The sequence below is a fragment of the Streptomyces sp. NPDC031111 genome, from assembly GCF_055570675.1.
In genome coordinates, this window is the sequence record NZ_JBVIGS010000018.1 from 17030 (window position 1) to 73546 (window position 56517).

The 56517-nt window shown below is 71.5% G+C and carries 50 protein-coding genes and 5 tRNA genes; 35 read left to right on the forward strand and 20 right to left on the reverse strand.

Annotated features, from left to right (window positions below; all coding sequences use genetic code 11):
* Positions 1 to 147: 147 nt before the first annotated feature.
* A complete protein-coding gene (locus ACZ470_RS30545; RefSeq protein ID WP_468432416.1) occupies positions 148 to 1026 on the reverse strand; it encodes a DMT family transporter in 879 nt (292 codons plus the stop codon).
* A 24-nt stretch (positions 1027 to 1050) separates the two neighbouring features.
* Entirely contained in the window at positions 1051 to 2550 is a 1500-nt protein-coding gene (gene hpnR / locus ACZ470_RS30550; protein ID WP_468432418.1) for a hopanoid C-3 methylase HpnR, read from the reverse strand.
* Positions 2551 to 2848: 298 nt separating this feature from the next.
* On the opposite strand from hpnR, the gene ACZ470_RS30555 reads away from it, so the two are divergent.
* The 3 genes from ACZ470_RS30555 to ACZ470_RS30565 all read left to right on the forward strand — a co-directional run bounded on the left by ACZ470_RS30555 (position 2849) and on the right by ACZ470_RS30565 (position 5911).
* On the forward strand, positions 2849 to 3712 hold the full coding sequence (locus ACZ470_RS30555; protein WP_468432420.1) for an SDR family NAD(P)-dependent oxidoreductase: 864 nt from the start codon (positions 2849 to 2851) through the stop codon (positions 3710 to 3712).
* 388 nt (positions 3713 to 4100) lie between these two features.
* Entirely contained in the window at positions 4101 to 5684 is a 1584-nt protein-coding gene (locus ACZ470_RS30560) for an acyl-CoA carboxylase subunit beta (RefSeq protein ID WP_468432422.1), read from the forward strand.
* 35 nt (positions 5685 to 5719) lie between these two features.
* A complete protein-coding gene (locus ACZ470_RS30565) occupies positions 5720 to 5911 on the forward strand; it encodes an acyl-CoA carboxylase subunit epsilon (RefSeq protein WP_468432424.1) in 192 nt (63 codons plus the stop codon).
* A gap of 447 nt (positions 5912 to 6358) precedes the next feature.
* On the opposite strand, the gene ACZ470_RS30570 is transcribed toward ACZ470_RS30565, so the two are convergent.
* The 8 genes from ACZ470_RS30570 to ACZ470_RS30605 form a co-directional block, all read right to left on the reverse strand.
* Positions 6359 to 6940, reverse strand: a complete 582-nt coding sequence (locus ACZ470_RS30570) for a GTP-binding protein (RefSeq protein WP_026084856.1) — start codon at positions 6938 to 6940, stop codon at positions 6359 to 6361.
* Positions 6921 to 7493 (reverse strand): DUF742 domain-containing protein, encoded by a 573-nt coding sequence (locus ACZ470_RS30575; RefSeq protein WP_468432426.1) that lies wholly within the window; start codon positions 7491 to 7493, stop codon positions 6921 to 6923. Before ACZ470_RS30575 ends, ACZ470_RS30570 begins: the two co-directional genes overlap by 20 nt.
* Positions 7494 to 7587: 94 nt before the next feature.
* Entirely contained in the window at positions 7588 to 8001 is a 414-nt protein-coding gene (locus tag ACZ470_RS30580) for a roadblock/LC7 domain-containing protein (protein WP_004983065.1), read from the reverse strand.
* Between the two features lie 10 nt (positions 8002 to 8011).
* Positions 8012 to 11323, reverse strand: coding sequence for a sensor histidine kinase (locus ACZ470_RS30585; RefSeq protein WP_468432428.1), 3312 nt, complete (start codon positions 11321 to 11323; stop codon positions 8012 to 8014).
* 375 nt (positions 11324 to 11698) lie between these two features.
* Complete coding sequence (locus tag ACZ470_RS30590) at positions 11699 to 12289, reverse strand: GTP-binding protein (protein WP_468432429.1); 591 nt, start codon at positions 12287 to 12289, stop codon at positions 11699 to 11701.
* Positions 12270 to 12665: a DUF742 domain-containing protein gene (locus ACZ470_RS30595; RefSeq protein WP_004924977.1), complete on the reverse strand. Its 396-nt coding sequence runs from the start codon at positions 12663 to 12665 to the stop codon at positions 12270 to 12272. Before ACZ470_RS30595 ends, ACZ470_RS30590 begins: the two co-directional genes overlap by 20 nt.
* Positions 12666 to 12783: 118 nt before the next feature.
* Complete coding sequence (locus ACZ470_RS30600; RefSeq protein WP_004983056.1) at positions 12784 to 13197, reverse strand: roadblock/LC7 domain-containing protein; 414 nt, start codon at positions 13195 to 13197, stop codon at positions 12784 to 12786.
* 9 nt (positions 13198 to 13206) lie between these two features.
* On the reverse strand, positions 13207 to 16992 hold the full coding sequence (locus tag ACZ470_RS30605; protein WP_468432431.1) for a nitrate- and nitrite sensing domain-containing protein: 3786 nt from the start codon (positions 16990 to 16992) through the stop codon (positions 13207 to 13209).
* A gap of 606 nt (positions 16993 to 17598) precedes the next feature.
* On the opposite strand from ACZ470_RS30605, the gene ACZ470_RS30610 reads away from it, so the two are divergent.
* From ACZ470_RS30610 to ACZ470_RS30650, 9 genes are all read left to right on the forward strand, one after another.
* Positions 17599 to 17787, forward strand: coding sequence for a hypothetical protein (locus ACZ470_RS30610; protein ID WP_468432683.1), 189 nt, complete (start codon positions 17599 to 17601; stop codon positions 17785 to 17787).
* 159 nt (positions 17788 to 17946) lie between these two features.
* Complete coding sequence (locus tag ACZ470_RS30615; protein WP_468432433.1) at positions 17947 to 18723, forward strand: fumarylacetoacetate hydrolase family protein; 777 nt, start codon at positions 17947 to 17949, stop codon at positions 18721 to 18723.
* Complete coding sequence (gene gltX, locus ACZ470_RS30620) at positions 18716 to 20200, forward strand: glutamate--tRNA ligase (RefSeq protein ID WP_468432435.1); 1485 nt, start codon at positions 18716 to 18718, stop codon at positions 20198 to 20200. The genes ACZ470_RS30615 and gltX overlap by 8 nt, the downstream gene beginning before the upstream one ends.
* Before the next feature lie 76 nt (positions 20201 to 20276).
* Entirely contained in the window at positions 20277 to 21008 is a 732-nt protein-coding gene (locus tag ACZ470_RS30625; RefSeq protein ID WP_468432437.1) for an HAD family hydrolase, read from the forward strand.
* 91 nt (positions 21009 to 21099) lie between these two features.
* Positions 21100 to 21171 (forward strand) — tRNA-Gln (locus tag ACZ470_RS30630).
* Positions 21172 to 21210: 39 nt separating this feature from the next.
* A tRNA-Glu gene (locus ACZ470_RS30635) sits at positions 21211 to 21283 on the forward strand.
* Between the two features lie 62 nt (positions 21284 to 21345).
* Positions 21346 to 21418, forward strand: a tRNA-Glu gene (locus tag ACZ470_RS30640).
* A 21-nt stretch (positions 21419 to 21439) separates the two neighbouring features.
* Positions 21440 to 21511, forward strand: a tRNA-Gln gene (locus ACZ470_RS30645).
* 27 nt (positions 21512 to 21538) lie between these two features.
* Positions 21539 to 21611, forward strand: a tRNA-Glu gene (locus ACZ470_RS30650).
* A 124-nt stretch (positions 21612 to 21735) separates the two neighbouring features.
* Here the strand turns inward: ACZ470_RS30650 and ndgR are convergent.
* A complete protein-coding gene (gene ndgR, locus ACZ470_RS30655) occupies positions 21736 to 22449 on the reverse strand; it encodes an IclR family transcriptional regulator NdgR (protein ID WP_006130487.1) in 714 nt (237 codons plus the stop codon).
* Positions 22450 to 22647: 198 nt separating this feature from the next.
* Between ndgR and leuC the strand changes: the two genes are divergently transcribed.
* The 4 genes from leuC (at position 22648) to ACZ470_RS30675 (ending at position 25961) form a co-directional block, all read left to right on the forward strand.
* Positions 22648 to 24075 (forward strand): 3-isopropylmalate dehydratase large subunit, encoded by a 1428-nt coding sequence (gene leuC, locus ACZ470_RS30660; RefSeq protein WP_468432440.1) that lies wholly within the window; start codon positions 22648 to 22650, stop codon positions 24073 to 24075.
* Between the two features lie 6 nt (positions 24076 to 24081).
* Positions 24082 to 24675, forward strand: a complete 594-nt coding sequence (leuD, locus tag ACZ470_RS30665) for a 3-isopropylmalate dehydratase small subunit (RefSeq protein ID WP_468432441.1) — start codon at positions 24082 to 24084, stop codon at positions 24673 to 24675.
* A 277-nt stretch (positions 24676 to 24952) separates the two neighbouring features.
* Complete coding sequence (locus ACZ470_RS30670) at positions 24953 to 25183, forward strand: SCO5555 family protein (protein WP_468432443.1); 231 nt, start codon at positions 24953 to 24955, stop codon at positions 25181 to 25183.
* A 136-nt stretch (positions 25184 to 25319) separates the two neighbouring features.
* On the forward strand, positions 25320 to 25961 hold the full coding sequence (locus ACZ470_RS30675) for an HU family DNA-binding protein (protein ID WP_468432445.1): 642 nt from the start codon (positions 25320 to 25322) through the stop codon (positions 25959 to 25961).
* A 103-nt stretch (positions 25962 to 26064) separates the two neighbouring features.
* Here the strand turns inward: ACZ470_RS30675 and ACZ470_RS30680 are convergent, their stop codons facing one another.
* Together ACZ470_RS30680 and cofC are read right to left on the reverse strand one after the other, a co-directional pair.
* Positions 26065 to 26268: a hypothetical protein gene (locus ACZ470_RS30680; protein WP_468432447.1), complete on the reverse strand. Its 204-nt coding sequence runs from the start codon at positions 26266 to 26268 to the stop codon at positions 26065 to 26067.
* Positions 26269 to 26277: 9 nt separating this feature from the next.
* Positions 26278 to 26916 carry a 2-phospho-L-lactate guanylyltransferase gene (gene cofC, locus ACZ470_RS30685; protein WP_468432449.1) on the reverse strand — a complete coding sequence of 213 codons (639 nt, stop codon included), beginning with the start codon at positions 26914 to 26916 and terminating at the stop codon, positions 26278 to 26280.
* Positions 26917 to 27090: 174 nt separating this feature from the next.
* Between cofC and ACZ470_RS30690 the strand changes: the two genes are divergently transcribed.
* From ACZ470_RS30690 to ACZ470_RS30700, 3 genes are all read left to right on the forward strand, one after another.
* Positions 27091 to 27894, forward strand: coding sequence for a lysophospholipid acyltransferase family protein (locus ACZ470_RS30690; RefSeq protein WP_468432451.1), 804 nt, complete (start codon positions 27091 to 27093; stop codon positions 27892 to 27894).
* A complete protein-coding gene (locus ACZ470_RS30695; protein WP_468432453.1) occupies positions 27891 to 28901 on the forward strand; it encodes an NAD(P)H-dependent glycerol-3-phosphate dehydrogenase in 1011 nt (336 codons plus the stop codon). Before ACZ470_RS30690 ends, ACZ470_RS30695 begins: the two co-directional genes overlap by 4 nt.
* A gap of 318 nt (positions 28902 to 29219) precedes the next feature.
* Positions 29220 to 30377 (forward strand): D-alanine--D-alanine ligase family protein, encoded by a 1158-nt coding sequence (locus ACZ470_RS30700; RefSeq protein ID WP_468432454.1) that lies wholly within the window; start codon positions 29220 to 29222, stop codon positions 30375 to 30377.
* A gap of 19 nt (positions 30378 to 30396) precedes the next feature.
* On the opposite strand, the gene ACZ470_RS30705 is transcribed toward ACZ470_RS30700, so the two are convergent.
* A complete protein-coding gene (locus ACZ470_RS30705) occupies positions 30397 to 30897 on the reverse strand; it encodes a DUF3515 domain-containing protein (RefSeq protein WP_468432455.1) in 501 nt (166 codons plus the stop codon).
* A 20-nt stretch (positions 30898 to 30917) separates the two neighbouring features.
* Positions 30918 to 31151 (reverse strand): Lrp/AsnC family transcriptional regulator, encoded by a 234-nt coding sequence (locus ACZ470_RS30710; RefSeq protein WP_037933238.1) that lies wholly within the window; start codon positions 31149 to 31151, stop codon positions 30918 to 30920.
* Between the two features lie 206 nt (positions 31152 to 31357).
* Between ACZ470_RS30710 and ACZ470_RS30715 the strand changes: the two genes are divergently transcribed.
* Positions 31358 to 32323: a thiamine-phosphate kinase gene (locus ACZ470_RS30715; RefSeq protein WP_030866190.1), complete on the forward strand. Its 966-nt coding sequence runs from the start codon at positions 31358 to 31360 to the stop codon at positions 32321 to 32323.
* A complete protein-coding gene (gene thiD, locus ACZ470_RS30720; RefSeq protein WP_468432458.1) occupies positions 32320 to 33150 on the forward strand; it encodes a bifunctional hydroxymethylpyrimidine kinase/phosphomethylpyrimidine kinase in 831 nt (276 codons plus the stop codon). The genes ACZ470_RS30715 and thiD overlap by 4 nt, the downstream gene beginning before the upstream one ends.
* Positions 33151 to 33162: 12 nt before the next feature.
* On the opposite strand, the gene ACZ470_RS30725 is transcribed toward thiD, so the two are convergent.
* From ACZ470_RS30725 to rpmB, 3 genes are all read right to left on the reverse strand, one after another.
* The gene (locus ACZ470_RS30725; RefSeq protein ID WP_468432460.1) at positions 33163 to 34785 is read right to left on the reverse strand and encodes an ABC-F family ATP-binding cassette domain-containing protein; all 1623 of its coding nucleotides are present in this window, start codon (positions 34783 to 34785) and stop codon (positions 33163 to 33165) included.
* Positions 34786 to 34866: 81 nt separating this feature from the next.
* Complete coding sequence (gene abc-f, locus ACZ470_RS30730) at positions 34867 to 36501, reverse strand: ribosomal protection-like ABC-F family protein (RefSeq protein ID WP_468432462.1); 1635 nt, start codon at positions 36499 to 36501, stop codon at positions 34867 to 34869.
* 337 nt (positions 36502 to 36838) lie between these two features.
* On the reverse strand, positions 36839 to 37024 hold the full coding sequence (gene rpmB, locus ACZ470_RS30735; protein WP_003993230.1) for a 50S ribosomal protein L28: 186 nt from the start codon (positions 37022 to 37024) through the stop codon (positions 36839 to 36841).
* 267 nt (positions 37025 to 37291) lie between these two features.
* On the opposite strand from rpmB, the gene ACZ470_RS30740 reads away from it, so the two are divergent.
* The 9 genes from ACZ470_RS30740 to mutM all read left to right on the forward strand — a co-directional run bounded on the left by ACZ470_RS30740 (position 37292) and on the right by mutM (position 46376).
* Positions 37292 to 39025, forward strand: a complete 1734-nt coding sequence (locus ACZ470_RS30740; RefSeq protein WP_468432464.1) for a DAK2 domain-containing protein — start codon at positions 37292 to 37294, stop codon at positions 39023 to 39025.
* Positions 39026 to 39092: 67 nt separating this feature from the next.
* Positions 39093 to 41303: an ATP-dependent DNA helicase RecG gene (recG, locus tag ACZ470_RS30745; protein WP_468432466.1), complete on the forward strand. Its 2211-nt coding sequence runs from the start codon at positions 39093 to 39095 to the stop codon at positions 41301 to 41303.
* 49 nt (positions 41304 to 41352) lie between these two features.
* Entirely contained in the window at positions 41353 to 41940 is a 588-nt protein-coding gene (gene rsmD, locus ACZ470_RS30750) for a 16S rRNA (guanine(966)-N(2))-methyltransferase RsmD (RefSeq protein WP_468432468.1), read from the forward strand.
* Positions 41941 to 41966: 26 nt separating this feature from the next.
* A complete protein-coding gene (gene coaD, locus ACZ470_RS30755; RefSeq protein WP_145871812.1) occupies positions 41967 to 42446 on the forward strand; it encodes a pantetheine-phosphate adenylyltransferase in 480 nt (159 codons plus the stop codon).
* A gap of 133 nt (positions 42447 to 42579) precedes the next feature.
* Positions 42580 to 43650 (forward strand): ATP synthase F0 subunit B, encoded by a 1071-nt coding sequence (locus ACZ470_RS30760; protein ID WP_468432470.1) that lies wholly within the window; start codon positions 42580 to 42582, stop codon positions 43648 to 43650.
* Positions 43651 to 43779: 129 nt separating this feature from the next.
* Positions 43780 to 44424, forward strand: a complete 645-nt coding sequence (locus tag ACZ470_RS30765) for a YceD family protein (RefSeq protein ID WP_468432471.1) — start codon at positions 43780 to 43782, stop codon at positions 44422 to 44424.
* Positions 44425 to 44426: 2 nt separating this feature from the next.
* The gene (gene rpmF, locus ACZ470_RS30770) at positions 44427 to 44600 is read left to right on the forward strand and encodes a 50S ribosomal protein L32 (RefSeq protein ID WP_003951102.1); all 174 of its coding nucleotides are present in this window, start codon (positions 44427 to 44429) and stop codon (positions 44598 to 44600) included.
* A gap of 19 nt (positions 44601 to 44619) precedes the next feature.
* Positions 44620 to 45438, forward strand: coding sequence for a ribonuclease III (gene rnc / locus ACZ470_RS30775; RefSeq protein WP_468432472.1), 819 nt, complete (start codon positions 44620 to 44622; stop codon positions 45436 to 45438).
* Between the two features lie 77 nt (positions 45439 to 45515).
* On the forward strand, positions 45516 to 46376 hold the full coding sequence (gene mutM, locus ACZ470_RS30780) for a bifunctional DNA-formamidopyrimidine glycosylase/DNA-(apurinic or apyrimidinic site) lyase (protein WP_468432474.1): 861 nt from the start codon (positions 45516 to 45518) through the stop codon (positions 46374 to 46376).
* On the opposite strand, the gene ACZ470_RS30785 is transcribed toward mutM, so the two are convergent.
* Both ACZ470_RS30785 and ACZ470_RS30790 read right to left on the reverse strand, forming a co-directional pair.
* Positions 46349 to 46747, reverse strand: a complete 399-nt coding sequence (locus ACZ470_RS30785; protein ID WP_468432476.1) for a winged helix-turn-helix transcriptional regulator — start codon at positions 46745 to 46747, stop codon at positions 46349 to 46351. The two genes, mutM and ACZ470_RS30785, sit on opposite strands and share 28 nt — an antisense overlap.
* A 53-nt stretch (positions 46748 to 46800) precedes the next feature.
* Positions 46801 to 47982 (reverse strand): CAP domain-containing protein, encoded by a 1182-nt coding sequence (locus ACZ470_RS30790; RefSeq protein ID WP_468432477.1) that lies wholly within the window; start codon positions 47980 to 47982, stop codon positions 46801 to 46803.
* Between the two features lie 176 nt (positions 47983 to 48158).
* Here ACZ470_RS30790 and ACZ470_RS30795 point away from each other — a divergent pair, with 176 nt between their 5' ends.
* From ACZ470_RS30795 to ftsY, 5 genes are all read left to right on the forward strand, one after another.
* A complete protein-coding gene (locus ACZ470_RS30795) occupies positions 48159 to 48440 on the forward strand; it encodes an acylphosphatase (protein WP_468432479.1) in 282 nt (93 codons plus the stop codon).
* Between the two features lie 378 nt (positions 48441 to 48818).
* The gene (locus tag ACZ470_RS30800; protein WP_468432481.1) at positions 48819 to 49022 is read left to right on the forward strand and encodes a hypothetical protein; all 204 of its coding nucleotides are present in this window, start codon (positions 48819 to 48821) and stop codon (positions 49020 to 49022) included.
* A gap of 281 nt (positions 49023 to 49303) precedes the next feature.
* Complete coding sequence (locus tag ACZ470_RS30805; protein WP_468432483.1) at positions 49304 to 53215, forward strand: AAA family ATPase; 3912 nt, start codon at positions 49304 to 49306, stop codon at positions 53213 to 53215.
* 194 nt (positions 53216 to 53409) lie between these two features.
* The gene (locus ACZ470_RS30810; RefSeq protein ID WP_468432485.1) at positions 53410 to 54828 is read left to right on the forward strand and encodes a sugar porter family MFS transporter; all 1419 of its coding nucleotides are present in this window, start codon (positions 53410 to 53412) and stop codon (positions 54826 to 54828) included.
* Between the two features lie 193 nt (positions 54829 to 55021).
* Positions 55022 to 56224, forward strand: a complete 1203-nt coding sequence (gene ftsY / locus ACZ470_RS30815; RefSeq protein ID WP_468432487.1) for a signal recognition particle-docking protein FtsY — start codon at positions 55022 to 55024, stop codon at positions 56222 to 56224.
* Positions 56225 to 56517: the final 293 nt, after the last annotated feature.

A 56517-nucleotide genomic window follows, 5' to 3' on the forward strand; every position in this document is an offset into this window, starting at 1 on the left:
CTCTTTCTCCCCTTTTCCCCCCCCTTTTCCTCGCCTCTCCCCCCCCCCTTGGGGGGGCGGGGGAACCCCCGCGAAGGGGGTCTGGGGGCGCAGCCTCCAGGGACGGGACGGGAAGGGGCGGCGGGGGCGGAAAAACCAGGGGCCGGGTCACTCGTCAGCGGTTCGGTGCCGGCCGTGCGACGCCGCGATGACCGGGGACGTGTCCAAGGCCGTGATGCCCAGGACCACCAGGACCAGACCTGCCAGCGTCACCCCCGAGACCGGCCAGCCCGTGTGGATCGTCTCCTCGAAGAGGATCACGCCCATGGCCACCGCGACCACGGGCTCCATCGCGTCCAGGACCGTCATGCTCGCCGCCAGCGGCCCCTGCTGGAACGCGCTCTGGATGAGCAGCAGCCCGCCCACGCTGGCCACGACGAGCGCGTACGTCTGCCAGGCGGCCAGCGCCGTGAGCAGCCCGTGCCGGAGCCGGTCCACCGTCGACGCCAGCAGAACGGACTGGGTGCCCATCACCGCCCCCGCGGCGAGCGCCGTCGCCGAGGCCCGCCAGGCACCCGTCAGCCCCCGCGCGAGCGCCAGCGCCCCGCACACCACGGCCGCGACCACACCGACGGCGAGCAGCCAGGACGACAGGCCCGCCGCCCGGGGGTCGCCGCCGTGCGGGCGGGCGGAGAGCAGGGCCAGGGCCAGCCCCGCCGCCACCGCGAGCGTGCCGGACCACTCCCGCCGGCCCAGCCGCAGCCGGTGCACCCGCGCCGACAGCGGGACCGCGAAGACCAGTTCGGCGACGATCAGCGGCTGCACCAGACTCAGCGGCCCGAACGCCAGCGCCAGCGACTGGAATCCGTACGCCACCACGGCCAGCCCGATCCCGCACAGCCACAGCGGATCCCGCGCCAGATGCCCCAGCAGCCGCGCGGTGAGCGCCTCCGCGTCCGGCCGCGTGGCCGCCGCCCACTGCTGCATGACCCCCGCGACGGCGAAGCACACACCGGCGGCGAGTGAGGCGAGGACGGCGATCGCCATGGCGCAACAGCCCCCGGCAGTCGGTCAGTCCGGTGTCCGGCCGGTCGGTGAGCCCTGCGTCGCCCCCCGGGTGTGCACGTACAGCCTGCGCCGGTCACCGACGTCCAGCCGCTGGGGGAGCGGCAGCTCGTACCGCACCGGCCGCGCGTGGTCGGCGAGTTGTCGGCGCGGGTTGTAGACCTGGTTGAACTTCCACAGCATGCGGGCGAAGTTCGTCTGCCCGTGCAGCAGGTTGCGGCCGAGCACCCGTGCCGCGCCGAACGCCGTGCGCACCCCCAGATGCTTGCGGTTGATGACCGCCTGGGTCCGCACCAGCTCCTCGTAGAAGCGGTCCAGCGGCAGCGTCGTCGGCACCACCGCGTGCTGGATGTCGAAGAGGCGGTAGTCGCGGGTGGTGAGGCGGCGCGACTCGGTGTGCCAGATCTCCGTACCCGGATACGGCGTCATCACCGTGAAGTGCACGATCTCCGGCACGGCGAGCGCGAACTCCCGCACCACGCGGAAGCGTTCCTCGTCCCACGCCGGATCCACGATCAGATTGATCGCGACCTTGATGCCGAGCCGGCGGGCCGTCTCCAGCGCCCTCAGGTTCTCGTCCGGGCTGACCCGCTTGCGGTACAGGTCCAGCCCTTCGGCGTCGATCGCCTCCATGCCGAGGAACATGTAGCGCAGTCCCAGCCGCGCCCACCGCTCGAACACCTCGGGATGGCGCAGCAGGACGTCGGAGCGGGTCTCCAGGTAGTACCGCTTGCGGATGCCGCGCCGTTCCACCTCGGCCGCGATGGCGTTCCCGTGCTCGGGGCGAATGAAGGCCACGTCGTCCACGATGAACACGTTCGGCTCGCGGATGTTCGCCAGGTCCTCCGCCGCCGCCTCGGGCGAGGCCTTGCGGTAGCTGCGGCCGTAGAACGTCCACGCCGAGCAGAACGAGCAGTCCCAGGGGCAGCCGCGGGTGAACTCGATGGAGGCGCACGGGTCGAGCTCCCCGATGAAGTAGCGGCGCCGGCCGCGCATCAGATCACGGGCCGGCAGCGGTCCGTCGATGCTGTGCAGCATCAGCGGCGCCGGTCCGCGCCCGGCCGCCGTGACGACGCCCGGCACGCCCTCCACGCCGCCGTCGCGCACCGCCTCCAGCAGCGGTCCGACGGCCGGCTCGCCCTCCCCGCGGACCACCGCGTCGACCGCCCCCTCCGCCTGTTCGATGACCTCCTCGGCGACGAACGAGACACTGTGCCCGCCGAAGAACACGAAGCAGCCCGGCACCTCCCGCTTCACCCGCGCGGCCAGCGTGATCGCCTCGGGGATGTTCGCCAGGTAGTTCAGCGAGATGCCGAGGGCCTCCGGGCGGAAGGACCGCACCTCGTCGCGCAACCGGTTCACCCCCAGGACCTGGAGGTCGACGACCCGCACCTCGTGACCGGCCGCACGGGCGGCGCCCGCCACCCGCTCCAGGCCCAGGGGTTCGAGCCGGAGGAAGATCTCGGAGTACATCAGGGCGCTGGGGTGGACGAGCAGCAGACGCATGGTGACCTCGTCACGGATGCCGGAGGGACCGGGTACGGAAGGGTCTCCCCTTCGTATCCCGGCACACCCCGCCGCGTACCCGCCATACGCCCGCATGGCCCCATCCCGCGGCACGCAGGAGTGGTCCTGCGGTGCGGCGCGCCGGCCGCGGGGGAGCCGGGGCACCGCCCGTCGGACTGGGTGCGGAGGGCGGCGCAGGGGCCGGGCGAGCGGCCTCCAGCACTGGCGCGGTGCCTCGGAGTGGGGGTGTCCTGGAGAGGACGAGGACCCGCAGCGACAGCGCATGGGAGACCGACTCGTGACCACCACCGGCTCCGGTTCCACCTACGACCCCCCGGCCGACCCCGCGCGCGGTGCGGCCTCGCGCGCCTCCGCGCCGGCGGCGGCGCGCGGACACGGGCCGCCGCCGCCCCGCACGGACCGACGCGTCGCCCTCGTCACCGGCGCCTCCTCGGGCATCGGCGCGGCCACCGCGCGGCGCTTCGCCGCCGGAGGCTGGCATCTGCTGCTCAGCGGCCGGGACCGGCGCCGGCTGGAGGAGACGGCGTCCGGCACCTCGGCGGTCCTGCTGCCCGCCGACCTCGCCGCGCCGGACGGGGCGAAGCTGCTGGCCGAGGCCGCGCTGCGGGAGAGCGGACGGATCGACGTCCTCGTCGCCGGGGCGGGCATCGGCTGGGCCGGTCCGTTCCTGACCATGCCGCACACCGATATCGACCGGGTGCTGTTCCTCGACCTCAACGCGGCCCTGCACCTGGTGCGGGAGGTGCTGCCCTCGATGGTGACGGCCGGCAGTGGCCGGGTGGTGCTCGTCGGCTCGGTGGCCGGATCCGTGGGCGTACGGGAGGAGGCGGTGTACTCCGCCGCCAAGGCCGGACTCGCCGCGTTCGCCGAGGCGCTCCGCCAGGAACTGCGCGGCACGGGCGTGGGGGTGACGCTCGTCGTGCCCGGCCCCGTCGAGACGGGCTTCTTCGCCCGCCGGGGCAGGCCGTACCACCGGGCCCACCCTCGCCCCACCTCGCCCGGCCGGGTCGCGGGCGCGGTCTGGGACGCCGTCTCCGAGGGCCGCGACGACACCTACATCCCGACCTGGCTCACCCTCCCGTCCCGCGTACGCGCCCTCACCCCCGGCCTCTACCGCAAGCTCCTGAACCGCTTCGGCTGACCCCGGCGGGCGTGCCGCTCCGCCGCCACGGGCGTACCGCTACTCTCGGCGTCGGCGTCGGCGAACCGACCCGAACGGGCGAACCGACGGAGATTGTCCGGGATCACCCGGTGCGGGAGGTGCCGAAGGCCCCGGAGTCCGTGCGGATCCTGGCCCAGCGGGCACCGGTCGCGGCTCCGCGTCACCCCGGAGGAGGCATGCGCCCCACGGGAATGTGAGGTGACTCTCAGGTGACGTCTTTGTGCGACCCCTACAAGCCGGACGCCCTCTGAGCAGTCGGAACGGCTGCATGCCGCCATGGTTCTGTTCAGGGGTACCAGGAAAACACCCCGGAGACTGTGAGGAGTCGACGGCTCGCATTTACAGGTGGGCTTCGTAAGGTCACTACATGACCGTTTTGGATGAGGCGCCGGGCGAGCCGACCGACGCGCGCGGACGCGTGGCCGAACTGCACGAGATCCGTGCCCAGGCACTGGCCGGCCCGAGCGAGAAGGCGACCCAGGCGCAGCACGCCAAGGGCAAGCTGACCGCGCGGGAGCGGATCGAACTGCTGCTGGACCCGGGCTCCTTCCGCGAGGTCGAGCAGCTGCGCCGGCACCGCGCCACCGGCTTCGGTCTGGAGGCGAAGAAGCCGTACACCGACGGTGTGATCACCGGCTGGGGCACCGTCGAGGGCCGTACGGTCTTCGTCTACGCCCACGACTTCCGGATCTTCGGCGGCGCGCTGGGCGAGGCCCACGCCACCAAGATCCACAAGATCATGGACATGGCCATCGCGGCCGGCGCGCCCCTGGTCTCCCTCAACGACGGCGCCGGCGCCCGCATCCAGGAGGGCGTCTCCGCCCTCGCCGGATACGGCGGCATCTTCCAGCGCAACACCAAGGCGTCCGGCGTCATCCCGCAGATCAGCGTGATGCTCGGCCCCTGCGCGGGCGGCGCGGCCTACAGCCCCGCCCTGACGGACTTCGTGTTCATGGTCCGCGACACCTCGCAGATGTTCATCACCGGCCCCGACGTCGTCAAGGCGGTCACCGGCGAGGAGATCACCCAGAACGGCCTGGGCGGCGCCGACGTGCACGCCGAGACCTCCGGTGTCTGCCACTTCGCCTACGACGACGAGGAGACGTGCATCCACGAGGTGCGCTACCTCCTGTCCCTCCTCCCGCAGAACAACCGCGAGAACCCCCCGCGGGTGGAGACCACCGACGCCCCGGAGCGCCGCGGCGACGTGCTGCTGGACCTGGTCCCGGCTGACGGCAACCGGCCCTACGACATGGCCAAGGTCATCGAGGAGATCGTCGACGACGGCGAGTACCTGGAGGTCCACGAGCGCTGGGCGCGCAACATCATCTGCGCGCTGGCCCGGATGGACGGTCAGGTCGTCGGCATCGTCGCCAACCAGCCGCAGTCGCTGGCGGGCGTGCTGGACATCGAGGCGTCCGAGAAGGCCGCCCGCTTCGTCCAGATGTGCGACGCCTTCAACATCCCGATCCTCACCTTCCTGGACGTCCCCGGCTTCCTCCCGGGCGTCGACCAGGAGCACGGCGGCATCATCCGCCACGGCGCGAAGCTGCTGTACGCGTACTGCAACGCCACGGTGCCGCGGATCTCGCTGATCCTGCGCAAGGCGTACGGCGGCGCCTACATCGTGATGGACAGCCAGTCCATCGGCGCCGACCTCACGTACGCCTGGCCGACGAACGAGATCGCCGTGATGGGCGCCGAGGGCGCGGCCAACGTCATCTTCCGCCGCCAGATCGCCGAGGCCGAGGACCCCGAGGCCATGCGGGCCCGCATGGTCAAGGAGTACAAGTCCGAGCTGATGCACCCGTACTACGCGGCCGAGCGCGGTCTGGTCGACGACGTGATCGACCCCGCGGAGACGCGTGAGGTGCTGATCCGTTCGCTGGCGATGCTCCAGACCAAGCACGCCGATCTGCCGTCCCGCAAGCACGGCAACCCGCCGCAGTAACCCGGCGGACATCTCTCCCAGGGAGACTGAGAGCCATGAGCACACCTGACATTCGTGTCGAGAAGGGGCATGCCGGGCCGGAGGAGGTCGCCGCGATCACGGCGATCCTGCTGGCCCGGGCGGCCGCGCAGCCGTCGGCTGCGCCTGCGCACCGGGGGCGGGCTCGGGCCGGCTGGCGCCGCCTGGAACGCGAACCAGGCTTCCGAGCCCCCCACAGCTGGCGCTGACCCCCAAGAAGGGCCCCTCCACACCGGAGGGGCCCTTCTTCGTGAACACCGTCGGAATCAACGCCCCTCAGGGGCGCGGGGAACTGCGCGACCAGCCACGAACCGGCCGCACCCGGCATACAACAGCCCCCGGCTAGCTCAGTGGCCGCAGGGGGCGTTGCGCTGCTCGGCGCCGACGAGGTGCCGCCTGCGCCCACCCGTGCCGCCCCAGCGGCACGACTGCCCGCAGGCTGCGGAGCTCAGGGGCGCGGGGAACTGCGCGACCAGCCATGGACCGGCCGCACCCGGCATGCAACAGCCCCCGGCAGCTCAGTGGCCGCAGGGGGCGTCGCGCCGCTCGGCGCCGACGAGGTGCCGCCTGCGCCCACCCGTGCCGCCCTGGGGGCACCTCCCAGGCCCTTAAGGCACTGGGGGAGGCACGACTGCCCGCAGGCTGCGGGACGAAAGTTAGCGGAGGCGGGCCATGAGGGCGTGTTCCACGAGGGTGATCAGGGTGGACTTCGCATCCGCCCGGTGCCGCGCGTCCGTCGTGATGATCGGCGTGTCGGGGCCGATCTGAAGAGCCTCCCGGACCTCGTCCGGCTGGTACGGCTGCTGCCCGTCGAACCCGTTCAGCGCGATCACGAACGGCAGCCCGCTGTTCTCGAAGTAGTCCACCGCGGGGAAGCAGTCGGCGAGGCGCCTCGTGTCGACGAGGACGACCGCGCCGATGGCTCCGCGCACCAGGTCGTCCCACATGAACCAGAACCGGTCCTGGCCGGGCGTGCCGAACAGGTAGAGGATCAGGTCCTGGTCCAGGGTGATGCGGCCGAAGTCCATGGCGACCGTGGTGGTCGTCTTGTCCCCGGTGTGGGTGAGGTCGTCGATGCCCGCAGAAGCGGACGTCATGACGGCCTCCGTGCGCAGCGGATTGATCTCCGAGACGGCGCCGACGAACGTGGTCTTGCCCACGCCGAAACCGCCCGCCACCACGATCTTCGCGGACGTGGTGGAGCGGGAAGGCCCTCCGCTAGAGCTTGCGAAGTCCACTGAGCACCCTTTCGAGCAGTGTCACGTCTGGCTGGCCGCCGGCGTTCTCGTCGCCGCCGGGCTGATGGATGGCGACCAGTCCCGCCTCCGCCAAGTCGGCGACGAGGATCCTGGCCACGCCGAGAGGGATCGTGAGGAGAGCCGAGACCTCGGCCACCGACTTGATCTCCCGGCAGAGGTTGCAGATCCGCTGATGCTCGGGCAGCTGGCCCTGCATCTGGTGCGGCTGCGCGGTGGTGTGCACCAGCGCCTCGATGGCGAGCTGGTAGCGGGGCCTGGTGCGGCCGCCCGTCATCGCGTACGGGCGCACCAGGGGGTTGTTCGATGCCCCAGCGGGCGCCGGCTCGGGTGCTCGGCGTTGCGGCTGCACCGGCTGGATGCGCGGGGCCTGCGGCTGGTCGTACGGCGAAGGGCCGGGGCCCTGCGGCGCGTACGGCTGCCGGTGCTGCGGTGCGGAGGGGTAGCCGTACCGGTTCTGGGAACCGTCGTTCTGGCCCTGGGCGGGACCGTACGACCAGTTGCCCGCGGATGAACCGTCTGGGGGTGTTGCCACTTTCTCCTCCTCCGACTGTGCCTGGCGCCCATCCCTGTGGAGTCGCGTCCCGAAACCTTACGGCCCCGGGACACCAAAACGCACCGTCCGTCCTTTAGTTGAGAAGGCTCCCTTGGAGCTCCGCACGAAGGTCCGGCGTCAGGACCGTACCGGCCCGGTCGACCAGAAGGGCCATCTCGTACCCAATGAGGCCGATGTCCGCCTCGGGATGTGCGAGAACCGCGAGCGACGAACCGTCGGAAATGGACATGATGAAGAGGAATCCCCGCTCCATCTCCACAACCGTCTGGTTCACGCTGCCGCCCTCGAAGATCCGGGAGGCGCCTGCCGTCAGAGACGTCAGACCGGAGGCGACGGCCGCGAGCTGGTCGGCGCGGTCGCGCGGGAAGCCTTCGGACATCGCCAGAAGGAGTCCGTCGGCGGAGACCACCACCGTGTGGGACACCCCCGGGGTGTTGTCCACGAAGTTGGTGATCAACCAGTTCAGGTTCTGTGCCGCCTGGCTCATCGGGCTCACACTAACGCTCCTGGTTGTAGGTGCTGTCAGGACCGAAGCCCTGGCCGTTCGTTTCACTGCCCGCGCTGCGGCCCCGTTGGACACCGCGTCGCAGGTTGCTCAGCCTGCCCCGGACGTCTTCCGGGGCGCGGGAGACCTGGGGGCCTCCCTGGGGGGTGGTTTCGGCGGCTCCCTGGACCAGGTTGGCCTTGGGGACCCGTCGCGGCAGACCGGAGGAGGTCACTCCGCCCGCCTTGGGCTTCCGGAGCGCCGAGGCCTGCTGCCAGCGTTCGTCGTTCGCCGAACGCCAGCCGCTGTCGCCGTCGCTCTCCGGAGTGGAGGCCGGCGGCTCCTGGCTCACGCGCCGCGCGCCACCCGTGCCGTTCGCGCCGCTCGCGGTGGATCCGCGGCGGGGAAGCCCGGCGTCGGTCAGCTCGTGGGCGTCGGAGGGAGCCGGTCCCGGACGGTCGAAGCCTACGCTGTCCTGCTCACGCGCGTCAGCGGCCTGCGCGGACTCCGATTCCGGGGTGGGAGCAGGGTACTGGTCCGGGTAGCCGTTCCGGTAGCCGTCCTGCGCCGGCCAGTCGTCCTCCTGGCGCCGCCCGGCGAAGGACGGGAAGGCGTCGGCGGCACCCGCCGGCGCGTGGCCGTCCTGGCCCGGCTCCGGGTAGGAGGCGTCAGGGTAGCCGCCGTTGGACGGGAAGGCGTCGTTGGACGGGAAGCCGTCGTTCTGCGGCAGGTGGCCGTTGGGCGCGTAGTACCCCTCGCCGTACGCCGGCTGCTGCGGCTCCTCGTACGGCGCCTGCTGTCCGTTGTCGTACGCCTGCTGGTCGTACCCGGCGGTCTGCCGTTCCTGGTAGCCCTCGTCGTAGCCCCGGCCCTGGTCGTAGCCCTGGCCGTCCGCGTAACCCTGGCCGTTGTCGTAGCCCTGCGGGGCGGTGAACTCGTCCGGGTAGTCGGGCGCCTCGGGAGTCTCCTGGGCGTTCGCGGCGGTCAACTCGGGCTGCGCCTGGGCCTCCAGGGCCGCCCGGCGCTCCTCGCGCATCAGGGAACGGCCGACAGGGTCCAGGTCGCGGATGTCGTCCGGGACCTCCGCGTAGCGGCTGTCGTCGAAGCCCAGCTCCGCGGCGGTGCGCAGGGGCTGCTGGTTGAAGTCCTCGCCCCGGATGTTCTGCTCCGGGATGATCTGCGAGACCGTGAACTCGTCGCGGTCCAGCTGCTGCTCGCCGCCACCACCATGGGTGATCGCGTCCGGCAGCATGACCAGCGAGGTGGTGCCGGCCTGCTCGCCCGAGGGGCGCAGCTGGACCCGGATGCCGTGCCGGTCGGACAGCCGGCCGACCACGAACAGGCCCATGCGCTGCGAGATCGCGGCGTCGACGGTCGGCGGGTTGGCCAGCTTGTGGTTGATGTCCGCGAAGTCCTCGGCGGTGAGGCCGATGCCCTTGTCGTGGATCTCGACCATCACGCGGCCGTCGGGGAGACGGGTCGCCGTGACGCGCACCTTGGTCTGCGGGGAGGAGAACGTGGTGGCGTTCTCCAGGAGCTCGGCGAGCAGGTGCACGAGGTCGGTCACCGCGCGGCCGTGGATCTCGGCCTCGGGGACGCCGGACAGCTCGATGCGCTCGTACTGCTCCACCTCGGAGGAGGCGGCCCGCAGCACGTCGACCAGCGGAACCGGCTGGTCCCAGCGGCGGCCGGGCTCCTCGCCGGCGAGGACCAGCAGGTTCTCGCCGTTGCGGCGCATACGGGTGGCCAGGTGGTCCAGGCGGAAGAGGTTCTCCAGCTGGTCCGGGTCGGCCTCGTTGTTCTCCAGGTCGGTGATCAGGGTCAGCTGGCCCTCGATCAGCGACTGGTTGCGGCGCGACAGGTTGGTGAAGATCGCGTTGATGTTGCCCCGCAGCAGGGCCTGCTCGGCGGCGAGCCGGACGGCCTCGCGGTGGACCTGGTCGAAGGCGCGGGCGACCTCGCCGATCTCGTCCGTGGAGGTGATCGGGATCGGGGCGACCTTGGTGTCGACCCGGCCGGGGTCGGTGCGGGAGAGCTGGTCGACCAGCATCGGCAGGCGCTGCTCGGCGATGCCGAAGGCGGCGTTGCGCAGCTGGCGCATGGAGCGGCTCATCTGGCGGGCCACCATGCCGGCCAGGATGAACGCGGCGAGCAGGGCGATGACGACGGCGGCACCGGTGATGAGGGCGTCGCGCTGGGCGTCGTCGGCGATCTGGGCGGCCTCGGTCACCGCGGTGTCGGTGAGGTCGGACTCGATCTCGCGGTAACCGTCGAACTTGAGGGTGTTCACGGCCCACCAGTTGGCGGGGTTGATGCCCTGGGCGGCGAGTTCGGCGCGGGCGGAGGCGTCCGTGGAGGGGAGCCGGCCCAGCTCGGAGATCATCGTCTCCGGCTTGGCGGGCGGGGCCACGTAGTCCGGGTCCTTCTGCTTGGCCTCCCGGGCCATCGCCGCGCCCTCGGCCTGGATCCGCTGCGAGGTCTGCTCGAGCTTCTCGGCGTCGGCCTCGGTGCCACCACCCGTGTACTCCTCGATGGCGATGCGCTCGAGGTAGGCGTACGAGGTGAGGGCCACGCGCTGGCTGGCGAGCTGGCTCTCCGTCGGGCCGGGCTTCACCAGCATGTGCATACCGATGGAGCGCTCCAGCGACAGGGCCGACTTGGTCAGCGAGATCGCGTAGACCGTACGTCCGTAGCTGGTGATGTTGCCGGTGCCGAGACCGAGGTCGTTGGCGAACTCCATCAGGGGGTGGGCGACGGCGACGTAGCCCTCCTCCGTGGCGACACCCTTGAGCTTGGAGGTGTACGCCGCGGCGCGCAGCGCGGTCAGCTGGGGCTCGGCCTTGCGGAACAGCTCCATCCGGCGCTTCAGGCCGGGCTTGTCCGGCATGCTCCGGGCGGCCTCGTCGAAGGCGTCGGCGGCCTCGTCGGTCGCGGCGCGGGCCTTGGTGACGTCCGGGTCGTCCTTGCCCTTGCCCTGGAGCAGCGGGACCGCGGTGACGTCGCGCTCGTTGTAGAGGGCGTTGGCGTAGGTGAGGGAGGCCTGCACCAGACGTGCGGTGTTCTCCGCGTCCTCGGCCTCGTTCCAGGTGTCGATCGAGCTCTTCACCTGGAAGCCGCCCATGACGAGGCCGACCAGCACGGGTATGAGCAGGATCGCGTTCAGTCTGGTCGTCACCCGCCAGTTGCGCGGGGACATGCGCCCTCCGCTCTTGGCGGGCGCGGCCGTAGGTTCGGGACCGGGCGCGGGGGCGGGCGCCGCTGTGCGCGGCGGCGGCGTGAAGTTGCCCCGGGCCGACGGCTCGGGACTGTTCTTGCTTCGCCTCACTCGACCAACAACCTCTCGGCGGTCGGCACCAACGTTGTGCCGCAGTGTCTCAGAGCCCGGTGTGCCATCGACTGGTGAGTACGTCTTTGACCAATGGGCAGTTCAGGCATTCCAGCATGCCGACCAGCGCTCTTCCAAACAGTGGAAGGCGTTGATTCCGAGTGATGTAAGCCCCAGATAAAACGGGCATAAAGAGCGAGCGACGGCAAAAGGCGAGCCGTTCGTGCGCGCAGCGATACCGCGCGACCGCGTCGAGTGTCGGCGTCCCCCGGATCCTCTGCCGAAACGTTATGAACACCGGGGCCGGCGGTGTCCAAGGACACAGCCGGCTCCGGTACATCTACGACAACTGCCGTATGTCGGTGTTGTTTGCCTCTACCTGAGACGCGCCATAAGAGCGTGTTCGACCAGCGTGATCAGCGCACTCTTCGCGTCGGCGCGGTGCCGGGCGTCCGTCGTGATGATCGGGGTGTCGGGTCCGATCTGAAGCGCCTCGCGCACCTCTTCCGGCTGGTAGGGCTGCTGGCCGTCGAATCCGTTGAGGGCGACGACGAACGGCAGTCCGCTGTTCTCGAAGTAGTCCACCGCGGGGAAGCAGTCCGCCAGTCGGCGGGTGTCGACGAGGACGACCGCGCCGATGGCTCCGCGCACCAGGTCGTCCCACATGAACCAGAACCGGTCCTGGCCGGGCGTGCCGAACAGGTAGAGGATCAGGTCCTGGTCGAGGGTGATGCGGCCGAAGTCCATGGCGACCGTGGTGGTCGTCTTGTCCCCGGTGTGGGTGAGGTCGTCGATGCCCGCCGAAGCGGACGTCATGACGGCCTCCGTGCGCAGCGGATTGATCTCCGAGACGGCGCCGACGAACGTGGTCTTGCCCACGCCGAAACCGCCCGCCACCACGATCTTCGCGGACGTGGTGGCACGGTTGTCGGAGACCGTTCCGCCGCTAGAGCTTGCGAAGTCCACTGAGCACCCTTTCGAGCAGTGTCACATCCGGGGCGCCGGTCGTCTCGTCGCCGCCCGGCTGGTGCACGGCGACGAGTCCCGCCTCCGCCAGGTCGGCCACCAGGATCCGGGCAACACCCAGCGGCATGTTGAGCAGCGCCGAGACCTCGGCGACCGACTTCACCTCACGGCACAGATGGCAGATGCGCTGGTGCTCCGGAAGGAGTCCCATGAGCGCGGCCGGGTCGGCCGTCGTACTGATCAGTGCCTCGATGGCCAGCTGGTAGCGCGGCCTGGTCCGGCCGCCGGTCATCGCATAGGGACGGACCAACGGCTGGTCGCCCTCGTCCTCGTACGGCTCCGCGTACGGATCATGAGAGGCGGTGGGCGGGGTCATGAATCCTCAATCCTCCGGGCGGGACAGCAAGTCGGTCAGTCAAGCCATCTGAAGGGGCCGGTGGGGGGAATGTGGCGGCCGGACGGTGATTTGGTGAGACGGGTGGTGCCGGGGCCGATCAGTGCAGCAGACTTCCTTGTAGTTCGGCGCGCAGGTCCGGGGTGAGGACCGCCCCCGCGCGGTCGACCAGGAGCGCCATCTCGTAGCCGACGAGGCCGATGTCGCACTCGGGGTGCGCGAGAACGGCCAGGGACGAGCCGTCCGAGACGGACATGAGGAACAGGAATCCCCGCTCCATCTCGACGACCGTCTGGGCCACGTTGCCGCCTTCGAAGATCCGGGAGGCGCCGGCCGTCAGGGAGGTCAGTCCCGAAGCGACGGCCGCGAGCTGGTCCGCGCGGTCGCGCGGGAACCCCTCGGACAGTGCCAGAAGGAGACCGTCGGCGGACACGACGACGGTGTGGGACACCCCGGGGGTGTTGTCCACGAAGTTGGTGATCAACCAGTTGAGGTTCTGTGCCGCCTGGCTCATCGGGCTCAACTAACGCTCCTGCTGGTGAGTGGGGTGCGGGAAGCTGCCGGTCTGGGTGGACCCGGCCTGACGACCCTGTGCGATACCCCGACGGAGATTGGTCAGCCGGCCGCGCACGTCATCGGGGGCGCGCGAGACCTGAGGACCGCTCTGGTGCTGTTGCTGCTGAGCCGTACCCGGGACGAGGTTCGCCTTGGGCACCCGGCGCGGCAGGCCGGAGGTGGTGACGCCGCCCGCGGCCGGCTGCCGGACGCGTTCGGCCTGCCGGACCAGCTCGTCGTTGGGCGAGCTGCGCCAGGCGGTGGAAGCGGACCGCTGCGGGCCGGTGGGCCCCTGCGGCTGCTGCTGCGGAGACTGCTGCTGGGGAGCCGCCGGAGCCGGGCCGTTGCCCTGCTCCTGCGCGCCACCGGCGGCGCCACCGCGGAACCAGTTGGTCTCCAGCGTGTCGTACAGCGGAGTACGGCCGTCGCCGGGTCCGGAGGCCGGGGGCAGCGCCCAGGCGTCGGACACCGCGCGCTCGTCGGGCCGCCGCGGGGCAGCGCCGTTGGCCTGCTCCGGGGGGACCGGCCGCTGCTGCGGGGCGGGCGGACGCGGGGCGCCGAGGCCGGCTCCCTGCGCGCCGTTCGCCTGCGGGCGCTCGAACTGGCCGGTGAAGGACGGGTCCGCGGCGTTCGGGCGCTCCGGGAGGGAGTGACGGCCCGTGGCACCGTTGTCCTGGCCCGGCATCCGGAACTGGCCGGTGGAACCGTTGTCGTAGTTCTGCGGCGCCGGGAACTGGCCCGTCGCGGACGGGTCCTGCGCGCCCGGCCGGCCCTGCGGGGCGCCGAAGATGTCGCCGCGGACGAACTGGCCCGTGTCCTGGCCGCCGTTCGCCCCGGGCTGGGCGTACTGGCCCGTGTGCTGCGGCGCCTCGGCACCGGGGGCACCGTAGCCGGGCGCACCGGGGTTCTGACGCTCGTCGAACCGGGGGATCTCCGTCGTCGAGCCGGGGCCCTGCCGGTCGTCGAAGCGGGGCATGGCCGACGTCCGTGCGACGTCCGGCTCCTCGTGGCCGCGCGGGGTGTCCAGCGAGGCGCGCGGCACCGGCGGCTGGGCGTTCTCGTCGCTCCAGCTCGGCACGCGCGGCTGCTGCTGGTCACCGCCGGGCAGCTCCGGGCGCGCGCCGTCGCGCGGCGGGAGCTGCGGACGACGGCCGCGCTCGGCGTTCTGGCTGCCGCGCTGCGGCGGCACCTGACCGCGGCCGCCACCGAAGGCGTCCTGGTCCTGCTTCCCGCCCGGGGCCGCGGCCTGCATGCCCTGCGGGGCACCGGGCGCCTGGCCGCCGAAGCCGGCACCGGCAGGAGCCGGACGGCCCTGCGGAGGCGCGGTGGGAGCACCCCGGTCGAACAGCGAGGGCGTGGCGTTGCCCGGCTGGCCCTGCGGCGCCCGCGGACCGTCGGGCCGGCCGGCGCCGTCCCGTCCGGGCAGCGCGGCCCGCGGTCCCTGACCGGCACCGAGCCGGCCGCCGGGCGCACCGGCGCCGAGAGCACCGCCACCGGGCTGGCCGGGACCGGCGGCCCGCCGGGCGGCCGCGGCACCCGCGGCGGCCTGCGCGGCGGCGGGGCCACCGCCGCCCGCGCCGGGCTGACCGGGCTTGCCCTGCGGCTTCTTGCCGCCCTGGGCGACATCGACGGGCAGCATGACCAGCGCGGTCGTACCACCGGAGTCGGACGGGCGGAGCTGGATGCGGATGCCGTGGCGCTGCGACAGCCGGCCGACCACGAACAGACCCATGCGGCGGGAGACGGAGACGTCCACGGTGGGCGGCGAGGCGAGCCGCTCGTTGATCGCCGCCAGGTCCTCCGGCGACAGACCGATACCGGTGTCGTGGATCTCGATCAGGACGCGGCCGTCGGGCAGCGCGTGACCGGTGACCTTGACCTTGGTCTGCGGCGAGGAGAACGAGGTCGCGTTCTCCAGCAGCTCGGCGAGCAGGTGCACGAGGTCGTTGACGACCCGGCCGGCCACTTCGGTGCTCGGCACGGCGGCCAGCTCGATGCGTTCGTACTGCTCCACCTCGGACGCGGCGGCACGGAGCACGTCGACCAGCGGGACCGGGCGGGTCCACCGGCGGCCGGGCTCCTCACCCGCGAGGACGAGGAGGTTCTCACCGTTACGGCGCATGCGCGTCGCGAGGTGGTCGAGCTTGAACAGCGAGGAGAGCTGGTCCGGGTCGGCCTCGCGGGACTCCAGCTCGGAGATCAGCGACAGCTGGCGCTGGATCAGACCCTGGGAGCGGCGCGAGAGGTTGGTGAACATCGCGTTGACGTTGCCCCGCAGCAGGGCCTGCTCGGCGGCGAGGCGGACCGCCTCGCGGTGCACGTCGTCGAAGGCCGCGGCCACACGGCCGATCTCGTCCCGGGAGTGCACACCGACCGACTCGACGGATGTGTCGACGTCCTGCGGGTCGGACTCGGAGAGCTGCTTGACCAGGTCGGGCAGGCGTTCCTGGGCGACCTTGGTCGCGGTCTCCTCCAGCCGGCGCAGCGAGCGGATCATGGAGCGGGCCACGACGAACGCGCCGACGAGCGAGACGCCGAGCACGATCAGGATCAGCGCACCGGAGATGATCGCGTCGCGCTCGGTGGCGCTGCGCAGCTCACGGGCCTTCTGTTCCATCTCCTCGAGCAGCGTCAGCTCGATGTTCTTCATCTGCTGGATCTTGGTGGAGCTGTCGTCCAGCCAGTCGCGGTAGGACCGCTTGCCGACCGAGGCGAGGCCGAACTCCGAGGCCAGGGCACGCCCGGCGTACTCGTCGGTGGCCTTGATCGTGCTGTTGCCCTCCTCGATGGGCTGCAACAGCTCGGTGGCGGCGACATCGCCGTAGATGCTCTTGAAGCTGCGGATCTCGGACTTCTGGCTCGCCAGCGCCGACTCGGCGTAGAGGCGGTCGTTGTCGGAGAGGTCGCCCTTGGTGGTGTTGCTGGCGGGCAGCGCCGCGGCGAGGACCGCTCGCTGGATCGACGCGTACTCCTTGGCGGAGGAGAAGGACGCCAGGGCACGCGTGCGCTGGATCATGTCGGGGTTGCTGGTCGCCTCCGCCATGTCCTGCGAGAGGTCGATCAGGTTCACGATCAGGCGGTGGTAGCCCTCGACGGTCTGGGTGGCGTTCCGCTCCGACTCGAAGGCCGTGTTGCGGATCTTCTCCAGTTCGCCCAGGTCGCCGGCGAGCTGGACCAGGTTGTCGCGGACGCCCTTGAGGTTGCCGTCCTTGCTGGCGGCGTCGATCTCCTCGGAGCTGTCGATGAAGACGTTGCGCGCGCGGTCGGTCTTCTCGCGGTAGCCCTTGACCGAGAAGTCGGTGGCCTTGCCGCCGTGGGCGAGCGGGCCGGCCGACTGGTCGCGCTCCTCCTGGAGCGCGGCGGCCAGTTCGGTGGCCTGCTTGGTCATGTCCGTCAGCAGCTTCATGTTGTCGAGCTGCTGGATGTCGTCCATCGACTGGTTGATGCGCAGCGCGCCCAGCGAGGTGGCCGCGACCACCGGGAGGGCGAGCAGCGAGACCAGACGGGTCGAGATGCGCCAGTTCCGCAGCGCTATTCGCGGCCCCGGTCCGGTCGGGCCCTTGGGGGCGGCGGGCGCCGGGCCGGGTGCTCCCGCGGGCGCGGTGCCGCCGGGGCGTTCACCGGTGTTCCCGGACGCGGCCGGGCCCTGGTTCTGGGCGTGCTGGGGCGAGGAGCTGACGGCCTTGGGGCCAGTCCCGCCGTGCGGCTCCGGCTCCGCCGAAGCGCTGCCATCCCTCTTGAAACGTCCCTGCACTAGCGTCGCAACCTCTGAACCAGGCGCCTCTCCGCGTGAACGGCGAGGCACGGTGTCGGCGTCTTGGGGGCGCCCTGAATACGCCCCCGTGTTGGTCGTGAGTGACCGGCGCTGGTTCCCCCTTCTCGCCCGCCACTCGGCGCGTCTGTGCGCCCCCTGCGCGCCGGCTCGATCCCGCGGCGGTCCGTGGAATTCCAGCACAGTGCAGGATCTCCAACAAGGCCCGTGGCCTTACCCGTGAGATACGTGACAGGGCGTGAGTGACGTATCACCAGGGGTAGGAAGTGATCTCGTCCATAACGGACGTATGCCCGCGAGTCGGCTGGGCGGGTCAGGTGTCCCAGTCGCCATGATCGGGAGCGGAATGATGCCTTCAGGGGGTGAATGTCCGATTCCATACCCTCGGGAGCGAGTCCGGAATGACCAGCTTGTCTCACGATCCGTGAGCAAACTCACACCCTGATCGTGGCCTTCCACCGCGGTCCGCAGGGAATTGCATGTTTAGCCTGACGCTTTACAGGGATGGCAAAACCGACAACCCGCGCCCTCCGCCGGGGTCCTCGACCCCCTTCGGGCGCCCGTGAACAGGACAGGGTCAAGTAAACAGTGAAGACGACGACGATGTTCCACAAGATCGCCAACCCGCGGCGCACGACGCTGGCGCACCTCGACGGCGCCGAAGAACTGCAGACGCCGGCCCAGCAGGAGCACCCCGTCGAACTCCCGGCCCAGACAGCCAACCCCAAGCGCACCGTCCTCATGGAGATCCCGGTCGCGGCCGACGCCGCGAAGTGACACCGGTCCATACGCGAACCGGACGCGAAACGCTCAAGACCGAGGGGCGCCCCCACGACGACGGGGGCGCCCCTCGTGGTTATTGCGCGAGGCCGGGACCCCTGCGCGTTAGCCTGGAGCGTCAGACTCCAGCCGCTTAAGCAAGGGGACAAGCATCCCGTGCGCATCGCCAGATTCTCCATCGACGGGAACGTCGCCTTCGGCGCGGTCGAGGGCGAGAGGCAGGACGAGCTCGTCCTGGACATCATCAAGGGCATCCCGTTCGCGGACTTCGAGCTCTCCGGCACCAAGGTCCCGGTGAGCAAGGTCAGGCTGCTGCCCCCGGTGCTCCCCAACAAGGTGGTGGCCTTCGGCCGCAACTACGCCGAGCACGCCAGGGAACTCGGCAACGAGGTGCCCGAGGCACCGTTCGCCTTCTTCAAGCCCGCCACGTCGGTGATCGGACCCGGCGACGAGATCCAGTACCCCTCCTTCTCACAGGAGGTGCACCACGAGGCCGAGCTGGCCGTGGTGATCGGGCGGATGTGCCGCGAGGTCCCGCGCGAGCGCGTCAAGGACGTGATCTTCGGCTACACCTGCGCCAACGACATCACCGCGCGGGACGTCCAGAAGCGCGAGAAGCAGTGGGCCCGCGCCAAGGGATTCGACACGTCCTGCCCGCTCGGCCCCTGGGTGGAGACGGACCTCGACCCGGCCGACCTGACCATCCAGCTCACGGTCAACGGCGGCCAGCGGCAGCTCGGCCGCACCAGCGAGATGATCCACTCCATCGAGGACCTGATCGTCAACATCACCGAGGCCATGACCCTGCTCCCCGGCGACGTCGTCCTCACGGGCACCCCGGCTGGGGTCGGCCCCCTCAACGTCGGCGACGAGGTCGCCGTCACCATCGAAGGCATCGGCACTCTCACCAACAAGGTTGTCAAGCGTGGCTAGCGCATCCGGCACTCCCGTTCGCGTCCGTTTCTGCCCCTCGCCCACCGGTAACCCCCATGTGGGCCTGGTCCGCACGGCCCTGTTCAACTGGGCGTTCGCCAAGCACCACCAGGGCACTCTGGTCTTCCGCATCGAGGACACCGACGCGGCCCGCGACTCCGAGGAGTCCTACACCCAGCTGCTCGACTCGATGCGCTGGCTGGGCTTCGACTGGGACGAGGGCCCCGAGATCGGCGGCCCGCACGCGCCGTACCGCCAGTCGCAGCGCATGGACATCTACCGGGACGTCGCGGCGAAGCTCCTGGAGGCCGGCCACGCCTATTACTGCTACTGCTCCCAGGAGGAGCTGGACAGCCGCCGCGAGGCCGCCCGTGCCGCCGGCAAGCCCTCCGGCTACGACGGCCACTGCCGCGAGCTCACCGACGCCCAGGTCGAGGAGTACAAGGCCCAGGGCCGCGAGCCGATCGTCCGCTTCCGGATGCCCGACGAGACGATCACCTTCACCGACCTGGTCCGCGGCGAGATCACCTATCTCCCCGAGAACGTCCCGGACTACGGCATCGTCCGCGCCAACGGCGCCCCGCTGTACACGCTGGTCAACCCGGTCGACGACGCCCTGATGGAGATCACCCACGTCCTGCGCGGCGAGGACCTGCTCTCCTCCACCCCGCGCCAGATCGCCCTCTACAAGGCGCTGACGGAGCTGGGCATCGCCAAGCGGACCCCTGCCTTCGGTCACCTGCCGTACGTGATGGGCGAGGGCAACAAGAAGCTCTCCAAGCGCGACCCGCAGTCCTCCCTCAACCTCTACCGCGAGCGCGGCTTCCTCCCCGAGGGCCTGCTCAACTACCTCTCCCTGCTCGGCTGGTCGCTCTCCGCCGACCGGGACGTCTTCTCGATCGACGAGATGGTCGCGGCCTTCGACGTCGCGGACGTGCAGCCGAACCCGGCCCGCTTCGACCTGAAGAAGTGCGAGGCGATCAACGGCGACCACATCCGCATGCTCGACGTGAAGGACTTCACCGAGCGCTGCGCGCCCTGGCTCAAGGCCCCCGTCGCGCCCTGGGCACCCGAGGCCTTCGACGAGGCCAAGTGGCAGGCCATCGCCCCGCACGCGCAGACCCGCCTGAAGGTCCTCTCCGAGATCACGGACAACGTCGACTTCCTGTTCCTCCCGGAGCCGGTCTTCGACGAGGCGTCCTGGACCAAGGCCATGAAGGAGGGCAGCGACGCCCTGCTCCGCACGGCGCGGGAGAAGCTGGAGGCCGCCGACTGGACCTCCGCCGAGTCCCTGAAGGAGGCCGTCCTGGCGGCCGGCGAGGCCCACGGCCTCAAGCTCGGCAAGGCCCAGGCCCCGGTCCGCGTCGCCGTCACCGGCCGCACGGTCGGCCTGCCGCTCTTCGAGTCCCTGGAGGTCCTGGGCAAGGAGAAGACGCTGGCCAGGATCGACGCGGCGCTGACGAAGCTCGCCGCGTAGCGCACAGGCCGTACAGGGGCGGCGTCCGGAGGCATCCGGGCGCCGCCCCTCGGCGTTCCCGGGTACCGTCGGTGGCATGGTGATCCGAGCCGTTGTCTGGGACGTTGACGACACCCTCTTCGACTACACCACCGCCGACCGCGAGGGCATGCGGGCGCACCTGCTGGCCGAAGGACTGCTGGCCGGGTACTCCTCCGTGGAGGAGGCCCTGACGCGCTGGCGGGAGATCACCGATCAGCAGTGGGCGCGGTTCGCCGCCGGGGAGGTGGACTTCGAGACCCAGCGCCGCGACCGCACCCGGGTCTTCCTGGGCCGCGACATGACCGACGCCGAGGCCGACGACTGGTTCCGGCGGTACGTCACGCACTACGAGTCCGCCTGGAGCCTCTTCCCGGACGTGCTGCCCGTCCTCGACGCCCTCGCCGCCAGCCACCGCCACGCGGTGCTCTCCAATTCCAGCCTCCACGTCCAGGACCGCAAGCTGCGCCTCCTCGGCGTCCACGACCGCTTCGAGGCCATCCTGTGCGCCGCCGAACTGGGCGTCTCCAAACCCGAGCCCGGTGCCTTCCTCGCCGCCTGCGACGCGCTGTCGCTGCCCCCGGACCAGGTGGCGTACGTCGGGGACCATCCGGAGATCGACGGCCGGGGAGCGGCGGACGCGGGGCTGCTGTCGGTGTGGATCGACCGCGGGACGGCGTGGGTGGCCGTCGAACCGCCGGCGGGACCCCGTCGCATCGCCTCCCTCGCCGAACTCCCCGCGATACTCGCCGCCGATACTCGTTTTGGAGCCCCGTCGTCCTTCGGGTAATGTTCTTCCTGCGCCGCGGGGAGCGGGCCGGAAGGCCGGAACCCCCAAGCGTAGAACTAGAACAAGAACCCCTCAGGGGCTTGCGTTCCAGTGGCCTATGGTGTAATTGGCAGCACGACTGATTCTGGTTCAGTTAGTCTTGGTTCGAGTCCAGGTAGGCCAGCTCGCAGAGCTCATCTGCGCCCGCGGATCACATCCGCAAGCCCCCGTTGTGTAGCGGCCTAGCACGCTGCCCTCTCAAGGCAGTAGCGCCGGTTCGAATCCGGTCGGGGGTACAGATCCTTCCCGCGAGGACGGTCAGGGTAGCTCCCGCCGTCGTCGACGCAGGATCGCTAGGGCCCCCGTTGTGTAGCGGCCTAGCACGCCGCCCTCTCAAGGCGGTAGCGCCGGTTCGAATCCGGTCGGGGGTACTGACTGGTCTAAACCATCATTGGTCTATGGTGTAATTGGCAGCACGACTGATTCTGGTTCAGTTAGTCTTGGTTCGAGTCCAGGTAGACCAGCAGGATCTGCGGAAACGCATGATCCACGCCCCCGTTGTGTAGCGGCCTAGCACGCCGCCCTCTCAAGGCGGTAGCGCCGGTTCGAATCCGGTCGGGGGTACACAAGGAGAGCCCTCCACCTCGGTGGAGGGCTCTCGGCGTTCCGGAACCGTATCCGGCAACCGGGGAAGGGCCCGCCGCGGCGTTGAGGCGGGCCCGTCCCACGGGACGGTACGGAGACGTGGTCAGGAGCGGCGCAGCGCCTCGGAGAGGCGGGCGGCGGCGTCGATCACGGCCTGGGCGTGCATACGGCCCGGGTGGCGGGTCAGCCGCTCGATCGGGCCGGACACCGAAACGGCGGCCACCACACGGTTCGACGGGCCGCGCACCGGCGCCGAGACGGAGGCCACCCCCGGCTCGCGCTCACCGATCGACTGGGCCCAGCCCCGGCGTCGTACGCCCGACAGGGCCGTCGCCGTGAAACGGGCGCCCTGGAGGCCGCGGTGCAGCCGCTCCGGCTCCTCCCAGGCCATCAGGATCTGCGCCGAGGAACCGGCCTTCATCGTGAGCGTGGAGCCCACCGGCACCGTGTCCCTGAGGCCCGACAGCCGCTCCGCCGCGGCGACGCAGATGCGCATGTCGCCCTGGCGGCGGTAGAGCTGGGCGCTCTCGCCGGTCACGTCGCGAAGGTGGGTGAGCACCGGGCCCGCCGTGGCGAGCAGCCGGTCCTCGCCCGCCGCCGCGGCCAGTTCGGCCAGGCGCGGGCCGAGAATGAAACGGCCCTGCATGTCGCGCGCCACCATGCGGTGGTGCTCCAGCGCCACGGCCAGGCGGTGGGCCGTGGGTCGTGCCAGTCCGGTCGCCCCGACCAACCCCGCGAGGGTGGCCGGACCGGACTCCAGAGCGCTCAGGACGAGGGCCGCCTTGTCCAGAACGCCGACGCCGCTACTGTTGTCCATGCAACGATACTTGCGTCTCACTCTGTGAAACGCAAGTTCAATTTTCCGTGGAACACGCCACTCTGGAAGCACGGAAGCAACGCGGCCCGTGGACCACCGGGCCTGGCGGCGGACGCCCGGAATTCAGGGGTGCGGGCGCCGCCTCCTCACAGATCTCTAGTTGGGCCGGCGCACCACTTGCCGGCCGGAGGGAAAGCGATGGGTAGGACACTCGCGGAGAAGGTCTGGGACGACCACGTCGTCCGGCGCGCCGAGGGCGAGCCCGACCTCCTCTTCATCGATCTGCACCTGCTGCACGAGGTGACCAGCCCCCAGGCCTTCGACGGCCTCCGCAAGAACGGCCGCCAGGTGCGCCGCCTCGACCTCACCATCGCGACCGAGGACCACAACACCCCGACCCTGGACATCGACAAGCCCATCGCCGACCCGGTCTCCCGGGTCCAGCTGGAGACGCTGCGCAAGAACTGCGCCGAGTTCGGCGTCCGGCTGCACCCGCTGGGCGACGTGGAGCAGGGCGTCGTGCACGTCGTCGGCCCGCAGCTGGGTCTGACCCAGCCCGGCATGACCGTGGTCTGCGGTGACTCGCACACCTCCACGCACGGCGCCTTCGGCGGACTCGCGTTCGGCATCGGCACCTCCCAGGTCGAGCACGTGCTGGCCACGCAGACGCTGCCGATGGCCCGCCCGAAGACCATGGCGATCACGGTCAACGGCGAACTGCCCGACGGCGTCACGGCCAAGGACCTGATCCTGGCGATCATCGCGAGGATCGGCACCGGCGGCGGCCAGGGCTATGTGCTGGAGTACCGCGGCGAGGCCATCGAGAAGCTCTCGATGGAGGCCCGGATGACCATCTGCAACATGTCGATCGAGGCCGGCGCCCGCGCGGGCATGATCGCACCCGACGAGACCACGTTCGCCTACCTCGAGGGCCGTCCGCACGCCCCGAAGGGCGAGGACTGGGACGAGGCCGTCGCCTACTGGAAGACGCTCAGGACCGACGAGGACGCCGAGTTCGACGCCGAGGTGGTCATCGAGGCCGCCGAACTGTCGCCGTTCGTCACCTGGGGCACCAACCCGGGCCAGGGCGCCCCGCTTTCGGCGTCCGTCCCCGACCCGGCTTCGTACGAGGACGCCTCGGAGCGGCTCGCCGCCGAAAAGGCCCTGGAGTACATGGGGTTGGAGGCCGGCCAGGCGCTGCGCTCCATCAACGTGGACACCGTCTTCGTAGGCTCCTGCACCAACGGCCGCATCGAGGACCTGCGGGCCGCCGCGGACATCATCAAGGGCCGCAAAGTCGCCGACGGCGTACGGATGCTGGTCGTCCCCGGCTCCGCGCGGGTGGGTCTCCAGGCCGTCTCCGAGGGCCTGGACGTGGTCTTCAAGGAGGCGGGCGCCGAGTGGCGGCACGCGGGCTGCTCGATGTGCCTGGGCATGAACCCCGACCAGCTCGCCCCCGGTGAGCGCTCCGCCTCCACCTCCAACCGCAACTTCGAGGGCCGGCAGGGCAAGGGCGGCCGGACCCACCTGGTGTCCCCGCAGGTCGCCGCCGCCACCGCGGTCCTCGGTCACCTGGCCTCCCCGGCCGACCTCGCCGCCGACGACCGTACGCCCGCTGGAGTCTGATCAGTCATGGAAGCATTCACCACCCACACCGGCCGGGCCGTCCCGCTGCGCCGCAGCAACGTCGACACCGACCAGATCATCCCCGCGCACTGGCTCAAGAAGGTGACCCGGGACGGGTTCGAGGACGGGCTGTTCGAGGCCTGGCGCAAGGACCCGGAGTTCGTCCTCAACCGCCCCGAGCGCGAGGGCGCCACGGTGCTGGTCGCCGGCCCCGACTTCGGCACCGGCTCCTCCCGTGAGCACGCCGTCTGGGCACTCCAGAACTACGGCTTCAAGACCGTGATCTCCTCCCGCTTCGCCGACATCTTCCGCGGCAACTCGCTGAAGAACGGCCTGCTGACGGTGGTCCTCGACCAGAAGATCGTCGACGCCCTGTGGGAGCTCACCGAAGCCGACCCCACGGCGGAGATCACCGTCGACCTCCAGGCCCGCGAGGTGCGCGCCGAGGGCGTCACCGCTGCCTTCGAGCTCGACGAGAACTCCCGCTGGCGGCTGCTGAACGGGCTCGACGACATCTCCATCACCCTCCAGAACGAGGCGGACATCGCCGCGTACGAGGCGAAGCGCCCGTCGTTCAAGCCGAGGACGCTCACGGCCTGACCCGCACCGCGGTCGAAGTCCTCGCCAGAGGTCGACTTTCGGCCACCGGATCACCCCTCCCGTACCCCCGATCGCCCCGATCGGGGGTACGGGCGTGTCTGCACCCGTTCGGCCCCGCACGCCCTCTTGAGGCTCCTCAACTTGCCACGTTATGAAGGTGGTTGTTGGGGTACACGTGTCACGTGCCCGTGATCTCCGCGTGTGCCCGGACGGCCGTCCGAGGCGGCAGTTGCCCCCTGCGCAGGCGACAACTCGCCCCAGATGGCACAATCTGTGCATGGAACACGACGGCCAACTCCAGCTCCATGCGGCGGTCGCGGTCCAGCTCAAAGAAGCGCACGCAAGGGTGCGCGCACTGCAAGTCCCGGAGGGCGTACGGATGGCGCTGACCCGGAAGCTGCTGGTCATTACGGCCGCGGCCAAACACGATCTCGCCGGTGCGGCAAGGCGTCTGGAGCGGTTCACCGCGGACCTCGACGAGGGTCGATTCCCCGAAGAGGAACGCTGAACCGGTCGGGACGGCCGAGTCGGTTGCGGCACAAGGGTGATTAGCCCGTTTCGTGTTTGATTTGCGGTATATATCTGCCTAACGTGCGAAAAAGCTTGAACACATTCGTTCTGGCGATGTCTCCGAAGGGGAAGACGTGAACAAGGCGCAGCTCGTAGAAGCGATTGCCGACAAGGTGGGCGGCCGCCAGCAGGCCGCCGACGCCGTCGACCACGTACTGGACGCCATCGTCCGCGCGGTCGTCTCGGGTGAGCGGGTCTCGGTCACCGGCTTCGGATCGTTCGAGAAGGTCGACCGCCCGGCCCGCTACGCCCGTAACCCCCAGACGGGCGAGCGGGTTCGGGTCAAGAAGACCTCCGTTCCGCGCTTCCGCGCGGGCCAGGGCTTCAAGGACCTGGTGAGCGGCTCGAAGAAGCTGCCGCGCGGCGGCGAGGTCTCGGTCAAGAAGGCGCCCAAGGGCAGCCTGACCGGCGGCGCCTCGGCCACGGTGAAGAAGGCCGCCGCGAAGAAGACGACGGCCAAGAAGGCCGCCACCGCGAAGAAGGCCGCGGCCAAGAAGGCCCCGGCGAAGAAGGCCACCACCAAGACGGCGGCGGCGAAGAAGACCACGGCCAAGAAGGCGCCCGCGAAGACCGCGGCGGCGGCGAAGACCACCGCCGCGAAGAAGACGGCCGCCAAGAAGGCCCCGGCGAAGAAGGCGACGGCCAAGAAGGCCCCCGCCAAGAAGTCGACCGCGCGCAAGACCACCGCGAAGAAGACCACCGCCCGCAAGAAGTAGCGGGCTCCTTCCGCCCCCTCGGGCCAGCGGTTCACACGCGCCGGGCCGGACCCCCTCGGGAGTCCGGCCCGCGGTGTGTCGAAGGGGCCCGCGGCCGGGCCGGTCAGAACGTGTGGAGCGTCACCAGGGTGATCCGCCGGGCATCGCCCTCGCCCTCGGTCTCGATGCGCACCCGCTGCCCGGGACGCAGCAGCCTCAGGCCCCCCGCGTCGAACGCCGGGGCGTCGAAGGGCACCGGGGTGCCGTCGTCCAGGAGCACCTGGCCGCTGCGGTTCTCCGGGTCGTAGGTGTACGCGGTGGCCTGCATGTCCGCAGCCTACTGCTCCGCCGCCAGCAACCGCGCGGCGACCGCGGCCGTGTGGGGGCCCACCCCCAGCGCCAGCGCCGCCCGCAGATCGTCGCCGGTGTCCACGTCCTGCCGTACCGATTCCACCGTGTCCAGACACAGCTCCACGGCTCCGGACGCCCGGTGCCGGGCCCGTGAATCGGGGCCGAACGACGGGCGCAATTCCCGGCCCAGGCCCGCCGACAGCAATGTCGTGCCGGTCCCGGCCGAATCGGCGAGAAAAGCGCGCGGGAATTCGGCGGCCGTATCGAGAACGCGGGCCAGTTCCGGCGGACGGAGCGCCGGCAGATCGGCGTTGAGGGCCGCCACGGACGCCGCGCGCCGGGAACCGCCCACCACCGCCGCGGCGTGCGTGAGAGCCGCGTTGAGCCCGTCGCGCGGCGTGTCGGGGACGATTCCGGCGCCCAGCGCGGCCAGCTCACGGGCGGCCAGGGCGTCATCCGTGACGACCACCACATCCCGCACCGCCGGGCATTCCAGCGCGGCCGCCACCGTGTCCTGCGCGAAGGCGAGCGCGAGGCCCGGCCGCAGGCCGTCGTCCGCGGTGTCCGAGAGCCTGCTCTTGGCCTGGGCCAGCGGCTTCAGGGGCACCACCAAGGTCCACTGCACGAGTGTTGCGTCCCTCTCTTGTCGCGGCCATTGTCACCCGGCGCACCGGGTGGCCGGGGGGTCGGGGCGTACGGTGTTCTCGACAGACCGGCGGCCCGGGGCGACACTTGTGCGGCCCGCCTGGCCTCCGGGTCCGGGCCCTGGGCCCGTCATTCGGAAGAGGAAGGTGTACTCGTGCCGCGCCGCAGAATCGGCTTCTGGTACCGCTTCGCCGCGGTGATCTGCAAACCGCCGCTGGTGGTTCTGCTCAAGCGGGACTGGCGCGGAATGGAGAACATTCCGGCCGAGGGCGGATTTATCACCGCGGTGAACCACAATTCGCACATCGATCCCTTCGCCTACGCGCACTTTCAGTACAACACCGGACGCGTTCCGCGATTCCTGGCGAAGAGCGGGCTTTTCAACAAGGGATTCGTCGGCGCCGCGATGCGCGGCACCGGGCAGATCCCCGTCTACCGCGAGAGCACGGACGCGCTCAGCGCGTTCCGGGCCGCGATCGACGCCGTGGAGCGCGGCGAATGCGTCGCCTTCTACCCCGAGGGCACCCTCACCCGCGACCCGGACGGCTGGCCCATGACGGGCAAGACCGGTGCCGCGCGCGTCGCCCTCCAGACCAAGTGCCCCGTGATCCCGGTCGCCCAGTGGGGCGCCAACGAACTGCTGCCGCCGTACGCGAAGAAGCCCAGCCTCCTGCCGCGCAAGACCAGCCGCGTGCTGGCCGGACCGCCGGTGGACCTCGACCGCTTCTACGACCGGGAGATGACCCCGGAACTGCTCAAGGAGGCGACCGAGGCCATCATGGCCGCCGTCACCGCCCAGCTCGAGCAGATCCGCGGCGAGAAGGCCCCCGAGACGCCGTACGACCCGCGCCGTGAGCGGATCGAGCAGCGCCGCAGGACGCACACGCAGCGGCAGACCCGGCAGGACCGGACACGGGGCGCCAGGCCCACCGCGCGGGAAGAGGGGCTGGGTACGTGAGCGAGCCGGTCAAGGCGGCCGTCTTCGGCACCGGATCGTGGGGGACGGCCTTCGGCATGGTCCTCGCCGACGCGGGCTGCGACGTCGTGCTGTGGGGACGGCGCCCCGAACTCGCCGAGGCGGTCAACTCCACCCGCACCAACCCCGACTACCTGCCCGGGATCGAACTCCCGGAGAACCTGCGGGCCACCGCGGACGCCGCCGAGGCCGCGCGCGGCGCGGACTTCACCGTCCTCGCCGTCCCCTCCCAGACCCTGCGCGGCAACCTCGCCGAGTGGACGCCGCTGCTCGCCCGCGGCACGGTCCTGGTGTCGCTGATGAAGGGCGTCGAACTCGGCTCCGCGATGCGGATGAGCGAGGTGATCCACGACGTCGCCAAGGTCGGCGCCGACCGCATCGCCGTCGTCACCGGCCCCAACCTGGCCCGTGAGATCGCCGCCCGCATGCCGGCCGCCGCCGTCGTGGCCTGCACCGACGAAGCGGTGGCCCAGCGGCTCCAGACCGCCTGCCACACGCCGTACTTCCGGCCGTACACCAACACCGACGTCGTCGGCTGCGAGCTGGGCGGCGCCGTGAAGAACGTGATCGGGCTGGCCGTCGGCATCGCGGACGGCATGGGGCTCGGCGACAACGCCAAGGGCTCGCTCATCACCCGCGGGCTCGCCGAGACCACCCGGCTCGGCGTCGCGCTCGGCGCCGACCCGCTGACCTTCTCCGGACTCGCGGGCCTGGGCGACCTGGTGGCCACCTGCTCCTCGCCGCTCTCGCGCAACCACACCTTCGGCACCAACCTCGGCAAGGGACTCACCCTGGAGGAGACCATCGCGGTCACCAAGCAGACCGCCGAAGGCGTCAAGTCCTGCGAGTCGGTGCTGGATCTGGCCCGCCGGCACGGCGTCGACATGCCGCTCACCGAGACGGTCGTCGGCATCGTGCACGGCGGCAAGCCTCCCGTGGTCGCCGTCAAGGAGCTGATGTCGCGCAGCGCAAAGCCCGAACGACGCTGAGTGCTCCGCAGGTGACGCCTCGCAAGGGCCGTGCGGGCAGGCCGTCGATCGGGTGCGGCGCCGGGGTGGCTGGTCGCGCAGTTCCCCGCGCCCCTGAGCCCCGCAGCCTGCGGGCAGTCGTGCCGCTGGGGCGGCACGGGTGGGCGCAGGCGGCACCTCGTCGGCGCCGAGCGGCGCGACGCCCCCTGCGGCCGCTGGGCTGCCGGGGGCGGTTGTATGCCGGGTGCGGCCGGTCGGTGGGTGGTCGCGCGGTTCCCCGCGCCACCGAGGGCGCTGCCACTAGGTCGGTGCCGTACCAGCGGGTACTCTCAACGCGATATGAGCACCGAGAACAGCCCCCAGAGCCCCGAGCAGCCGTCCCGCAAGCCGCGTGTGGCCGTCGTGTTCGGCGGCCGCAGCTCCGAACACGGGATCTCCGTGGTCACCGCCGGCGCCGTCCTCAAGTCCATCGACCGGACCAAGTACGACGTCCTGCCGATCGGCATCACCCAGGACGGCCGTTGGGCGCTCACCGCCGACGAACCGGACCGCATGGCGATCAGCGACCGCCGTACGCCCAGCGTCGACCAGCTCGCCGAGTCCACGGAGGGCGGCGTGGTGCTCCCCGTCGACCCCGCCAGCCGCGAAGTCGTCTACAGCGAGCCCGGTTCGGTGCCCAAGGCGCTCGGCGAGGTCGACGTGGTCTTCCCGGTGCTGCACGGCCCCTACGGCGAGGACGGCACCCTCCAGGGCCTCCTGGAGCTCTCCGGCGTCCCCTACGTGGGCTCGGGCGTGCTCGCCTCGGCCGTCGGTCAGGACAAGGAGTACATGAAGCGGGTGTTCACCTCCTTCGGGCTGAAGGTCGGCCCGTACGTGGTGATCCGGCCGCGCGAGTGGGAGCGGGACGAGTCCGCCGCCCGCAAGAAGATCGTCGACTTCGCCGGCGAACACGGCTGGCCGCTCTTCGTGAAGCCCGCCCGCGCGGGCTCGTCGATCGGCATCACCAAGGTCGACGACCTCTCCGGCCTGGACGAGGCGATCGCCGAGGCCCGGCGCCACGACCCGAAGATCCTCGTGGAGGCGGCGCTGCGCGGCCGCGAGATCGAGTGCGGCGTGCTGGAGTTCGAGGACGGCCCGCGCGCCTCGCTGCCGGCCGAGATCCCGCCGCCCGACGCGCACGCGTACTACGACTTCGAGGCCAAGTACATCGACTCCACGCCCGGCATCGTGCCCGCGCCGCTGACCGAGGAGGAGACGGCCGAGGTGCGGCGGCTCGCGGTGGAGGCGTTCGACGCGGCCTCCTGCGAGGGGCTGGTGCGCGCGGACTTCTTCCTCACCGAGGACGGCGAGTTCGTGATCAACGAGATCAACACCATGCCCGGCTTCACGCCCATCTCGATGTACCCGCAGATGTGGCAGGCCACCGGCGTGAGCTACCCGGAGCTGGTGGACCTGCTGGTGCGGGCGGCGCTGCGGCGGTCGACCGGCCTGCGCTGAGCCGCCGCGGACGCGCGCCTCAGAAGGCGATCCCCTCGGGGATCGCCTTCTTCACGGCCGGGGCGAGATCGATCAGCACGCCCGTGCTGTCCCGCCCGTCGGTCACCCTGACCTCGACGTACGCCTCGCGGTTGGCCGTGGTGAAGCGGTACGCGTCGTCGCCCTGCCGCTCCATCAGCCAGTCGACCCCCTCGACCCCGCCCGGCACCGCGTCGGCGTCCTGGCCGTTGGCCACCTTGGGGTCGGCCATCTTCGGCGGCCGCTCCACACCGCACCGCAGTATGATCGCCACGCCGCCCCAGCCCGCGGTCAGTTCGGACGCGGGTTCGGGATCGTCGCGACTCTCACCGTCCACCTTCGCCGGCAGGGCCTTGTCCAGGTTCTGACACAGCTCGGTGACCTTCGCGTCCGGGCTGGGAACCGCCGCGGACGCGCTGTCGTCTGCTGAGGAGCAGCCCGCGGCGGTGATCAGCACCGCGAGCGCGGAGAGAACGGCGTGCCGGTGACGGAAGGAGTTCACCGGCACAGGGTAGACGGGGGCTACAGATGGACGACCGGGCAGGTCAGGGTACGGGTGATGCCGTCCACTTGCTGGACTTTGGCGACCACCATCCGGCCCAGGTCGTCGACGGTGTCGGCCTGGGCGCGCACGATCACGTCGTACGGTCCGGTCACGTCCTCGGCCTGGATGACTCCAGGGATCTTGCCGATCAGCTCGGCGACGGTCGACGCCTTGCCGACCTCCGTCTGGATCAGGATGTACGCCTGTACCACGGAACCTCCAGGGCGGCCACGAGGATCATGTGGGGAAAAGGAACGCCACGGTATCGCGTCGCCGCTCGTCGCGGGGAGACCTGCGGGAACCGGGCCTTGCGCGCCGGGGTACAGACACGAGAGAAGTTGACGGTCACTTCGACCGTAGCGAGGACTCGAATGAGTCGCGACCGGGCACGGACAGGGATAGAAGGGTCGAAAGGGAAATGAAGGGCACTGTTGGTGAGCTCGGGGAGTTCGGGCTCATCAGGGAGCTCACCTCCCGCCTCACCACCACCCCGGCGGTCCGGGTCGGCCCCGGCGACGACGCCGCGGTGGTCTCCGCGCCCGACCGCAGGGTCGTGGCCAGCACCGACATCCTGCTGGAGGGCCGGCACTTCCGCCGCGACTGGTCCACGGCCTACGACGTCGGCCGCAAGGCCGCCGCACAGAACCTCGCCGACATCGCCGCCATGGGTGCCGTGCCGACCGCGCTGCTGCTCGGCCTCGTCGTCCCGGCGGAACTGCCGGTGACCTGGCCCAGCGAGCTGATGGACGGACTGCGCGACGAGTGCCAGGTCGCGGGCGCCGCGGTCGTCGGCGGTGACGTCGTACGCGGCGACACGATCATGGTGTCGATCACCGCGCTCGGCGATCTGCGCAACCAGGAGCCCGTGACCCGGGGCGGGGCACAGCCCGGTGACCTCGTCGCGGTGACCGGCTGGCTGGGCTGGTCCGCGGCCGGGCACGCGGTGCTCTCCCGGGGCTTCCGCTCGCCGCGTGCCTTCGTCGAGGCGCACCGGCGCCCCGAGCCGCCGTACCACGCGGGACCGGCCGCCGCCGGGCTGGGGGCGACCGCGATGTGCGACGTGAGCGACGGGCTGATCGCCGACCTCGGGCACATCGCCGAGGCCAGCAAGGTGCGCATCGACATCCGCTCCGGGGCGATCGACATCCCCTCGCAGATGAACGACATCGGTCAGGCCGTCGGCGTCGACCCGATGCAGTGGGTGCTGACCGGGGGAGAGGACCACGCGATCGTGGCGACCTTCCCGCCGGACGTGAAACTGCCCGCCCGCTGGAAGGTGATCGGCGAGGTGCTCAACCCGTCGGCGCTGCCCCAGGTGACGGTCGACGGGGCCCCCTGGACCACCCAGGGCGGCTGGGACCACTTCGGGGACATCGAGTCATGAGCGCGCCGCCGAGGGTCCTCACCGTGGCCGGCTCCGACTCGGGCGGCGGCGCCGGCATCCAGGCCGATCTGAAGACGATGCTGGCGCTCGGTGTGCACGGCATGAGCGTGCTCACCGCGGTGACCGCGCAGAATTCCCTGGGTGTGCAGGGCGCCTGGGAGCTGCCCGTGGAGGCGGTGCGGGCCCAGTACCGCAGCGTCGTCGACGACATCGGGGTGCAGGCGGTCAAGACCGGCATGCTCTCCTCCACCGAACTCGTCGAGGCGGTGGCCGACTTGATCGCCGGCACGGACGCGCCGGCGGTCGTCGACCCGGTGGGGGTCTCCAAGCACGGGGACCCGCTGCTGGCGGCCTCCGCGCTGGACTCCGTACGGACGCGACTGCTGCCGGTGGCGACGGTGGCCACACCCAATGTGGACGAGGTGGCGCAACTCACCGGCGTACGGGTCGAGTCGGAAGACGATCTGCGCCGGGCGGCGGAGGCGGTGCTGGCGTTCGGGCCGCGCTGGGTGGTGATCAAGGGCGGCCACCTGTCCGGTGACGCCGTGGATCTGCTCACCGACGGGTCCGAGGAGCACTGGCTGCGTGCGCCCCGGCACGACAACCGCCACACCCACGGCACGGGCTGCACCCTCGCGTCGGCGATCGCGTCGGAGCTCGCGAAGGGCAGCGCTGTCCCGGAGGCGGTGGCGGCGGCCAAGTCGTATGTCACCGGAGCGATCGCGTCGGGCTTCGCCCTCGGCGCGGGTATCGGCCCGGTGGACCACGCCTGGAACCTGGACCGAGGTCCGTCGGCACCGCCGCGTGGTTCCAGCAGGAAGGGCTGAGGACCCCGGAGGTCACCCGGTCCCGAGCCGGATCTCCCGTCCCCGCCAGCGCGCCCGGAGCCAGCGGTCGTGGCCGGCGAGCACGATCGCGCCGGGCCCGGTGCCCATCGCGTCCTCCAGTTCGTCGCACAACCGCGGCGACAGGTGGTTGGTGGGCTCGTCGAGCAGCAGCAACTGCGGCGGCCGGGCCACCAGCAGCGCCAGCGCGAGCCGCCGGCGCTGCCCGACCGAGAGCCGGCCGACCGGCCTGTCCAGGTCCTCCTCGTGCAACAGACCCAGGGAGACCAGCGGCACCGCCTCGGCCCGCTCGGCACCAAGCACCAACTCGTAGGTGCCCCGGACGGACCGGTCCGGCCGATCGAAATAGGTGTCCTGGGTGAGCAGCCCCACGGTCAGCCCGCGCCGCCGGCGCACCTCGCCCTCGGGTGCGAGCCGTCCGGCGAGCACCGCCAGCAGCGTCGACTTCCCGGTCCCGTTCCCACCCGTCACCAGCAGACGGTCGGTCGCCGACACCTCCGCACTCACCGGTGCGAGCCGGTCCGGGACCCGGACCCCGTCCAGGGAGACCAGCGGACCGTCGCCCTCCGCCGCCGGTACACAGAGCGCCGTGCGCGCGAACCGCAGCGGCTCCGGAGGCTCGCCGACCCGGGAGCGCTCCAGTTCCTCCAGACGCCGGGTGGCGTCGCGCACGCGCCGGGAGATCTGGCTCTGCACCCGGCCGGCGCGGTGCCCGTACCCCATCTTCTCGTTGTCGCGCGGCCCCCGGTCCGGTGCGAGTCGGTGCGCGGTGACCCCGGCGGAGACCCGCAGCGCCGCCCGCTTCTCCTCCTCCTCGGCCCAGCGCCGCTCCCAGCGTTCCCGCGCGGCACGTTTCGCGGCCAGGTAGGCGCTGTAGTTGCCGCCGTACCGGACCGGTCCGTCCACCGCGGGGTCGAGGTCGATCAGGTCCGTGCACACGGCGTCCAGGAAGGCCCGGTCGTGGCTGGCCACCACGACGGTCCCGGGCAGGGCGCGCACCAGTTCCTCGACGAAGACGGCGGCCTCGTCGTCGAGATGGTTGGTCGGCTCGTCCAGCAGCAGCGCGGAGGGCCGCCGGATCAGCAGAGCGGCCAGCGCGAGCCGGCCGCGCTGCCCGCCGGACAGCGACCCGAGCGTCCGGTCGTGCCCGACGGCACCGAGGCCGAGTCCGTCGAGCACGAGCGCGGCACGCCGGTCGGCGTCCCACGCCTGACGGTCCTGGGCCCGTTCCAGCCGGAGGGCGTACGAGTCGAGCAGGCCGGCGTACTCGGCGGAATCCTGCCCGGTGTGCGCGAGCCGTTCGGTGAGCCGTTCCAACTCGGCGAGGTCCTCCCGGTCCTCGCGCAGGGCGTCGTCGAGCACGCCGGCGACGGTGGCCTCGGTGTCGTACGGCGGCTCCTGCTGGAGGAAGCCCAGGTCGGGCGGGCGGCTGACGCGGCCGGCGTCGGGTTCGTCCGTCCCCGCCAGAAGGCGCAACAGGGTCGACTTGCCGGCGCCGTTCTCCCCGATCAGCCCGATGCGCTGCCCGGGCGAGGCGGTCAGGGAGACACCGTCGAGGACGCGTCGGTCCCCGAGTGTGCGGACGAGGTCGTGGGCGAGCAGAGCGGGCTGGGGCATGCGGTTCCGTCCGGGGGTTGATCGGTGGTGGGCCCGCGGGGCGGCACGCCTCGGCGCGGGCCGGGTCGACACGCCGGCGGCTCACACCTCGGGAGCCCTGGTCTCCGTCAGTTCGCCGTCGGCGAGCCGCAGCCACCGGTCCACGCCGATCTCGCGCAGGAACCGCTCGTCGTGGCTGACCACCACGAAGGCCCCCTGGTAGGAGCCGAGGGCGCTCTCCAGATGGCCGGCGCTGACCAGGTCGAGGTTGTTGGTCGGCTCGTCCAGGAGGAGCAGGTGCGGAGCGAGGTCCGCGCACAGTACGCAGGCCAGGGTGGCGCGCAGCCGCTCTCCCCCGGAGAGCACCCCGACGGGCAGATGGGCCCGGGACCCCCGGAAGAGGAAGCGGGCGAGCAGGTTCATCCGCTCGGCCTCCGGCCGCGTCGGGGCGAAGACGGCGAAGTTCTCCGCGACCGTTCGGTCCAGGTCGAGCAGGTCGAGGCGCTGCGAGAGGTGGGCGATGCGGCCGTCGGCACGCCTGATCTCGCCGCTGTCCGGTGCCAGATCGCCGTTGAGCAGGCGCAGCAGCGTGCTCTTGCCCGCGCCGTTGGGACCGGTCAGCGCGATGCGCTCCGGGCCGCGGACCGTCAGGTCGACGCCCTGGTCGGCGAACACGTCCTGGTCGCCGAGGCGGACGCGGAGCCGTTCGCCGAGGAACAGGGTGCGTCCGGCGGGCACGTTCGTGTCCGGCAGGTCCAGGGCGATGCGCTGTTCGTCGCGCAGGGCACGCGCGGACTCCTCCAGCCGGGCCTGCGCCTCGCCGACCCGGCCCGCGTGCATCTGGCCGGCCCGGCCCGCGGACGCCTGCGCGCTCCGCTTCATGTTGCCGGCGAAGATGCGGGGCAGACCGGCGCTCTTCAGATTGCGGGCGGCGTTGCTCGCGCGGCGGTCGGCGCGCTCACGGGCCTGCTGCATCTCCCGCTTCTCGCGCTTCAGCTCCTGCTCGGCATTGCGGACGCTCCTCTCGGCGGCCTCCTGCTCGGCCCGCACGGCTTCCTCGTAGTCGGTGAAGTTCCCGCCGTAGAAGCGCAGTTCGCCACGTTCGAGCTCGGCGATGCGTTCCATGCGGTCGAGCAGGGCGCGGTCGTGGCTGACCAGGAGCAGGCAGCCGTTGAAGTCCTCCAGCGCGTCGTAGAGCTTGTGCCGGGCGTCGAGGTCGAGGTTGTTGGTGGGCTCGTCGAGCAACAGCACGTCGGGGCGCTTCAACAGCTGGGCGGCGAGGCCGAGGGAGACGACCTGGCCGCCGCTGAGGGTGCCGAGGTCGCGGTCCAGGGTGAGGTCCGCCAGGCCGAGGCGGTCGAGCTGGGCACGGGAGCGTTCCTCGATGTCCCAGTCGTCCCCGATGGTGGTGAAGTGCTTCTCGTCGACGTCACCGGACTCCACGGCGTCGATGGCCCGGATGACCGGGGCGACGCCCAGCACCTCGGCGACCGTGAGATCGCCGGTCAGGGGGAGGTTCTGCGGGAGGTGGGCGAGGGTGCCGGACACGGAGACCGACCCGGCGCGGGGCCGGAGTTCACCGGCGATGAGCTTGAGCAGCGTGCTCTTGCCGGTGCCGTTGGGCGCGACGAGCCCGGTGCGGCCGGCACCCACGGAGAAGGACAGGTCCTGGAAGACGGGGGAGTCGTCGGGCCAGGCGAAGGACAGGTTCGAGCAGACGACAGTGGCGTTGGCCATGGAGGTGACCTCGTGAGGCGGGGGCAGCGCAGACACGTCTGCCCCGGTGGCAGACAAGGGAAGAGGGGACGACAGCGAGGCCACGTCGGCGGTGCTTCCACGCACCGGCCGGTGGCCTGTCGGGTCCGGGTATCACCCGGAGATGTCGTCGTCCACCGCCATGTCCGGTCTCCTCAACGAGCGATCAACGTCTCCCTCAGGCTAACAGCAAGGGGCGCGGGGCCGTGGTACGACGGGTGGGCGGACACCCGCACCGGCACAGCAAGAAGCCGGCCCACCCAAAGGTGGACCGGCTGTTGCGGCGAAACCAGCTATGGCCGCGCGCTCAGCGAAAGCGTCAGCGCGAGACCTTGCCGGCCTTGATGCACGAGGTGCAGGCGTTCACGCGCTTCGGCGTCCCGCCGACCACGGTACGCACACGCTGGATGTTCGGGTTCCAGCGGCGGGACGTACGGCGGTGCGAGTGCGAGATGTTGTTGCCGAAGCCCGGCCCCTTGCCGCAGACGTCGCAGTTGGCAGCCACGGGTCACTCCAAAGACTTCAGATGCACTTACGGTTGATCCCGGCATGCCGGGATCAAGATCCCGGGCTCCAGGAGCCCTGTTGGAATCTGAGTGGCGTTGCCAGGGGAGAGGCCCGATCGGATCGGGCAACCGGAGCAGCATACAACGGCTGCACCCGTAGAACGAAACTACCATGGCAGCTCAGGGCCCGCTCCCGGCCCTCTTCCGGTGGGCGGCGCCCCACGGTCTACGCTGCCTGCCACGTCCAGCAGCTCAGGGAGGCGCAGGTGGCGCAGGTGCCGCAGACATTCTTCGATGCTCTCGCGGTGCGTTCCTGGTGCGGTCTCGCGCTCGATGCGCTGGGCCGGTCCCGTGAGGAGATCGACGCGATCAACGTCTATCCGGTGGCGGACGGCGACACCGGGACGAATCTCTATCTGACCGTCGAGTCGGCGACCGCGGCGGTGGAGGCGGTGTTCGCGGGGCACGAGGCCGGCGGAGAGCAGCCGCCGGCGCTGGCCGACGCGGTACGGGCGATGGCGCACGGCGCGCTGATCGGCGCCCGCGGGAACTCCGGGACGATCCTCGCGCAGCTGCTGCGGGGCATGGCCCAGGTGCTGGCCGGGGACGCGGCCCCCGCCCACGCCGACGGGGAGGGGCTGCGGCTCGCCCTGCGGCACGCGGCCGACTCCGCGCGGCAGGCGGTGGCGCACCCCGTCGAGGGCACGGTCCTCACCGTCGCCTCGGCCGCCGCCGACGCGGCCGGCGGTACGGAGGGCGACTGCGGGGCGGTGGCGCGGGCGGCCTACGAGGGGGCCCGCGCCGCCCTCGCCGAGACACCGGACCGGCTGGACGTCCTCCGGCGCGCGGGGGTGGTGGACGCGGGCGGCCGAGGGCTGCTGGCGGTGCTCGCGGCACTGGTGGAGACGTTCACGGGGGAGGCGCCGCGCGGGATGCCGGCGGTGGGCGGGCCGTGGAGCGGCTCCGTACGCACCGCCGGTCCCGTGCCGCACGCGCGCGTGGAGCACGTGGACGCGCGGGCCCACGGCTCCGGCGCCGAGTGCGCCGACGGCGGTGCCGCACCGGCCCCCGGGGGCCCCGCGTTCGAGGTGATCTATCTCCTGGAGGCCGAGGACGCGGCCGTTGCGCGGCTGCGGGAGCGGCTCGACGGGCTGGGCGACTCGCTCGTCGTGGTCGGCGGGGACGGACTGTGGAACGTCCATGTGCACGTCGACGACGCCGGCGCCGCGGTGGAGGCCGGTGTCGAGGCCGGGCGGCCGTACCGGATCCGTATCACCCACTTCGGCGCGGGGGACGTCCACACGACCGGGGCCGAGCCGGCGGCGCCCGGGGAGCGCGCCCAGCGGGCCGTCGTCGCCGTGGTGCCCGGCGAGGGCCTGGCGGGGCTGTACACCGAGGCCGGGGCGACCACCGTGCTCGCCCGCCCCGGGGAGCCACCGGCGAGCGGTGAGCTCGTCCAGGCCGTACGGCGGGCGCACGCGCGCGAGGTGGTGCTGCTGCCCAACGACGCCGACCTGCGCCACACCGCCGCCGCGGCGGCCGAGCAGGCCCGCGCGGAGGGCATCCGGGTGGCGCTCATCCCGACCCGCTCCGCGGTCCAGGGCATCGCCGCGCTCGCCGTGCACGAGCCGGAGCGCCGCTTCGACGAGGACGTCGTGGCGATGACGTCGGCGGCGGGCGCGACCCGCTACGCCGAGGTCACCGTCGCCGAGCGCCAGTCCTGGACCATGGCGGGCATCTGCCAGGCCGGGGACGTCCTCGGCCTCGTCGACGGCGACGTGGCCGTGATCGGACAGGACCTCACGGCCACCGCCGAGGCGGTCCTCGACCGCATGCTGGCGGCCGGCGGCGAACTGGTCACCCTGGTCCTCGGCGACGAGGCCCCCGAGACCGTCGCCGCCCACCTGGAGGCCCGGGTGCGCGAGGGCTACCTCGCCGTCGACACGGTGACCTACCGCGGCGGCAGACAGGGCGCCCTGCTCCTCATCGGCGTCGAGTGACCTCCGGCGGGACTTCCGCGCGGAGCCGGGCCCCGGTGCCTGCGTGTTGTCAGTGCCGTGGTGTCCAATGGATCCCGTGCCCGCACTGGAAGAACCACTGAAGAAGGTGCTCGGCCCCGCCACCGCGAAGGTGATGGCCGAGCACCTCGGCCTGAACACCGTCGGTGACCTCCTGCACCACTATCCGCGCAGATACGAGGAGCGCGGCCAGCTCACCCACCTCGCCGACCTCCCCATGGACGAGCACGTCACGGTGGTCGCCCAGGTCGCCGACGCGCGCCTGCACACCTTCGCCTCCGCCAAGGCACCGCGCGGCAAGGGCCAGCGCCTGGAGGTGACCATCACCGACGGCAGCGGCCGGCTGCAACTGGTCTTCTTCGGCGCCGGTGTCCACAAACCGCACAAGGAACTCCTGCCGGGCACCCGCGCGATGTTCGCCGGCAAGGTCTCCGTCTTCAACCGCCGCCTCCAACTCGCCCACCCCGCCTACGAACTGCTGCGCGGCGACACCGAGGAGACGGTGGAGACCTGGGCCGGTGCCCTCATCCCGATCTACCCCGCCACCGCCAAGCTCGAGTCGTGGAAGATCGGCAAGGCGCTCCAGACGGTGCTGCCCAGCGCCCAGGAGGCCGTCGACCCGCTCCCCGAGTCCCTCCGCGCGGGCCGCGGCCTGGTCGCCCTCCCCGAGGCCCTGCTGAAGATCCACCGCCCGCACACCAAGGCGGACATCGAGGACGCCCGCGCCCGTCTGAAGTGGGACGAGGCCTTCGTCCTCCAGGTCGCCCTCGCACGCCGCCGGCACGCCGACGCCCAGCTCCCCGCCGTCGCCCGCAGTGCCAAGCCGGACGGCCTCCTCGCCGCGTTCGACGACCGCCTCCCCTTCACCCTCACCGAGGGCCAGCGGAAGGTCTCCGAGGAGATCTTCACCGACCTCGCCACCGAACACCCGATGCACCGCCTCCTCCAGGGCGAGGTCGGTTCGGGCAAGACGATGGTCGCCCTGCGCGCCATGCTCGCCGTCGTCGACGCGGGCGGGCAGGCGGCGATGCTCGCGCCGACCGAAGTGCTGGCCCAGCAGCACCACCGTTCGGTCACCGAGATGATGGGGGAGCTGGCCGAGGGAGGGATGCTCGGGGGAGCGGACGACGCCACCAAGGTGGTGCTGCTCACCGGGTCCATGGGGGCGGCGGCGCGCCGTCATGCCCTGCTCGACCTGGCGACCGGCGAGGCCGGCATCGTCATCGGCACCCACGCGCTGATCGAGGACAAGGTGCAGTTCCACGACCTGGGGCTGGTCGTGGTCGACGAGCAGCACCGGTTCGGCGTGGAGCAGCGCGACGCCCTGCGCGGCAAGGGCAAACAGCCGCCGCATCTGCTGGTCATGACCGCCACCCCCATTCCGCGCACGGTCGCGATGACGGTCTTCGGCGACCTGGAGACCTCCGTCCTCGACCAGCTCCCGGCCGGCCGTTCGCCCATCGCGAGCCATGTCGTACCGGCCGCGGACAAACCCCACTTCCTCGCCCGTGCCTGGGAGCGGGTCCGCGAGGAGGTCGAGAACGGGCACCAGGCGTACGTGGTCTGCCCGCGCATCGGTGACGAGGAGGACACCCCGAAGAAGGCGGGGGCGAGAAAGAAGTCCCCCGAGGACGAGGCGGAGAAGCGGCCCCCGCTCGCCGTCCTGGAGATCGCCGACCAACTCGCGAACGGACCCCTGCGGGGCCTCAGGGTCGAGGTCCTGCACGGGAGGATGCAGCCCGACGACAAGGACGCCGTCATGCGCCGCTTCGCCGCCGGCGAGACCGACGTCCTGGTCGCCACGACCGTCATCGAGGTCGGTGTCAACGTCCCCAACGCCACCGCGATGGTGATCATGGACGCCGACCGCTTCGGCGTCTCCCAGCTCCACCAGCTGCGCGGCCGGGTCGGCCGTGGCTCGGCGCCCGGCCTGTGTCTGCTGGTCACCGAGATGCCCGAGGCGAGCGCGGCCCGGCAGCGGCTCGACGCCGTCGCCTCCACCCTCGACGGCTTCGGGCTCTCCCGCATCGACCTGGAGCAGCGCCGCGAGGGCGACGTGCTGGGCCAGGCCCAGTCCGGCACCCGGTCCAGCCTGCGCATGCTCGCCGTCATCGACGACGAGGAGGTCATCGCCGAGGCCCGCGAAGAGGCGGCGAGGATCGTCGCCGACGACCCGGACCTGACGCGGCTGCCCGGTCTGCGGACGGCCCTGGAGGCGCTGCTGGACGAGGAGCGTGAGCAGTACCTGGAGAAGGGCTGACAGACTGGGAACGGCCACCGACCAGCACACACCGACAAGGACCGTGGACATGACTCGCGTGATCGCCGGCGCGGCCGGCGGACGCCGCCTGGCCGTTCCGCCGGGACAGGGGACCCGTCCCACCTCCGACCGCGCGCGCGAGGGCCTCTTCTCCACCTGGCGGTCCCTGCTCGGCCGCCCGCTGGACGGCGACCGCGTCCTCGACCTGTACGCCGGTTCCGGCGCCGTCGGCCTGGAGGCACTGTCCCGGGGCGCCGGACACGTCCTGCTCGTGGAGGCCGACGCCCGCGCCGTCCGCACGGTCCGGGAGAACGTGAAGTCGCTCGGACTCCCCGGCGCCGAGGTCAGATCCGGCAAAGCGGAACAGATCATCCGCGCCGCGCCCCCGCAGGAGCCCTACGACCTCGTCTTCCTCGACCCGCCCTACGCCGTCTCCGACGCCGATCTTCGCGAGATTCTGCTCACACTCCGGGCGGAGGGCTGGCTCGCCGAGGAAGCCCTCGTCACCGTGGAGCGCAGCACCCGAGGAGGGGAATTCGGCTGGCCGCCCGGCTTCGAGGCGATCCGGGCCCGTCGCTACGGCGAGGGAACGTTTTGGTACGGTCGCGCCGCCTCTACGTGCGAAGACGCACGATGACCGGACCGGAGAGCGAGGGATCACAAGTGCGCCGCGCCGTATGCCCCGGGTCGTTCGACCCGATCACCAACGGACACCTCGACATCATCGCCCGGGCCTCCCGGCTGTACGACGAGGTCTACGTCGCGGTGATGATCAACCAGTCCAAGAAGGGCCTGTTCGAGATCGAGGAGCGGATCGACCTGATCCGCCGGGTCACCGCCGAGTACGGCAACGTCCGCGTCGAGGCCTTCCACGGTCTGCTCGTCGACTTCTGCAAGCAGCGCGACATCCCCGCCATCGTCAAGGGCCTGCGCGCGGTCAGCGACTTCGACTACGAACTCCAGATGGCCCAGATGAACAACGGTCTCTCGGGCGTGGAGACCCTCTTCGTCCCCACCAACCCCACCTACAGCTTCCTGTCCTCCTCGCTCGTCAAGGAGGTCGCGGCCTGGGGCGGCGACGTCTCCCACCTGGTGCCGCCGGAGGTCCTGACGGCCCTCACCGAGCGTCTGCGCAAGGACTGACGCCACCCGGTGCCCGCGGCCGGCGGGCACCGCGGCGGCCGACGGGCCGTCAGCCGGTGTCCCCCGGACGCCCCATGGCCGTACAGTCGTCCCGTCCGTCTCCAACACAGCTGTAGAGAGTGGCGAGCACACGGTGGACGTGCAGAAGAAGCTCGATGAGATCGTCGCCGCGGTCTCCAGTGCCCGGTCGATGCCCATGTCGGCCTCGTGCGTGGTCAACCGCGCGGAACTGCTCTCGATGCTCGACGAGCTGCGCGCGGCGCTGCCCGACTCCCTGGCCCAGGCCGAGGAGCTGATCGGCGGCCGGGAGCAGATGGTCGAGCAGGCCCGCCAGGAGGCCGAGCGGATCATCGAGAGCGCCCACGCCCAGCGCGGCTCCCTGATCTCCGACACCGAGATCGCCCGACGCTCCCAGTCCGAGGCCGACCGGATCCTCGGCGAGGCCCGCAAGGAGGCCGAGGAGATCCGCGCGGAGGCCGACGACTACGTCGACTCCAAGCTCGCCAACTTCGAGGTCGTCCTCACCAAGACGCTCGGCTCGGTCGGCCGCGGCCGCGAGAAGCTGCTCGGCACCGGCCCCGGCCTCGACGAGCAGGGCTACGAGGACGAGGACGCCCCCGAGCGCAGCCACGACCCGGAGACGCTGCGCCGCACCGCCGACGAGTACGTCGACGTCAAGCTGGGCGCCTTCGAGGCGGTGCTCGCCAAGACCCTGGAAGCGGTCGGCCGGGGCCGGCAGAAGCTGCACGGCCGGATCGCCAGCGACGACCTCGGGGCCCTCGCCGACGACCCGACGACCGTCCAGCACTCCAGCGACGCCGACTACCTCGCCGACCTCGCGTCCCTCGCCGAGCAGGACGCCCCGGCCGCCAAGCGGCAGGAGCCGCAGCAGCAGCCGTACACCCAGCCGGAGCCGGCCTACGGCTATCAGCAGCAGCCGGACCCGTACGCCGGCTACCAGCAGCAGTACGGCGGCCCCCAGGACCCCTACGGCTACCAGCAGCAGGCCGACCCGTACGCCGCGTACCAGGGCTACGACGCGCAGGCGCAGGCGTACGACCCGAACCAGGTGCCGCAGCCGGCGCACGACCCGCAGGCGCACCAGGCCCAGCAGGGGCACGTTCTGGACGAGACCAGCCTCTTCGACACCAGCATGATCACGCCCGAACAGCTGCGGGCCTACGAGCGCGAGCGGGGTCTGTAGGGGCGGATTGGGCCGAGAGCGAAAGGTCCAGTATCCTGGCTCTTCGGTCGCGCATACGTCCGCGATCCAAGCTGCCCGGGGACACCGCACGGCAGCGACATTCTCCGAGCTCGAAGACCGAAAGCAGGAATGGCCCTGAACGCCCGCCTCGACCACCGCAACCCCCTCGTGTTCGACACACACGAGCTGGGGCGGCGGCCCGGTGCGCTGCAGCGCCTGTCCCGCACGGTGGACGCTCCCAAGGACTTCGGTCTCCAGGGAGTCGTCGGAGTGCCGGAAGGCGCCCCGGTGGAGCTCGAGCTCCGGCTCGAGTCGGTCATGGAAGGTGTGCTCGTCACAGGCACCGCCCGTGCGAAGGCCGAGGGGGAGTGCGTAAGGTGTCTGGAGCCGCTGGAGCTGGAGCTCGAAGCGGACTTCCAGGAGATGTTCTCGTACCCTGACGCCGACGACCGGGGCCGCGTGATCGCGGAACCGGGCGACGACGCCGAGGACGACGAGGACAGGCTCTTTCTCGAGGACGGCCTGTTCGACCTCGAGCCCGTGCTGCGCGATGCGGTGGTGCTCGCACTGCCGATGCAGCCGGTGTGCCGGGAAGACTGCCCGGGTCTGTGCGCCGAGTGCGGGGCACGGCTCGCGGACGACCCGGACCACCACCACGACGCCACCGACATCCGTTGGGCGGCATTGCAGGGACTCGCCGACACCATGAAGGACGGCGAGAAGGACGAGATGAGCGGCGCCGAACCTGGCGTCGACGAGAAGCAGGAGAAGTAGCCGTGGCTGTTCCGAAGCGGAAGATGTCGCGCAGCAACACGCGCCACCGCCGGTCGCAGTGGAAGGCTGCGGTCCCCACCCTGGTTGCGTGCGAGCGCTGCCACGAGCCCAAGCAGCAGCACATCGCGTGCCCGTCTTGCGGCACCTACAACAAGCGCCAGGTCCTCGAGGTCTGAGCGGCTGGTGAGAGGCACTGTGTCCACGCCGAAGAAAAACTCTGCGGACAACCAGGCCTCGTCCCACACGCTTCTGGAAGGGCGGCTCGGCTACAAGCTCGAGTCCGCCCTTCTGGTGCGTGCGCTGACCCACCGTTCCTACGCGTACGAGAACGGCGGTCTGCCGACGAACGAGCGGCTGGAGTTCCTCGGGGACTCCGTGCTCGGCCTCGTCGTCACGGACACGCTGTACCGCACCCACCCCGACCTGCCCGAAGGCCAGCTGGCCAAGCTGCGGGCCGCGGTGGTCAACTCGCGTGCGCTGGCGGAAGTGGGCCGTGGGCTGGAACTGGGCTCCTTCATCCGGCTCGGCCGCGGTGAAGAGGGCACGGGCGGCCGGGACAAGGCGTCCATCCTCGCCGACACCCTGGAAGCGGTGATCGGCGCGGTCTATCTCGACCAGGGCCTGGACTCGGCGGCGGAGCTGGTGCACCGCCTGTTCGACCCGCTGATCGAGAAGTCCTCGAACCTCGGAGCCGGCCTGGACTGGAAAACCAGTCTCCAGGAGCTCACCGCGACCGAGGGGCTCGGTGTGCCCGAGTACCTGGTCACGGAGACCGGCCCCGACCACGAGAAGACCTTCACTGCTGCCGCCCGCGTCGGAGGCGTCTCGTACGGCACCGGCACCGGCCGCAGCAAGAAGGAGGCGGAGCAGCAGGCCGCCGAGTCCGCGTGGCGGTCCATCCGGGCCGCGGCGGACGAGCGCGCCAAGGCGGCGGCCGAGGCCCAGGAGGCCGTCCGGGCCGCCGAGGCCGATGCCTCCGGGAAGAGCGCCGACGCCCCGTCGGCCTCCGCCTGACGAACAGCACGACCCGAGCGCCCGCCCCGACCGGGGCGGGCGCTCGGCGCTCGCCCACCGGTCCTGGGAGGGACACCATGCCCGAGCTGCCCGAGGTCGAGGTGGTACGGCGCGGACTCGAGCGGTGGGTCGCCCACCGGACCGTCGCCGACACCGAGGTGCTGCATCCGCGCGCCGTGCGCCGACACCTCGCCGGCGCCGACGACTTCGCCCACCGGCTGAAGGGCCATCGCATCGGTGTTCCGCGCCGCCGCGGCAAGTACCTGTGGCTGCCCCTGGAGGACACCGACCAGTCGGTGCTGGCCCACCTCGGCATGAGCGGCCAGCTGCTGGTGCAGCCGCACGCGGCGCCGGACGAGAAGCACCTGCGCATCCGCGTCCGCTTCACCGACTCCCTGGGCACCGAGCTCCGCTTCGTCGACCAGCGCACCTTCGGCGGGCTGTCGCTGCACGACAACACCCCCGACGGGCTGCCCGACGTCATCGCGCACATCGCCCGGGACCCCCTCGACCCGCTCTTCGACGTGGAGGCGTTCCACCGCGCGCTGCGCCGCAAGCGGACCACCATCAAGCGGGCCCTGCTCGACCAGTCACTGATCAGCGGCGTCGGCAACATCTACGCCGACGAGGCGCTGTGGCGGGCCCGCGTCCACTACGAGCGTCCGACGGCCGGCTTCACCCGCCCGCGCACCCTGCTCCTGCTGGGCCACGTCCGGGACGTCATGAACGCGGCCCTCGCGGTGGGCGGCACCAGCTTCGACAGCCTCTACGTCAACGTCAACGGCGAGTCGGGCTACTTCGACCGGTCCCTGGACGCGTACGGCCGTGAGGGACTGCCCTGCCGCCGCTGCGGTACGCCGATGCGCCGACGGGCGTGGATGAACCGGTCCAGCTACTTCTGCCCGAGGTGTCAGCGGGCGCCGCGCGTCTCGTCGTAGCGCTCACGCGCCCGGAGCACGGTGTCCATGCTGCCCTCGACGCACTGGATGAGGGCCAGCAGGCGCCCGGCGACCTCGTGGCCCAGCGGGGTCAGTTCGTAGTCCACGCGGGGTGGGTTGGTCGGCTGGGCCTCGCGGTGCACCAGACCGTCGCGCTCCAGGGCGTGCAGGGTCTGGGAGAGCATCTTCTCGCTCACCCCGTCGACCCGGCGGCGCAGCTCGTTGAACCGGAGCGAGCCCTCGTGGAGCGCGCCGAGGGTCAGCGCGCCCCAGCGCCCGGTCACATGCTCCAGCGTGCCGCGGGACGGGCAGGCCTTGGCGAACACGTTGAAGGGGAGCTCCTGCTCCTCCGGGCGCCGCGTGGTCGTCATACTCCAAGCCTACTTCAGAGCAGCGCTGACCAGCAGGTTGCGCTAACCAGGGGTTAGTACCCGAAGTTCTGGGTCCACCAGGGACCGCCCGCCCCCATGTGGACGCCCACGCCCAGCGTCTTGAAGTCGCAGTTCAGTATGTTCGCCTTGTGGCCGGGGCTGTCCATCCAGGCCTGCATCACGGCCTCGGCGTCGGCCTGTCCCCGGGCGATGTTCTCGCCTCCCAGGTCGCTTATGCCCGCCGCCTGGGCCCTGTCCCACGGGGTGTCGCCGTCGGGGTCCGTGTGGTCGAAGAAGCCCCGCTTGGCCATGTCGTCGCTGAACGCCGTGGCCAGATCGGTCAGCGCGCTGTTCGCGGCGACGGGGGCGCAGCCCACCTTGGCCCGCTCCGCGTTGACCAGCCGGAGCACCTCGGCGCCGGCGGCGGCCTCCGCCGAGACGGGTGCCGGGTTGTTCGTCTTCTTCTCCGGCTCGGGCGCGGCCTTGCGAGGAGGCGCCTTCTCCGCGGTCTTCTCCGGGGTCGCCGCGGGCCGCTTCTGCTCCGGCGTCTTCTCCGGGGTCTTGGTCGGCGCGGCCGACGTCGACGCGGACGGCTCGGGCGAGGTGGAGCGCTCGGTGCCACGGTTCGCCGGGGTTCCGGCGTCCCGTCCCGGGCTGTCCAGGCTGCCCGACGTGCCGCCCTGCTCGCTGGGCGAGTTCGTCGGGGCGTTCCCCGCCTGCACGCTGTCGCCGGAGGTGCTGTCACCGCCGAGCTTGTAGTTCTCCAGGCCGGGCACGGCTCCCGTGGCGACCGCCACCGTGCCGATGGCGACCGCGGCGGAGACACCGAGCAGTCCGGTACGGACCGGGGCCGCGGCCTTCTTCTTCCGGCGCCGGTGTCCGCCGGAGCGGGGCGCGTCGTCGTCGGGCGCGAGGCCGTCACCGGCGAAGGCGTGGCCGATCCGGTCCCGCCCCGTGGAGAACTCGGCGCCCGGGAAGCCGCCCCGGGTGAAGTCGCCGCCCCCGGCGGGGACTCCGGCGCCGCCCTCCGTCGCGTAGAGGTACGCCTCGCTCCTCGCGTACGTCTCGGCGTAGGCCTCCGGGTTCAGATACGGAGCGGTGCCCATCGTGGGCGGGCCGTCCCGCCACTCGCCCCTCGGGTGCGGGCCGCCGTCGTAGGGGCCGTCGTTCTGAGTGATCCCGGTGGCGCGGCCCGTGGCGGCGCGGCCGGCGGCGGAGCGTCGGTGGCGTCCCATGTCCTGGCCTTCCTCGTCCTTGCGGTCGACGCGTCGTGGCGACCAGCCCGAAACTCGACGATCACGAAACTCACACGAACGAGTGAGTTTCATATGAGATTTATGGGTGGGGACGCTACCGCATGGCTCCAGGGTCAGGAGTGCCCAGAGTGACTTTGTCCGGTTAGGTTGCAGCCATGAGTGAGGATGTGCGACTGGTCGCCTGGGTGCGGGGACATGTCCAGGGAGTGGGTTTCCGCTGGTTCACGCGTGCCAAGGCGCTGGAGATCGGCGGGCTGAGTGGTTTTGCTCTCAATCTCGGCGACGGCCGGGTCCAAGTGGTCGCCGAGGGCACCCGGGAACGCTGCGAGGGGCTGCTCGACTGGCTCCAGGCCGGCGACACGCCCGGACGCGTGGACGGAGTCACCGAGATCTGGGACACACCGCGCGGCGGCTACGAGGGCTTCGCGGTCCGCTGACCCCGCCCGATCCGGCGGCCCCGGGCGCCGGGGACGGTTCGCACAGTGGGCGTCGCGCGAGGAAAAAGTCCTGGTGATTGGCGAGAGGGGCTTGCCGTGGACGGCGCCGGCCGCCAAGATGATCGCCACGTCCCGAGGACCCGTGAGAGTCGCGACGCCGCCGCTTCCCGGCCGTGCGCGCCCGGTTGTCCGCCAATACGGGGCGTGATCGTGTTGACCCTCAAACTTTTTGGTGAGACGCTGAAAGCCCCGCGCACCTTAGCTGTTTGGCATGGCTGAACGGCACCACAACTCCAGGCCTGCCAAGCAACCGCGGGTGCGAATCCCTCACGACCCACACCGCATCGGTCGGTCACTCAGTGTGGAGGACCATCCATCATGGCAAAGGCGCTTCTCGGTTACGTCGGCGGCTCCGACCCGCGACTCCTCGCCGAGATGCGACGGCTCCAGCAGCGCGTCCAGGACCTGGAATCCGAGCTCGTACGGATCCAGGCGGAGAACGACGAGCTGACGGCTGCCGCTTCTCACGACAGGATCATGGAGAGCGTTGACGCACACCAGGCGGAGCCTGCGCTCACCTGATCACTGCATCACATCACCGCTGTACGAACAGCTCAGCAGTGGTCGGGCCCGCCCGTCACCACCGCCAAGCAGTCAGAATGGCAAGGGACGCCCCGGCGTCCCTTCTTTCTTTCTCGCCTCCGCGTCCTCGCCCCGGTGCCCGCACCCCCGCGCACGGCGCCAACCGCTCGTTGTCCCGCGCATCCTTTCACCCTCTTCAACGTCTGGTGTGCCCTGCGCGTTCACCCGCGAAACCGCACGTTCATGGAGTGAGACCTGCCCGGCGGGTAGAGTCCGGCGGCGTGCACCTCAAGGCCCTGACCCTCCGTGGCTTCAAGTCGTTCGCTTCCGCGACCACGCTCCGGTTCGAACCGGGGATCACATGCGTCGTGGGTCCGAACGGCTCGGGCAAGTCCAACGTCGTGGACGCGCTCAGCTGGGTCATGGGCGAGCAGGGCGCCAAGTCGCTGCGCGGCGGCAAGATGGAGGACGTCATCTTCGCCGGCACCACCGGCCGCCCGCCGCTGGGCCGTGCCGAGGTGTCGCTGACCATCGACAACTCCGACGGCGCCCTCCCCATCGAGTACGCCGAGGTCACCATCACGCGGATCATGTTCCGCAACGGCGGCAGCGAGTACCAGATCAACGGGGACACCTGCCGGCTCCTCGACATCCAGGAGCTGCTCTCCGACTCCGGCATCGGCCGCGAGATGCACGTCATCGTCGGCCAGGGCCAGCTCGACTCCGTCCTGCACGCCGACCCCATGGGCCGTCGCGCCTTCATCGAGGAGGCGGCCGGCGTCCTCAAGCACCGCAAGCGCAAGGAGAAGGCGCTGCGGAAACTCGACGCGATGCAGGCCAACCTCGCCCGCGTGCAGGACCTCACGGACGAGCTGCGCCGCCAGCTCAAGCCGCTCGGCCGGCAGGCCGCCGTCGCGCGGCGGGCCGCCGTGATCCAGGCCGACCTGCGCGACGCCCGGCTGCGGCTGCTCGCCGACGACCTCGTACGGCTGCGTGAGGCGCTCCAGGCGGAGATCGCCGACGAGGCCGCCCTCAAGGAACGCAAGGAGGCGGCGGAGACCGAGCTGAAGAAGGCCCTCCAGCGCGAGGCCCTCCTGGAGGACGAGGTACGCCGGCTCAGCCCGCGGCTCCAGAACGCCCAGCAGACCTGGTACGAGCTCTCCCAGCTCGCAGAGCGGGTGCGCGGAACGATCTCGCTGGCCGACGCGCGTGTGAAGAGCGCCACCTCCGTGCCCCCCGAGGAGCGGCGCGGCCGGGACCCCGAGGACATGGAGCGCGAGGCCACCCGTATCCGCGAGCAGGAGGCCGAACTGGAGGCCGCCCTGGAGGCGGCCGAACGCGCCCTGGAGGACACGGTCGCCCACCGCGCGGAGCTGGAACGGGAACTCGCCCAGGAGGAGCGGCGCCTGAAGGACGCCGCGCGGGCCATCGCCGACCGGCGCGAGGGACTCGCCCGGCTCAAGGGACAGGTGGGCGCGGCCCGTTCGCGCGCCGCCTCCGCGCAGGCCGAGATCGAGCGGCTGGCCGCCGCCCGCGACGAGGCGCAGGAACGCGCCGTCGCCGCACAGGAGGAGTACGAGGCCCTCAAGGCCGAGGTCGACGGCCTCGACGCCGGCGACGCCGAACTCGCCGAGCGGCACGAGGACGCCAAGCGGCGGCTCGCGGAGGCGGAGGCCGCCCTCACCGCCGCCCGCGAGGCGGCCACCACGGCGGAACGCGGGCGCGCCGCGACCCGGGCCCGCCACGAGGCCCTCTCCCTCGGCCTGCGCCGCAAGGACGGCACCGGCGCGCTGCTGGGCGCGGGGGGCCGCCTCACGGGGCTGCTCGGCCCGGCCGCGGAACTGCTGACGGTGACCCCCGGCTACGAGGTACCGCTCGCGGCCGCGTTCGGCGCGGCGGCCGACGCGGTCGCGGTGACCTCCCCGTCCGCCGCGGCCGACGCGATCCGCCTCCTCCGCAAACAGGACGCGGGCCGAGCCCCCCTACTCCTGACGGGAGCCCCCGAACACCCGCCCACGCCAACACCCCCCAGGGGCGCGGGGAACCGCGCGACCGGCCACGACGCACCCGCAGTCGCCGAACCGTCCGCGTCCCCCCGCCCCGCGGAGCGCCTCGCGGCGGATCCGGCGAGCGGACCGGCTGGGGGCGCCGCCCCAAGTACGTCGGCGGCAACGCCGTCCAGGGGCGCGGGGAACTGCGCGCCCGGCCACGACGCACCCGCAGGCGCCGAACCGTCCGCGTCCCCCCTCCCCGCGGAGCGCCTCGCGGCGGATCCGGCGAGCGGACTGGCTGGGGGCGCCGCCCCAAGTACGTCGGCGGCAACGCCGTCCAGGGGCGCGGGGAACTGCGCGCCCGGCCACGACGCACCCGCAGTCGTCGAACCGTCCGCGTCCCCCCTCCCCGCGGAGCACCTCGTCAGTGGGCCGGCCGAGCTCATGCCCGCTGTACGCCGCCTCCTGCACGGAATCGTCGTCGTCGGCACCCTGGAGGACGCCGAGGAACTCGTCTACGCCCGCCCCCACCTCACCGCCGTCACCGCCGAGGGCGATCTGCTCGGCGCCCACTTCGCCCACGGCGGTTCCGCGGCCGCCCCCAGCCTGCTGGAGGTCCAGGCGTCGGTGGACGAGGCCGCCGCCGAGCTGGAGGAGCTCGCGGCCCGCTGCGAGGAACTGGCACAGGAGCAGCGCGCGGCAGCGGAACGGCGCGAAGAGGCCGCCGCCCTCGTCGAGGAACTCGGGGAGCGCCGCCGGGCCGCCGACCGGGAGAAGTCCTCCGTCGCCCAGCAGCTCGGCCGGCTCGCCGGGCAGGCCCGCGGCGCCGCGGGGGAGGCCGAGCGGGCCGGTGCAGCCGCCGCGCGGGCGCAGGACGCCCTCGACAAGGCACTCACCGACGTCGAGGAACTCGCCGAACGGCTCGCGGTCGCCGAGGAGATGCCGTACGAGGAGGAGCCCGACACCTCCACCCGCGACCGGCTCGCCGCCGACGGCGCCAACGCCCGCCAGACCGAGATGGAGGCCCGCCTCCAGGTCCGTACGCACGAGGAGCGGGTCAAGGGGCTCGCCGGACGGGCCGACTCCCTGGACCGCGCGGCCCGCGCGGAACGCGAGGCACGCGCGCGTGCCGAACAGCGCCGGGCCCGTCTGCGCCACGAGGCGCAGGTCGCCGGCGCCGTGGCCGCCGGCGCCCGGCAGCTGCTCGCGCACGTCGAGGTCTCCCTCGCCCGCGCCGACGAGGAGCGCACCGCCGCCGACGCCGCCAAGGCCCACCGGGAGCGGGAACTCGCCCGCGCCCGCACCGAGGGGCGCGACCTCAAGGCGGAACTCGACAAGTTGACGGATTCGGTTCACCGGGGCGAGGTACTCGGCGCCGAGAAACGGCTGCGGATGGAGCAGCTGGAGACGAGGGCGCTGGAGGAACTGGGTGTCGAACCGGCCGGGCTGGTGTCGGAGTACGGCCCGCACCAGCTGGTCCCGCCCTCGCCCCCCGCCGAGGGCGAGGAGCTGCCCGAGGATCCGGACCACCCGCGCAACAGGCCCCGCCCCTTCGTACGGGCCGAGCAGGAGAAGCGTCTGAAGGCAGCCGAGCGCGCCTACCAGCAGCTCGGCAAGGTGAACCCGCTCGCCTTGGAGGAGTTCGCGGCGCTCGAGGAACGCCACCAGTTCCTCAGCGAGCAGCTGGAGGACCTGAAGAAGACCCGCGCCGACCTGCTCCAGGTCGTCAAGGAGGTCGACGAACGCGTCGAACAGGTCTTCACCGAGGCCTACCGGGACACCGCCCGCGAGTTCGAGGGCGTCTTCTCCCGACTGTTCCCGGGCGGTGAGGGCCGGCTGGTGCTGACCGACCCCGACAACATGCTCACCACGGGCGTGGACGTCGAGGCGCGTCCGCCGGGCAAGAAGGTCAAGCGGCTGTCGCTGCTCTCGGGCGGCGAGCGGTCGCTGACCGCCGTGGCGATGCTCGTGTCGATCTTCAAGGCGCGGCCCAGCCCGTTCTACGTCATGGACGAGGTCGAGGCCGCCCTCGACGACACCAACCTCCAGCGGCTGATCCGGATCATGCAGGAGCTCCAGGAGGCCTCGCAGCTGATCGTGATCACGCATCAGAAGCGCACCATGGAGGTCGCCGACGCGCTCTACGGCGTCTCCATGCAGGGCGACGGGGTGTCCAAGGTCATCAGCCAGCGTCTGCGCTAGACCGGCACACAATCTTCAAGTTCTGAACGATCACTACTCTGGCGCGTCTCAAAACTCACAGCACACAGCCTATTGACTTCAAAAGTTGAAGGCATAGTCTCTGCAATGTTGTTTTTACCTTCAGGTACCTTCAGGTGGACCTCGAAGGGCTGACCCCCCACCCGGCGATGTTGCCGGTGGCCCGAGGAGTACACGTGACCAGCACAGCGCAGGCACAGAAGTCAGGAGCCAGGACGGCTCATCCCGAACATCTCGGGCACGTCATCTTCATCGCGGCGGCGGCCGCCATGGGCGGTTTCCTCTTCGGCTACGACAGCTCCGTGATCAACGGCGCCGTCGAGGCCATCCGGGACCGCTACGACATCGGCTCCGCCGCGCTCGCACAGGTCATCGCCGTCGCCCTGATCGGCTGTGCCATCGGCGCCGCCACCGCCGGCCGCATAGCCGACCGCATCGGCCGCATCCGGTGCATGCAGATCGCCGCGGTCCTGTTCACCGTCAGCGCCGTCGGCTCCGCACTGCCCTTCTCGCTGTACGACCTCGCCTTCTGGCGGATCGTCGGCGGCTTCGCCATCGGTATGGCCTCGGTCATCGGCCCGGCCTACATCGCCGAGGTCGCCCCGCCGGCCTACCGCGGCCGGCTCGGCTCCTTCCAGCAGGCCGCGATCGTCGTCGGCATCGCCGTCTCGCAGCTGGTCAACTGGGGCATCCTGAACGCCGCCGACGGCGACCAGCGCGGTGAGCTGATGGGCCTGGAGGCCTGGCAGCTGATGCTCGGCGTCATGGTCGTCCCCGCCGTCCTCTACGGCCTGCTCTCCTTCGCCATCCCCGAGTCGCCCCGCTACCTGATCTCCGTCGGCAAGCACGAGCGCGCCCGGCAGATCCTGGAAGAGGTCGAGGGCAAGGACATCGACCTGGACGCCCGTGTCACCGAGATCGAGTCGGGCATGCACCGCGAGGAGAAGTCCAGCTTCAAGGACCTGCTCGGCGGCAGCTTCTTCTTCAAGCCGATCGTCTGGATCGGTATCGGCCTGTCGGTGTTCCAGCAGTTCGTCGGCATCAACGTCGCGTTCTACTACTCCTCGACGCTGTGGCAGTCGGTCGGCGTCGACCCGACGGACTCGTTCTTCTACTCCTTCACCACGTCGATCATCAACATCGTCGGCACCGTCATCGCGATGATCTTCGTCGATCGCATCGGCCGCAAGCCGCTCGCGATCATCGGCTCCGTCGGCATGGTGATCGGCCTCGCGCTGGAGGCCTGGGCCTTCTCGGCCGACCTCGTCGACGGCCAGCTGCCCGCCACCCAGGGCTGGGTCGCCCTGATCGCCGCCCACGTCTTCGTCCTCTTCTTCGCCCTGTCGTGGGGTGTGGTCGTCTGGGTCATGCTCGGCGAGATGTTCCCCAACCGGATCCGCGCCGCCGCCCTCGGCGTCGCCGCCGCCGCGCAGTGGGTCGCCAACTGGGCCATCACCGCGAGCTTCCCGTCGCTGGCCGACTGGAACCTGTCGGTCACCTACGTGATCTACACGGTCTTCGCCGCGCTCTCCATCCCGTTCGTCCTGAAGTTCGTGAAGGAGACGAAGGGCAAGGCGCTGGAGGAGATGGGCTGACCGGCAGCCCACCGAGCCCGAGGAGAAGGGTTCAAGTCCCCGCTGCCCCTCTCCTCGTACCCCCCACCCACCGCCCCGGCCCGGCACCGTCCGAGCCGGGGCGGCGGTATGCCCGCACCGCGCGGCACGCACCGTCCGGCGCGCGTCACCATCGGCGCGACCGGGGTACCCATGGCCGATACTGGGACGCGTTATGGACATCGTCATCCTTGCTGTAGTCATCGCCGTGGTCGTGCTCGGCGCGCTCGGCGGGCTCATCGTCGGCAGCCGGCGCAAGAAGCCGCTGCCCCCGCCGCCGCCCGCCGCGCCCGACATCACCGCCCCTCCGGCCGAGCCGCACGTCGGCGAAGAGGCCGAGACGCCGCGGGAGGAACCGCGGCGCACCATCGAGGAGGTAGATCTTCCGGCGGGCGCCGGTCCCGTCGTCATCGAGGAACCGCCCGCCGCCGAGGCTCCCGAGATCGAGATCCCGGAGCCCACCGCCGGCCGTCTGGTCCGGCTGCGCGCCCGTCTCTCCCGTTCGCAGAACGCCCTGGGCAAGGGCCTGCTCACCCTGCTGTCCCGCGAGCACCTCGACGAGGACACCTGGGAGGAGGTGGAGGACACCCTGCTCACCGCCGACGTCGGCGTGCAGCCCACCCAGGAGCTGGTCGAGAGGCTGCGCGAGCGCGTGAAGGTGCTCGGCACCCGCACCCCGGCGGAGCTGCGCGGACTGCTCCGCGAGGAGCTGATCACGCTGGTCGGCCCGCAGATGGACCGCACCGTGCACACCGAGAACGCGGCGGGCGGTCCCGGCATCGTGATGGTCGTCGGCGTCAACGGCACCGGCAAGACCACCACCACCGGCAAGCTCGCCCGCGTCCTGGTCGCCGACGGGAACACCGTCGTCCTCGGCGCCGCCGACACCTTCCGTGCCGCCGCCGCCGACCAGCTCCAGACCTGGGGGGAGCGGGTCGGCGCCCACACGGTGCGCGGGCCGGAGGGCGGTGACCCGGCCTCCGTCGCGTTCGACGCGGTCAAGGAGGGCAAGGAGATCGCCGCCGATGCCGTGCTCATCGACACCGCCGGCCGGCTGCACACCAAGACCGGGCTCATGGACGAGCTCGGCAAGGTCAAGCGGGTCGTGGAGAAGCAGGCGCCGCTGGACGAGGTGCTGCTCGTGCTCGACGCCACCACCGGTCAGAACGGTCTGGTGCAGGCGCGGGTCTTCGCCGAGGTCGTCGACATCACCGGCATCGTGCTGACCAAGTTGGACGGTACGGCCAAGGGGGGCATCGTGGTCGCCGTGCAGCGTGAGCTGGGGGTGCCGGTGAAGCTGGTCGGGCTCGGGGAGGGGGCGGACGATCTGGCGCCGTTCGAGCCCGAGGCGTTCGTGGACGCGCTCATCGGGGAGTGAGGTTTCGACTCCGTCGGATGTGAAGGCGAAGAAGCGCCCGCCCCCGGTTGGTTGGGGGACGGGCGCTTCGCCGTGTCGGGGGCCGTGCGTTGGTGTGGGCCGGGGGTGGGTCGCGCGGCCCGGCGCTTGCGGGGTGCCGTCGCGCCCACCCGTGCCGCCCTGCGGCACGACTGCCCGCGGATGGGCGGGGCTCCGGCTGCCCGCGGAGAGCGGGGGGGGGGGGGGGGGGGGGGGGGGGGGTTCCCCGGGGCCCCATTTCTTGGCGGTGGGCGCAGCCAGCAAGGGTTCCGAAA

Bases quoted from the DNA above. Each gene is read 5' to 3' on its own strand.
- mutM (WP_468432474.1), top strand. From the start codon at position 45,516: ATGCCCGAGCTGCCCGAGGTCGAGGTGGTACGGCGCGGACTCGAGCGG.
- ACZ470_RS30700 (WP_468432454.1), top strand. From the start codon at position 29,220: ATGAGCACCGAGAACAGCCCCCAGAGCCCCGAGCAGCCGTCCCGCAAG.
- ACZ470_RS30765 (WP_468432471.1), top strand. From the start codon at position 43,780: ATGGCCCTGAACGCCCGCCTCGACCACCGCAACCCCCTCGTGTTCGAC.
- leuD (WP_468432441.1), top strand. From the start codon at position 24,082: ATGGAAGCATTCACCACCCACACCGGCCGGGCCGTCCCGCTGCGCCGC.
- ACZ470_RS30800 (WP_468432481.1), top strand. From the start codon at position 48,819: ATGGCAAAGGCGCTTCTCGGTTACGTCGGCGGCTCCGACCCGCGACTC.
- ftsY (WP_468432487.1), top strand. From the start codon at position 55,022: ATGGACATCGTCATCCTTGCTGTAGTCATCGCCGTGGTCGTGCTCGGC.
- ACZ470_RS30545 (WP_468432416.1), bottom strand. From the start codon at position 1,026: ATGGCGATCGCCGTCCTCGCCTCACTCGCCGCCGGTGTGTGCTTCGCC.
- ACZ470_RS30560 (WP_468432422.1), top strand. From the start codon at position 4,101: ATGACCGTTTTGGATGAGGCGCCGGGCGAGCCGACCGACGCGCGCGGA.
- ACZ470_RS30680 (WP_468432447.1), bottom strand. From the start codon at position 26,268: ATGCAGGCCACCGCGTACACCTACGACCCGGAGAACCGCAGCGGCCAG.
- thiD (WP_468432458.1), top strand. From the start codon at position 32,320: ATGAGCGCGCCGCCGAGGGTCCTCACCGTGGCCGGCTCCGACTCGGGC.
- ACZ470_RS30715 (WP_030866190.1), top strand. From the start codon at position 31,358: ATGAAGGGCACTGTTGGTGAGCTCGGGGAGTTCGGGCTCATCAGGGAG.
- ACZ470_RS30580 (WP_004983065.1), bottom strand. From the start codon at position 8,001: ATGAGCCAGGCGGCACAGAACCTGAACTGGTTGATCACCAACTTCGTG.
- rsmD (WP_468432468.1), top strand. From the start codon at position 41,353: ATGACTCGCGTGATCGCCGGCGCGGCCGGCGGACGCCGCCTGGCCGTT.
- ACZ470_RS30725 (WP_468432460.1), bottom strand. From the start codon at position 34,785: ATGCCCCAGCCCGCTCTGCTCGCCCACGACCTCGTCCGCACACTCGGG.
- ACZ470_RS30670 (WP_468432443.1), top strand. From the start codon at position 24,953: ATGGAACACGACGGCCAACTCCAGCTCCATGCGGCGGTCGCGGTCCAG.
- ACZ470_RS30795 (WP_468432479.1), top strand. From the start codon at position 48,159: ATGAGTGAGGATGTGCGACTGGTCGCCTGGGTGCGGGGACATGTCCAG.
- ACZ470_RS30790 (WP_468432477.1), bottom strand. From the start codon at position 47,982: ATGGGACGCCACCGACGCTCCGCCGCCGGCCGCGCCGCCACGGGCCGC.
- recG (WP_468432466.1), top strand. From the start codon at position 39,093: ATGGATCCCGTGCCCGCACTGGAAGAACCACTGAAGAAGGTGCTCGGC.
- ACZ470_RS30785 (WP_468432476.1), bottom strand. From the start codon at position 46,747: ATGACGACCACGCGGCGCCCGGAGGAGCAGGAGCTCCCCTTCAACGTG.
- abc-f (WP_468432462.1), bottom strand. From the start codon at position 36,501: ATGGCCAACGCCACTGTCGTCTGCTCGAACCTGTCCTTCGCCTGGCCC.
- ACZ470_RS30625 (WP_468432437.1), top strand. From the start codon at position 20,277: ATGGTGATCCGAGCCGTTGTCTGGGACGTTGACGACACCCTCTTCGAC.
- ACZ470_RS30600 (WP_004983056.1), bottom strand. From the start codon at position 13,197: ATGAGCCAGGCGGCACAGAACCTCAACTGGTTGATCACCAACTTCGTG.
- leuC (WP_468432440.1), top strand. From the start codon at position 22,648: ATGGGTAGGACACTCGCGGAGAAGGTCTGGGACGACCACGTCGTCCGG.
- ACZ470_RS30565 (WP_468432424.1), top strand. From the start codon at position 5,720: ATGAGCACACCTGACATTCGTGTCGAGAAGGGGCATGCCGGGCCGGAG.
- ACZ470_RS30595 (WP_004924977.1), bottom strand. From the start codon at position 12,665: ATGACCCCGCCCACCGCCTCTCATGATCCGTACGCGGAGCCGTACGAG.
- ndgR (WP_006130487.1), bottom strand. From the start codon at position 22,449: ATGGACAACAGTAGCGGCGTCGGCGTTCTGGACAAGGCGGCCCTCGTC.
- hpnR (WP_468432418.1), bottom strand. From the start codon at position 2,550: ATGCGTCTGCTGCTCGTCCACCCCAGCGCCCTGATGTACTCCGAGATC.